The organism is Cupriavidus sp. 2SB (assembly GCF_005503625.1).
In the GTDB taxonomy this organism is placed as follows: Bacteria; Pseudomonadota; Gammaproteobacteria; order Burkholderiales; family Burkholderiaceae; genus Cupriavidus.
The window spans coordinates 1-47,403 of the sequence record NZ_SCMX01000052.1 but is presented as its reverse complement, the minus strand read 5'-3'; the positions used below and the strand labels follow the sequence as shown (position 1 = coordinate 47,403).

The following is a 47,403-nucleotide window of genomic DNA, read 5'->3' as shown; positions in this document are numbered from 1 at the left end:
TGCCCCGACCATCCCCGACAGCATAGTGATATGGAGTCCCGAGATGCTCACCAGATGGGAAATCCCCGTGCGCCGGAACACATCCCAATCTTCCTGCCCAATACCGCGCTGATCTCCGATCACCAGCGCCACCAGCACCGCACCGAAGCGCGCGTCGGCTGGCATCGCCTGCCGGATATGATCGCGCAACCCTGCGCGCCAACTGGCAATGCGTACCGTCAATGGCAGGCGCCCATCCTCCCCCATCCTCACCAGTTGACCGCTGCGCACGTACCCCGTTGCGTCGACACCCTGCGACAGCAGCCAGTAGCCGTAATCGAACCCATGAGGATTAGCCAATCCACGCGGCCGGCGTAGTCGCACGTTCAACCGATAACGCTGCCCCGGCTCCAAACCCTCGGGCGGTGAGCGCCACGTCAGCATCAGTCGTTCCGCCGGAATTGAATCGTCGCCCTGTCCTTCCCATGCCGATGGGAAGAACACGAAACGCGTACCATGAGGCGCCGCGTCCGGCAGCCCTGCCACGATACCCACAACCTCGAGATCCCGCCCCGCCAGCGCCGGATCCAGCCATGGATCGAGGCGGACTTCGGCCCGCCACGCGGCCCAGTAAAAACCAGCCAACACAGCGAGTACTATCCCGGCTGCCCATCGCACCCGCCCCTGCCACGGCACGCGTAAGCGTCCCGCCGTCCAGCACACACCAACAGCCATCGAACCAGAAGCAAGCAGCCACCCATGGCCCGGCAGGCTCCCCTGTTGCTGCAGCAGCCAGCAGCCCGCCACGAAGGCCAGCAGCATCACGCGCATCCGGCCTCCTTCGCTTGCGTTGACGACAGGCGTAGTTGTACCGCGCGGCGATCAGGAAAAACGTGTCCGAATGTTGTGGCGATGCGCCAGAAGTGTGAACTCTGAGGAAGGATTGACCGCGCTCAACGCGGGGCCATGATGTCCGCGAAGGCGGCCAGCCGTGGCAGTGCTGCCACGGCATTGCGCCACATGATGGCGGCGAGTTCGGGCTCGCCAAGGCCGCGCAGTTCCGCCATCACGCGCGCCACGCCAGCCACCTCGCCGGGGGTGTTGCGCGCCTTGTGTTGCTCGCCGAACTGGTCGTCCGAGAGCCATGCCGGTGCGATATCGGGCGCGTCGGTTTCGAGCACGATTGCCTCGATGGGCAGTTCGGTGGCCAGCCGCCGTATCTGCTTGGCGCGCGAGAAGGTGACGTTGCCGCCGAAGCCCAGCTTCATCCCGTGCTCCACGTAGCGACGCGCCTGCTCGTTGCTACCGTTGAACGCATGTGCGATGCCCTGCTTCACGCCCACGCGCCGCAACTGGGCATAGACCTGATCCTGGGATTTGCGAACGTGCAGCAACACAGGCAGATCGAACTCGCGCGCGATCTTGAGCTGCTCCGTATAGAGCCAGGTCTGGTGCGCGGCATCGAGGCCGGGCACGAAAAAATCCAGCCCGATCTCGCCGATGGCGACGAGGCGCGGATCATCGATCGATGCCGCTACCTGCTGGCGCAGCGCGTCGAGATCGGCCTGGCCGGCGCCGGGCGTGCAGAGCGGATGAATGCCGAGCGCATAGACACAGTGCGGATCGGCATGGGCCAGCCCGCGCACCGCCTCGAAATTGGACACCGCCACGGCCGGCAGCACGATGCCGGTCACACCCGCCGCTACCGCGGCTGCCGTCACGCCGCCGCGATCGGCATCGAACTCGCGGGCGTCGAGGTGGCAATGGGTGTCGATCCACATGGAGCGTTGCTTTTGAAGTACAGATTAGCGTTCGACGTGCAGATGTCCGTCGCGCAACCGGAAGATCCGATCGCAACGGCCGGCCAGGTCCATGTCGTGCGTGACGATCACGAAGCTCGTACCCAGCGTGCGCGAGAGTTCGAGCATCAGGTCGTAGACACCGCCTGCCGTATGGTCATCGAGGTTGCCGGTGGGTTCGTCGGCCAGCACACACGCTGGCTGGCCTACCAGCGCACGCGCAACGGCCACGCGCTGGCGCTCGCCGCCAGACAGTTCGCCGGGACGGTGCTTCGAGCGACCGCCGAGTCCCACGCGATCGAGCATCGCCTGCGCGGCCTCGCGAGACTGGGCCTCGTTCAGACCACGGATGCGCATCGGCATTCCCACGTTATCGAGCGCAGTGAACTCGGGCAACAGATGATGGAACTGGTAGACGAAGCCGAGCGAGCGGTTGCGCACGATGTTGCGCTCTTTCTCGCGCAGCGCCGTGAATGGTTTGCCGAGCAGTGCCACGCGACCCGAGTCCGGATCATCGAGTCCGCCCAGCACATGGAGCAGTGTCGACTTGCCCGAACCCGAGGCGCCGACGATCGCCACCTTTTCACCGGCATTCACGCGCAGGTCCACGCCGCGCAGTACCTCCACATCGAGTCCGCCTTGCCGGAACCGCTTGGTCAGGCCCTCGGCCACCAGCACCGGGGCACCGGTACGCGTTGCGGGCACCACCGTCGAGACATCCTGGAGCAATGTCGAATCATTCATAGCGCAGCGCCTCCGCCGGGTTGACGCGGGCAGCACGCCAGCTCGGATAAATCGTCGCCAGCGTAGCCAGCACGAAGGAAATGATACCGATGGTGGTGATGTCGTTCACGCGGGGGTCCGAAGGCAGTTCGCTGATGAAATAGATGTCCTTGGGCAAGAACTGCACGTGCAGGATGCGTTCGATGAACGGCACGATCACGTCGATGTTCGTAGCGATCAGCGTGCCGCCCAGCACGCCGAGCAAGGTGCCGATAAAGCCGATGGCCACACCCTGCACGATGAAGATCTTCATGATGGAACGCGGCTGGGCGCCCATCGTTCGGAGGATGGCGATATCGGCCTGCTTGTCGGTCACCGTCATCACCAGCGTCGAGACGAGGTTGAAGGCGGCCACCGCAATGATCAGCGTCAGGATGATGAACATCATGCGCTTCTCGGTCTGCACGGCGGCGAACCAGTTGCGGTTCTGCTTCGACCAGTCGCGCAGATAGAGGTCGCCGGACATCGTGCCCGCCAACTCCTGCGCCACCTGCGGCGCCTGTTGCATGTCCTTGAGCTTGAGCCGCACGCCGGACGGGCCGTTCTGGCGGAACAGCACCTCGGCGTCCTGCATGTTGATGAGCGCCAGCGCGCTGTCGAACTCATAGTGGCCCGACGAGAAGATGCCGGCCACCGTGAACTGCTTGAGCCGGGGCAGGATGCCGGCCGGTGTGATGGTGCCCTGCGGCGCCACCAGCGTGACCTTGTCGCCCACGCGCACACCCAGTGCGTTGGCCAACTCGCTGCCCAGGGCGATGTCGAAGCCGCCTGGCACCAGTGCATTCATGCTGCCTGCGCGGAACTGGCTACCGATGTCGGATACCTTGGGCTCCTGGGCCGGGTCCACGCCGCGCAGCAGCACGCCGCGCACCGCATCGTCGCGCGTCAGCATGGCCTGCGCCGCCACGTAGGGCGCGGCCCCGATCACTTCCTTGTTGCGCTCGGCCTCGCCAGCGGTCTTCTGCCAGTCCTGGAGCGGCCCGGCGCCAATGACTTCGATATGTGCGAGGACCGACAGCATGCGGTCGCGCACTTCCTTCTGGAAGCCGTTCATCACCGACAGCACCACAATCAGGGCTGCAACGCCCAGCGCGATGCCGAGCATGGAAATCATCGAAATGAACGAAATGAATGTGTTGCGGCTGGCGCGCTTGCTCGCGCGGGTGTACCGCCAGCCGATCTGCCACTCGTAAGGAAATTTCAAGGGAAGTCCTGTAGTTCTGGAAATGCGTCCGGCGGCAGTCTACCTTGGGTGACGGAAAACTGGCGCCTGCCAGCCGGGAGTTTACAATCTCGCCCACGATGACGACGCACCTGACCCTGATTGTGCCCTTTTCCGTCCCGCCAGGTGCTGGCGACGACGCCACGGACGATGTCGTCCCCGGCGCGCTGCTGCGCCAGTTGGAGTTGCCCGCGCTCGGAAAGTTGCTGACGCGCGCCACGCCGGGACCCCGCGAAACCCACGACGATCCCTACCTGCGATCGCTGCCCCAGGAACGCTGGCTGGCCGCCCGCGCCGGCCTGGACGCCGCGCAGGTGGCCACGGCACCCTATATGCGGCTGGCTGACCGGGCTGCGGCCGGGCTGCCTTCGGAAGCCGAGGAAGGCGCCGGATGGGCGTGCCTGCAGCCAGTCCACATCCATGCCGCCCGCGATCACCTGGTACTGCTGCATCCGGACCAGATCGAGATCCGTGCCGAGGAAGCCGAGGCGCTGCGCGCCGCAGTGGCCGACTTGCTGGACGAAGCCGGCATCCGTCTGGACGCGCCCCAACCGGCCCGGTGGTATGTGCCGGAAAATACGTTCGGCGAACTCCTGGCCACCACGCCAGTGCGCGCGACGGGCCGCAATATCGACATCTGGATGCAGGCCGGCGCGCGCGCGCGCGACTGGCGGCGCTTCCAGAACGAGATCCAGATGACGTGGCACGGCCACCCCGTCAACGAGGCCCGGGAAGCCGAAGGCCGCCTGCCGGTCAATTCGGTCTGGCTGCACGGCGGCGGCCGCGTCCAGACCGTCCGCAAGCTGGCCAATACGGTGCTGTCGGACGATCCGTATCTGATCGGACTCGCCTTGGCGGGCGGCAGTCAGGTTGGTCCGCAGCCGGCACGTTTTGCGGACCTCGGGACGAGCGATGGGCAGGCCGACAGCGTCCTGACCCTGCTCGATAGTGCGACCGAGGCGCATATCGCCGCCGACTGGAGCCTCTGGCTCGAACGGATGCACGCACTCGACGCCGAGTGGTTCCAGCCTGTGCTGGATGCGCTGACGGCCGGGCAAATCCAGTCTGCGACCTTCGTGCTCGGCGGCGAGAACCATTTTGCCGAATTCACCGTCACGCGCGCCGACCTGCGCAAGTTCTGGCGGGGCCTTGGCGCGCGAGGCGACTGGCGCGCACTGCTCTCCAACCTGGCCATGGCGGCCTGACCTGTCTCCAAGCGTCTATATCTATGACCCGGATCGCCGTCCGCTCCCACTCTCCCGAACACGCCGGTACGCTGTCCGCTGCGGGACTCCACCCTACCCTGGCGCGCATCCTGGCCGCACGGGGGGTGCTGCACCCGTCCGAACTGGCCACCGACCTGCCGGAACTGGTGCCGCCCTCGCAGATGAAAGGCATCGACCACGCGGCGAAATACCTGGCCGATGCCATCGCCGCCAACCGCAAGCTGCTGATCGTGGCCGACTACGACTGCGACGGCGCTACAGCCTGCGCCGTGGGCGTACGCGGATTGCGGATGCTGGGGGCGCGCGTCGATTTCATCGTGCCGAACCGCTTCGAGTACGGGTATGGCCTGACGCCCGAAATCGTCGAACTGGCTGCGCGGCAGCAACCTGACGTGATCGTCACGGTCGACAACGGCATTGCCAGTGTCGATGGCGTGGCCGCCGCCAATGCGCGCGGCATCGACGTGGTGGTGACCGACCATCACCTGCCCGGCGCGGTGTTGCCCGAGGCCGCCGTGATCGTCAATCCAAACCAGCCGGGCTGCGAATTCCCAAGCAAGAACCTGGCTGGCGTGGGCGTGATGTTCTACGTGTTGCTCGCGTTGCGCGCGGAACAGCGCCAACGTGGCATCTATACGAAAGAAACGCAGCCGCCGCTGCAAACCCTGCTCGATCTCGTCGCGCTGGGCACGGTGGCCGACGTGGTCAAGCTGGACACCAACAACCGCATCCTGGTAGCACAGGGCCTGAAGCGCATGCGCGCTGGCCGCATGCACCCCGGCGTGGCCGCGCTGTTCCGGGCAGCCGGACGCGAGGCGTCGCGTGCCAACACCTTTGACCTCGGATTTGGCCTGGGCCCGCGCCTGAACGCGGCCGGGCGACTGGCGGATATGTCGCTCGGCATTGAATGCCTGCTGACCGACGACGCGAACCGCGCCTGGGAAATCGCCCAGGAACTGGACGGCATGAACCGGGAGCGGCGCGATATCGAGGCCGGCATGCAACAGGAGGCGCTGCAGATCCTGGAACAACCGATTGCCGGCCTGGACCCGGCCTCGCGCTTCACGGTAAGCGTCTTCCACGACACGTGGCACCAGGGTGTAATCGGCATCGTCGCCTCACGGCTCAAGGAAAAATTCCACCGCCCGACCATCACCTTCGCGCCCGGCGACGAAGAACACATCAAGGGTTCCGGACGCTCGATCCCGGGATTCCATTTGCGCGACGCACTGGACCTGGTATCCAAGCGCCATCCTGGCCTGTTGGTGAAATTTGGCGGACATGCCATGGCTGCGGGTCTGACCGTGCGTGTCGAGGACTTCCAAACCTTCGTCGACGCCTTCGAAAAGGTGGGAAGCGAATGGCTGAATGCGGAACAACTCGCGCGCGTGATCGAAACCGATGGCGATATCGAGGACGGCTGCTTCTCCCCGGAATTCGTGACGATGCTCGAAGGCCATGTCTGGGGCCAGGGCTTTCCGCCGCCCACGTTCTCGGGAGAATTCGATGTGCTGCGCCAGACCGTACTGAAGGGAAAGCACCTCAAACTCCAGCTCGGACGCGGCAGCCAGCGCTTCGATGCCATCTGGTTCAACCACGCCGACGCGCTGGATGGCGCCAGCGCATTGGTGGCCTACCGGCTCGACAACAACACGTTCAACGGCGCAACACGCGTACAGCTTATCGTTGAACACGCGCAATAGTTTGCGCATTCCTGCTGGCCGGCGCTCAAGTTTCAGTTTTCTCCGATTTATCGGAAAGTTCGCACTCCATACATTTCAGTCCCTGACTTACCCGTCCCCGGTAAGTTCTACGGAGATACTGAATGGATGCAGTCACCCTTTCCAATGTCAGCCGGCAATACGCCCTGGGCGTCGAACGCGTGGCCGCCCTATCGGATGTATCACTCCGTATTGGCGCGCAACGCTTCACCGTACTCGCAGGGCCATCCGGGAGCGGCAAGAGCACGCTGCTGAATCTGATTGGATGCATCGACCGGCCTGACGCCGGTCGGGTCCGCATCGGCGGCAAGCCGGTCGGTGACTGGTCCGACTCTGCCCTGACAGACTTCCGCGCCCGCCATATCGGCTTCATCTTTCAGAATTTCAACCTGCTGCCGGTGCTGACGGCATCGGAAAACATTGAGTATCCGCTGCTCGTGCGAGGCGTCCCTGCCGCCGAGCGACGCTGGCGCGTGCGCGACATGCTCGAAGCCGTGGGCCTTGGCACCAAGGGGCGTCACCGTCCGAACCAGCTCTCAGGCGGGCAATGCCAGCGCGTGGCCATTGCCCGTGCCCTGATCCACGCCCCGGAACTGGTGCTGGCCGACGAACCCACTGCCAGCCTCGACACCCATACCGCCCTCGACATTCTGAAATTGATGCGCACGCTCCAGCGCACGCATCGCACCACCTTCGTCTTTTCCTCGCACGATCCGATGGTGATCTCGCACGCCGACGACCTGATCCGATTGCGGGACGGCCGCCTCGACGCCGCCGAACCGGTGGCAGCCGCCGGGGTCGCGCCATGAATGCATTTGTACTGGCGGCACGCAACCTGCGCCGCAATGGCCGCCGCTCATTGATCACGTTGCTGGCGTTGGTCATCGGTACGATGGCCATCCTGTTGCTGGGCGGCTACGCACGCGACATCACCTTCGGCCTGCAGACCATCTACGTGCAGCACACCGGGCACCTGCAACTGGTGAAAGCCGGCTACAACGATTTCGGACGCGGCAACCCGGCCGCCTATGGCATTTCCCGTAGCGACGACATCCTGCAACTGCTGCGCGACGACCCCGTGCTGGCGCCGATGCTGACCGTGGCCACGCCGATGCTGCAGTTTGGCGGCATTGGTGCAAATGCCGGCCATGCAACGTCCATTCCCGTAGCGGTTCAGGGCGTGGTGGCGAAGGACCTCGGGCGCCTGCTCGAATGGAACAGCTATGACGTGCCCATTCCTGCGTCGCCGAACGGACTCGACAACACGGCTCCCGATGCAGCGCTGATCGGCATGGGCGTCGCCCGCATCCTGCAGATGTGCGATGCACTCGGCGTGGCCGGGTGTCCGGAGCCACCGCCCGTTGAACGCGACGACAGCGCCGCGGACACGCCGGATGAACTTGCCGCGCTGTCTGCCGGCGACGCGGCACAAGACACAACCCACGACGCAGCCATGGCGCCTGGCGCGTCGGCATCCGCCAGCAGCGCTGCGCAACTTGACGTACTGACGGCCAGCACCGGCAGCGCGCCGAACATCGCCCGCCTGGGTGTGGCGCGTGCGGTCAAGCAAGGCATGCAGGCGGCAGACGACAGCTTCGTCGGCATGCACCTCGCGCAGGCCCAGAAACTGGTGTTCGGCCAGGGCGACCCGAAGGTCACCACACTCGTCATGCAGTTCCAGCACACCGCGCAGATCGACGCCGCGCGCGAACGGCTTGAGCAGTTGCTGGCCGGGCCGTTGCGTGACGCGGGACTGGAAATCCGCGATGTCTTCGAACTCAATCCACCCTACCGCCAGACCATCGACATGGTGGTTGCGCTGTTCGTATTCGTTGCCACGTTGATGGCCGTCATTGTGCTGTTCACGGTCAGCAACACCATGAGCATGGCCATCATGGAGCGCACCGTGGAAATCGGCACGTTGCGCGCCATCGGCATCCAGCGCCCCGGCGTGTTGCGGATGTTCGTCGCCGAAGGCGGATTGCTCGGCATGACGGGCTGGGTGCTGGGCGCGATCCTGGCGCTGGGCATTGCCCTGCTGCTGGAGCGCAGCGGTATCCCGTGGTCGCCGCCCGGCATGGCGATCGAGATTCCGGTCACCGCGCGCTTCTGGAATGCCCCGGAGTTAGTGGTGCTCAGCAGTGTCGGCATTGTTGTGCTGTCGATGGCTTCGGCCTGGCTGCCGTCACGCCGTGCCTCGCGGATGAATGTCGTGGATGCCCTGCGCCATGTCTGAACGCCATCACCGAGTCGATGCCTTGCCGCTGTCGGGTCCGACAGCGGCCCCTTTCCCGACTGCCCTGCCTGCCCCGCCTGCCATGCATCCATCCCTGCCCCGTCCCGCTTCACATCGTCGGCGCTGGCTGCCCGTCGCCGTTGCCATCTTGCTGCCGCTGGCCTGGGTGGCCGCAAGCGGGAACGCCGCCGCCAGCGGCACTGCGTCCGGCAAGGCCAAGTCGCCATCCTCGTCCGCCCAGCGCCTGCTCGAAGCCAGCGACCGGGTGCGTAATCCTTCCACCTCGTTCTCGCTGACGACCACGCTGGTGGAATACCGCAAAGGCAAGCAAAGCGACAGCGCCACGGTCACCGTCTATTCCCATCTCGACGAGGCGCGCGCTCAGTATCGGAGCCTCGTCCGCTACGTGGCGCCGGCCCGGGAGGTCGGCAAGCTCACGCTGAAAAGCGGGAAGGACCTGTGGTTCTATGACCCCGCCAGCCAGGCCAGCATCCGCATTTCGCCGCAGCAGCGCCTGTTGGGACAGGCGTCGAACGGCGACGTCATCTCCGCCAACTTCGCGGCCGACTACACGGCGCGGTTCGAGGCTAACGAGTCGGTGCAGGACGGCGACCGCAAGACGCGCAAGAGCGTGCGGCTGCATCTTGGGGCCCGAACCAGCGAGGCCACGTACCACCACGTTCGGCTATGGCTCGACGCCGGCAACAACCATCCCATCAAGGCGCAGTTCCACGCAGACAGCGGGCGCTTGCTAAAGACCGTCTACTACCGGCGCTACCAGCACCAGCTTGGCGGCCTTCGCCCCACGGAGCAGGTCATCATCGACGCGCTGGAGCCGGGCTGGATCACCGTCATGCGCTACAGCAACTTCGTGGAGCGCGCGATTCCGGCGGCATGGCTGCAGCGCGACTACCTGCCGCAATTCAAGCCGGAGGCGGCCGGCCCTGCCCCTTCCGATCGCTGATGCGCCGCCGCATCCTGCACACCTGCATGTGGCTGGCGGCCTCCACGGCATCGCTGGCCCTGGCCGAGACCGACACGGGCCTGATGCCGGAGGACGACCTCGCTGCATTGATGCTCGCCGATGACACCACCGATAGCCACACGCACGAGAAGCCCTGGCAACTGACGGTGGAAGCCGCTGCCGGCATGGAGTCCGAGCGGGATACGTCCGCGTACGCCGTGGCGCGCGGGGCGCTCGACATGGCACTCGACTATCGCGTCACGCCCGCACTGCGTCTGGTGTTTCGCGATCGGATCGACGATTTCTCACGCGCCAACGCCAGCGGCCAGCGTGTAATCAACACATGGAAGGAAGGCTATCTCGCGTGGCAGCCCACCTCGCACGCGAGCGTGGAACTGGGACGGATCAATGTCCGCCAGGGCGTGGCGATAGGATACAACCCCACCGACTGGTTCAACGATGGGGCGGTGCGCGCCGTGCCATCGGTGGCGCCCGACAGTCTGCGCCAGAACCGCCAGGGCAGCATCGTCGCGCGCAGCCAATGGCTTTGGAATGGCGGCGCAGCCTTCGCGCTCTATTCGCCCAAGCTCGCCAGCACCCCCAGTCAGGCATCGTTCAGCCCAGATCTCGGGGCCACGAACCGCCGTCATCGCTACCTGCTGGGCGCGTCGGCTCGGCTTTCCGACCGCATCCAGCCTCAGTTGTTGCTGCAGGGCGGACAGGGACAGTCGCCTCAGGTGGGTGTCAATCTCAGCGTGCTGGCCAGCGATGCGGTGACCGCCTACGCGGAATGGTCGGGCGGACGAGACCGGTCACAGTTGAACGAGGCGTTGGGACTGCCACCCGACACCGCCTTCCGGCAACGGCTCTCCACAGGGGGAACCTGGACGATCGGCGGCAAGGTCACTGCGACAGCCGAGTACCAATATGACGGCGCCGCGCCGGATGCCACGCAGTGGCGGCAGTTCTGGCGACTGCCGCCTGCGGCACAGATGGGATACCGCCAGTTCCTGGCCGATTCGCAGGAGCTGGCTACGCGCTCGGGCGCGTTTCTTTACGTAAGCTGGCGTGACGCCATGACACCCGGCCTCGACCTGAACGCCATGGCCCGCCTGGATCTGGTCGATCGCAGCAATATGTTCTGGATCGAGTGGCGCTACCGCCTGCCGGGATGGGATATTGCCCTGCAATGGCAGCGCAATGCCGGCGCGCGGGACACCAGTTATGGCAGCCTGCCGGTGCGCCAGTCGCTGATGCTGCTGACCGCGCTGTACTTCTAGGTCTCGGCGCTATCGCGACGGCAGGTAGCTGGCCGGGTTGACCGGCTTGCCGCTGCCACGCACTTCGAAATGCAGTTCGCTGGCGTTGTTCATGCTGCCCAGTTCCTGGCCTGATGCCACACGTGAGCCCTCCTTGACCAGCGTCTTGTCCAGGTTGCCATAGACGGTCAGCCAGTCGTCGTTGTGCTTGACGATCACAAGCTGGCCGTAGCCGCGCAGCGTGCCGACGTGAATGGCCCAGCCGGAGGCGGCGGCGCGAACCTTGCCGCCAGCCGGCACCTCGATTCGCAATCCCTTCTCCGATGGCGGCGCATAACGGCCGGTGACACGGCCATCGGCCGGCCACTGGAGACTGATCGGCGTGGCTGGCGGCTTTGACGGCGGCTCGGAGGCCGCAGGCTTCTCGGGTGCGCTGGACGCTGCCGGGGCACCTCCCGCCTTGGCAGCGGAGATTCCCGCTCCCGCAGGCGGCTTGATCCGAATCAGTTGGCCCACCTCGATCTGACTCTTGTCCGGGATGTTGCTCCAGCGCGCCAGCTCGGCAACCGAGCGATTGTTGCGACGGGCAATCGAATACAGCGTGTCGCCCCGCTCGACACGGTAATAGCCTTCGGGGGCCGGTTCGCTGGGCGTGGTACTGCAGGCGGCCAGCCATACCGCGAAGGACACGGCGGCGAGATGCGCGGACAGACGCCGGGCGGGATTCTGGGATCGGGGTGCTGCGGAGAGTGCTGTGGAAGTGGTCATGCTCGGGGAGAAACAACCGGGACGTGGCCGCTATTGTCGCCCAAGTGAAGGCAAAGGCGGGCGGAAAGACAGTCGCTACCCCACCACAGACCGTTCGGTACGCGAACAGTTCACCGAAACATGGCCGAAAATGGGCATGCCGGGCCCGGGAGGCCACCGCCGATCCGCTATAATTCCACGTTTTCGCAAGCGCAGAATTCTAGGAATCTCATGGAAGCAGAACGCCTTAACGCCATTTCCGGTGCCATCTCCGATCTCCGTTCCCGGACGGAAGATCTACGGGGGTATCTTTGACTACGATGTCAAAGAAAACCGTCTAGATGAAGTCAACGGGCTGCTGGAAGATCCGGCGGTCTGGAACAACCCCAAGCGTGCCCAGGACCTGGGCAAGGAAAAGAAGGCGCTCGAAGCTGTCGTGCAGACGCTCGGCAAGCTGACCGACGACCTGAGCGGCACGGACGAACTGTTCGAGCTGGCACGCGAGGAAGGCGACGACGACACGCTCGAATCGATCGAGACCGATGTCCAGGGCTTCGAAGCCATCGTCGCGGACATGGAATTCCGCCGCATGTTCTCGGGCGAGATGGACCAGGCCAATGCGTTCATCGACATCCAGGCCGGGGCGGGTGGTACCGAAGCCTGCGACTGGGCATCGATGCTGCTGCGCCAGTACCTGAAGTACTGCGAGCGCAAGGGTTTCAAGGCCGAGGTGCTCGAAGAATCCGAAGGCGACGTGGCCGGTATCAAGAGCGCCACGATCAAGATCGAAGGCGACTACGCATTCGGCTATCTGCGTACCGAGACCGGCGTGCACCGTCTGGTTCGCAAGTCGCCGTTCGATTCGTCGGGCGGTCGCCACACGTCGTTCTCGTCGGTGTTCGTCTACCCCGAGGTGGATGACTCGTTCGAGGTCGAGGTCAACCCGGCAGACCTGCGCGTGGACACGTACCGCGCGTCGGGCGCCGGCGGCCAGCACATCAACAAGACCGATTCGGCCGTGCGTATCACGCACATCCCGACCGGCATTGTCGTGCAGTGCCAGAACGACCGCTCGCAGCACCGGAACCGTGCCGAGGCGATGTCGATGCTGAAATCGCGCCTGTACGAGCACGAGATGCGCAAGCGCCAGGCCGAGGCCGACAAGCTCGAAGCCGGCAAGACCGATGTGGGTTGGGGCCACCAGATCCGCTCGTACGTGCTGGACCAGAGCCGCATCAAGGACCTCCGTACCAACGTGGAAATGTCCAACACGCAGAAGGTGCTCGACGGCGATCTCGATCCGTTCATCGAGGCCAGCCTGAAGCAGGGCCTGTAAGCGTCGGCAGGCAACAGCAAGACCGCCACCGCTCGCGGCACCCTCCCCGGAGCGTGCCGCGAGGCGGCCGAAGCAACCCGAGCCATTTACCGAAAGCCGTTTCACACAACAAGGTCCAAGTCATGACCACCGGAACGCCCCACTCCGCCCATCTCTATATCGTCACCGGTTCCTCGCGCGGCCTTGGTGCCGCCATCGTGCGTACGCTGCTCAAACCGGGCAACCGCGTGATCGCAGTCGCCCGCAATCGCAATACCGAACTTGAAGCAGCGGCATCGGCCAGCGGCGTGCCGGTGGCCTGGCACCTGCAGGATCTGTCGCAGCCGGGTCCGTCCGCAGGCTGGCTCGGCAGTGTGCTGGATGCGGTGGACGACGTGCCTGCCAGCGTCACGCTGATCCTGAACGCGGGCGTGGTGGAACCGATTGGTCCGATCACCCAGTTGCGCGACAACACCCTGGTGCCGCATCTGCAGACCAACCTGGTCACGCCGATGACGATGACTGCGGCGTTCATCGAACACACCGCACGGTTCGACTGCCCGCGCCGCGTGCTGGCGATCTCGTCGGGCGCCGCGCGCAATCCGGTGCCGGGCTGGAGCGCGTACTGCGCCGGCAAGGCGGGCCTGGACATGTTCATCCGCTCGGTCAACACCGAGTACGCGAGCCTGCCGGACGAACGTGCGGTGCGCGCCGTGGCACTGGCACCGGGCGTGGTGGATACGGGGATGCAGGAGACGATCCGCGAAGCGGATTTCGCCCAGGTGCAACGCTTCCGGGACCTCAAGGCCAACGACCAGTTGGCATCGCCCGAGGATGTGGCCGCGCGCATCGTGGCCTATCTGGGACGTACCGATTTCGGCAAGACCGAACTCGACGACATCCGCAACTATTGAATCGAATGCCGCGCGGGGCTCTGCCTCGCGCAACAGAATTTCACACCATGACCGAACCGACCCGCACGCCAGCCACACCCACCGACGCACCGGCCGTCGACGAAAACAAGATCATCGCTGAGCGTCGCGAGAAACTGCAGGCGCTGCGTGAGCAGGGCATCGCCTTCCCGAACGATTTCCGCCCGACGCATCAGGCGGGTCCGCTGCACGCGCAGTACGACCCGATCGAAGGACCCGAGCTGGAAGCCAGTGCGGTGGAAGTGTCCATCGCCGGCCGCATGATGCTCAAGCGCGTGATGGGCAAGGCGAGCTTTGCCACGATCCAGGACTCCACCGAGCGGATCCAGTTCTACATCAGCCGCGATGCCGTGGGCGAAGAGACTTACGCCAGCTTCAAGAAATGGGACCTTGGCGATATCGTGGCGGCACGCGGCACGCTGATGAAGACCAAGACTGGCGAGCTGTCGGTGTCGGTAACGGAATTGCGTCTCCTGTCCAAGAGCCTGCGTCCGCTGCCGGGCGACTTCTATGGCCTGGCCGACCAGGAAATGAAGTATCGCCAGCGTTATGTGGACCTGATCGTATCGCCGGAAACGCGTGAGACCTTCCGTGCCCGCACCAAGGCCATGTCGTCGCTGCGCCGCCATATGGCGGACGCCGGCTTCATGGAAGTGGAAACGCCGATGCTGCACCCGATTCCGGGTGGCGCGGCGGCCAAGCCCTTCATCACGCACCACAACGCGCTGGATATGCAGATGTTCATGCGTATCGCCCCCGAGCTGTATCTGAAGCGACTGATCGTTGGCGGCTTCGAGCGCGTGTTCGAGATCAACCGCAATTTCCGTAACGAAGGGGTGAGCCCGCGCCACAACCCCGAGTTCACGATGATGGAGTTCTACGCGGCCTACACGGACTACCGCTGGCTGATGGACTTCACCGAAAACCTGATCCGCGAGGCTGCCATCGATGCACGCGGCAGCGCCACGCTGACCTATCAGGGCCGTGAGCTCGACCTGTCGAAGCCGTTCCATCGTCTGACGATCTGCCAGGCCATCCAGAAGTTCGCGCCCGAGTACACGGACGCGCAATTGGCCGACGTGGTCTTCCTGCGCACCGAGCTCAAGGACAAGTTCAAGATCAACGTCAATGCGCCGCAGTTCCTGAACGCGGGCATCGGCACGCTGCAACTGGTGCTGTTCGAGGAAACCGCCGAATCGCAACTGTGGGAGCCGACCTTCATCGTCGACTACCCGGTGGAAGTTTCGCCGCTGGCACGCGGTTCCGACACACAGCCGGGCATCACCGAACGTTTTGAACTGTTCATCACGGGCCGCGAGATCGCCAACGGCTTCTCGGAACTGAACGACCCGGAAGACCAGGCCGACCGCTTCCGCAAGCAGGTCGAGCAGAAGGACGCTGGCGACGAGGAAGCCATGTACTTCGACGCCGACTACATCCGCGCGCTCGAATACGGCATGCCTCCGACGGGCGGCTGCGGCATCGGTATTGATCGCCTGGTCATGCTGCTGACGGACAGCCCCAACATCCGCGACGTGATTCTGTTCCCGCATCTGCGTCGGGAAGATTAAGTCGCGCGCAGGTTTGCCTTGTATTGCTCCCCTCTCCCGCTTTGCGGGAGAGGGGTCGGGGGAGAGGGCGAAGCGGTTCAAACTGCGTAGATCGCATCTTGAGAGTCTGGCCCTCTCCCCCAGCCCCTCTCCCACGATGTGGGAGAGGGGAGCCACAACGTCGGCGGTGAATTAGCCCTCCAATTGTTACCTCCACCCTGTCAGACACCCACTGACATCGCCGTAACCTCCTGATTCCTCAGCGATTTTCGCGCTACACCTCCTTACAAAATCCAACGGAAATAGGCTGCAAATTCGGACAGAATTTCAGTATCCGCTGCCTCGCCAGCGAACTGGAGTGTCGCCATGTCTGGTCCGGAATCTACCCTGCCGTCTCCGCGGCGTCTTCATCCGCTGATTGCGACGGCTGCTATTGCCGTAGTCATTGCAAGCCTGACTGCCGTGGCCGCCGTCACGGGTATCTTGCCGTTTGGCAAGGCCAGCCCGAATCCCGCCGAGCCTGCGGCATCGCCATACAGCCAGACTGCTCCGAGCCAGCCGGCCGGCTCCACGACGCGCCCACCAGCTCGCGACACGGCGCAGCAAGCCCAGGTCGAGCCGAAGCCAACCCCACGTCCCAGCAGCACCGCCGGCCACGTGACCGGCGTACAGGTCGTGGCGGCCGAAAAGCCGACTAGCGGCCTCGGTGCGTTGGGTGGTGCGGTTGTGGGTGGCCTCGTTGGCAACCAGATTGGCAACGGCAACGGCCGTATCCTCGGCACGGTAGCCGGAGCCGCCGCTGGCGGCGTAGGCGGGAACTACGCCGAGAAGAAACTCAACACGGACAAGACATACCGCGTGAACGTGAAGATGGACGACGGCTCACGCCGCACGTTCACCTATCAGAACCCGCCGGGGGTGGAAGTGGGTGAACGGGTGCATATGGAGAAGGGAGTGTTGGTGCGGGGTTGACCTGCTCCCGTTCGTGTCCGCCAAAACAAAAAAGCACGGCTTAAAACCGTGCTTTTTTGTTTCCGGCAACCTTCAGACCCTCAGGCTGCCTCCTCGATCCAAGCCTGCTGAATCGCTTCGAGGATCTTCTCGCCCGAGCGTTCCGGCAGGTCGTCGAACCCATCCAGTTCAAGCACCCACTGGCGCAGTTGCGTGAAGCGCACCGTCTGCGGATCGACATCGGGAAACTTGTCGAACAGCGCTGCGGCAACGTCGTAGGTATCGGTCCATTTCATGGGGAAACTCCTCGCGTGGGCCTTAGTGGCCTTCCTTGGCGTGGTTGATCGTGTATTTCGGAATTTCGACGGTCAGGTCTTCGTCGGCGACGATAGCCTGGCACGACAGTCGCGAGTTGGGCTCCAGCCCCCACGCCTTGTCGAGCAAATCTTCCTCGGTTTCCTCGGCATCTTCCAGCGAGTTGAAACCCTCGCGCACCACCACATGGCACGTGGTGCAGGCGCATGACTTCTCGCACGCGTGCTCGATGTTGATACCGTTCGTCAGCAGCGCATCGCAAACGCTGACGCCGGTGCTGGCTTCGAAAACAGCGCCCTCGGGACACAATTCCACGTGGGGCAAGACGATGATCTGTGGCATTTCTTTCCTGTGCTTTCCGTGCGGACCCGGCGCTTAGCCGAGGTCCTCCACCTTCTTTCCAGCCAGCGCGCTCTTGATCGAACGATCCATGCGGCGCGCGGCAAATTCATCGGTACCATGCGACAGCCGTTCCACCGCCGCCTTGATCGCGTGGTGGTCCTCGCCCCGGGCGATGTCACGCACGCTCGCCATCAGCGCATCCACGTCCGCGCGCTCCGCATCCGAGAGCAGGTCGCCATCGACTTCGAGCGCACGTCCGGTGGCTTCCACCAGACGATCGGCCTCGACACGTTCTTCGGCAAGCGCACGGCTCTTCATGTCGTGCTCGGCTTCGCGGAAGCTTTCCTGCAGCATCCGGGCGATGTCGTCATCGGCCAATCCGTACGAAGGCTTCACGGTCACGGACGCTTCCACGCCCGAATTGGTCTCGCGCGCCGACACCGACAGCAGGCCGTCGGCATCCACCTGGTAAGTCACGCGAATACGCGCCGCACCCGCCACCATCGGCGGAATACCGCGCAGCTCGAAGCGGGCCAGCGAGCGGCAATCGCTCGCCAGTTCACGCTCGCCCTGCAGCACGTGGATCGCCATGGCCGTCTGGCCATCCTTGAACGTCGTGAACTCCTGCGCACGCGCTACTGGAATGGTGCTGTTACGCGGGATGATCTTTTCGACCAGGCCACCCATCGTTTCCACGCCCAGCGAGAGCGGGATCACGTCGAGCAGCAGCCAGTCGTCGCCCGGTGCGTGGTTGCCAGCAAGCAGGTTGGCTTGCATCGCGGCGCCCAGCGCCACCACACGATCCGGGTCCAGATTCGTCAGCGGCTGCTGGCCGAAATACTCGCCCACCGCCTTGCGGATGGCGGGCATGCGCGTCGCGCCGCCCACCAGCACCACGCCCTTCACGTCCTCGGGGCCCACGCCGGCATCGCGCAGCGACTTGCGCACGGGCGCCAGCGTCTTCTGCACCAGATGCTTCGTGATATCGATAAAGGTGTCGGCGTCCAGCGGCAGATGCACGATCTCGCCGCTGTTCAGTACCGCGTCGATCACGGTGGTATCGCTCGACGACAGCGCTTCCTTGGCCGCACGGGCTCGCACCATCAGCAAGCGCATGTCCTCGGCGGACAGCGGCTGCAAGCCGGCCTGCTCGACGATCCAGCACATCAGGCGCTGGTCGAAGTCATCGCCGCCCAGTGCGGAATCGCCGCCGGTCGACATCACCTCGAACACACCCTTAGTGAGCTTGAGCACCGAGATATCGAAAGTGCCGCCGCCCAGGTCGTACACGGCGTAAATGCCTTCGGCAGCGTTGTCGAGACCGTAGGCAATGGCCGCAGCCGTCGGCTCGTTAAGCAGGCGCAGCACGTCGAGACCAGCCAGTTGCGCCGCATCCTTCGTTGCCTGGCGCTGCGCGTCATCGAAGTACGCCGGCACCGTGATCACGGCACCCACGATATCGTCGCCCAGTGAATCCTCGGCGCGCTGACGCAACGTCGCCAGAATCTCTGCCGAGACTTCCACCGGGCTCTTTACACCCGCCACGGTCTTGATCTGCACCATGCCCGGCGCATCGACGAAATCGTACGGGCTGTGCTCGATATTGGTCACGTCCCGCAGGCCGCGGCCCATGAAGCGCTTGACCGAAATCACGGTGTTCTTGGGATCGCGTACTGCCTCGTCCTGGGCCTTGTAGCCGATATGCGCCGCGCCGTTCGGCAGATAGCGCACCACGGACGGCAGCAGCGCGCGGCCGCTTTCGTCAGGCAGGACTTCGGGAATGCTGTTGCGTACGGCAGCCACCAGCGAATTGGTGGTGCCGAGGTCGATACCCACGGCAAGCCGGCGCTGGTGAGGCGCCGTGGACATGCCGGGTTCGGAAATCTGGAGCAGTGCCATGAGAATCTTCTAATCTTCGAGCCGATCGATCGCCTCGCTGGCGTCGTGCTCGATCTTTTCGATAAACATCAGCTGGCGCGCAGCCGCGCTTGCGGCGTCGTTATCCGCGCCATCGAGCAATGCACCGAGCGCCGCGTGACGATCGCGCTTTTCCTGTCGCAGCTCGCGCAGCAGGCTGTCCAGTTGCCCGACATCGCGCGTTTCCACCGCGTCCTGCAATGCTTCACGCCATTCCATCTGTTGCATCAGGAAGGCAGGCGCCATCGCCGTATTGCTTTCGGCCTGGATATCCACACCGCGCAATTGCAACAGGTAGATGGCGCGCTTCAGCGGCTGGCGCAGCGTCCGGTAGCCCTCGTTAGCATGCGCAGCCCACTGCATGGCCACGCGCCGCTCGGCATCGCCGGCATTGGCGAAACGGTCCGGGTGGGCCTGCGACTGGACTGTCCGGTAGGCAGCCTCCAGCGCCGCCTCATCCACGTCATACCGGGCGGGCAGCCCGAACAGCGAGAAGAAATCGTCTTTCAAAGCGCGTCTTTCAAAAACTTCGCCAACAGTTCTGCCAACAAAAAGGAGCGGTCATGCCGCCCCCTTGTCGTATTGCCGCGCCGCGCATCTTGCCGATGCGGACGCGGCGTCGGGTCAGACCCGGAACGACTCGCCGCAACCGCACTCGTCCTTGACGTTCGGATTGTTGAATCGGAAACCCTCGTTCAACCCCTCGCGTGCGAAATCGAGTTCGGTGCCGTCGATGTACGGCAGGCTCTTCGGATCCACGATGACCTTGAGGCCACGCGTCTCGAAGACCTGGTCCTCGGGCAGCACCTCGTCCACATACTCAAGCTTGTACGCCAGGCCCGAGCAGCCAGTGGTCTTCACGCCGACGCGCAGGCCCACGCCCTTGCCACGACGTTCGAGGTAGCGGGCGACGTGCTTCGCCGCCTTTTCGGTCATTGTGATCATCTTTGCCTTGCTGTCAGAAAAATTACGCGGCTTGCGCGACGCCGTGCTTCTTCTTGTAGTCCTCGACGGCCGCCTTGATGGCGTCTTCCGCGAGGATCGAGCAGTGGATCTTCACCGGCGGCAGCGCCAGTTCTTCGGCGATCTGCGTGTTCTTGATTTCCAGCGCCTGATCCACGGTCTTGCCCTTGACCCATTCGGTCACCAGCGACGACGACGCGATGGCCGAGCCGCAACCGTAGGTCTTGAACTTGGCGTCTTCGATCACGCCCGATTCGTTCACCTTGATCTGCAGCTTCATCACGTCGCCGCAGGCCGGAGCGCCGACCATGCCGGTGCCCACCGCGTCGTCGTTCTTGTCGAACGAACCAACGTTACGCGGATTTTCATAGTGGTCGAGAACCTTGTTGCTGTAAGACATTTTGGCTACCTCTGACGAATCTTTATGGGGTTCTTGTTATGACTGCCGGCTACGCTCAGTGCGCAGCCCACTGGATCGAATTCAGGTCGACGCCGTCCTTGAACATTTCCCACAGCGGCGACAGGTCGCGCAGCTTGCCGATCTTGTTCTTGAGCAGTTCGACGGTGTAGTCCACTTCCGCTTCCGTCGTGAAACGACCAACGGTGAAGCGGATTGAGCTGTGCGCCAGTTCGTCATTGCGACCCAGCGCGCGCAGCACGTACGACGGTTCCAGCGATGCCGACGTGCAAGCCGAACCCGACGACACGGCCACATCCTTGATGGCCATGATCAGCGATTCACCTTCCACGAAGTTGAAGCTGACGTTCAGGTTGTGCGGCACGCGGTGTTCCATCGAGCCGTTCAGGTACACCTCTTCCATCGACGACAGGCCGTTCCACAGGCGATCACGCAGCATGCGGATACGCTCGTTCTCGGTGGCCATTTCCTCGCGGGCCAGGCGGAATGCTTCGCCCATGCCGACGATCTGGTGCGTAGCCAGCGTGCCCGAACGCATGCCGCGCTCGTGTCCACCGCCGTGCATCTGCGCTTCGATGCGGATGCGTGGCTTGCGGCGAACGTACAGCGCGCCGATGCCCTTCGGGCCATAGGTCTTGTGGGCCGAGAACGACATCAGGTCGCACTTCAGCTTGCTCAGGTCGATACCGACCTTGCCCGTGGCCTGCGCAGCGTCGCAGTGGAAAATGATGCCCTTCTCGCGGCAGATCTCGCCGATCTGCTCGACGTCCTGGATCACACCGATTTCGTTGTTCACAAGCATTACCGACACCAGGATCGTGTCCGGGCGCAGTGCCTGCTTGAACACGTCCATGTCGATCAGACCGTCATCCTTGACATCGAGGTACGTCACCTCGAAGCCCTGGCGCTCCAGTTCACGCGTGGTGTCAAGCACGGCCTTGTGCTCGGTCTTCACGGTGATGATGTGCTTGCCCTTGCCCGAATAGAAATTGGCCGCGCCCTTGATACCGAGGTTGTCCGATTCGGTCGCACCCGAAGTCCACACGATCTCGCGCGGATCGGCACCCACCAGCGCGGCAACCTGCTCGCGCGCCTCCTCCACTGCACGCTCGGCGTCCCACCCGTAGGCGTGGCTACGCGAGGCCGGATTGCCGAACTGCTCGCGCAAGTACGGAATCATCTTGTCGGCGACGCGCGGGTCCACAGGCGTCGTGGCCGAATAATCCATGTAGATGGGGAAGTGTGGGGTGGTGCTCATCTTATGACTGCCTTATAGGGATCGCTTATCGCGTACTGCCTACCGATAGTTTAGTATAATACTACAGCCTTGCTTACGACTGGGCGAGGCTGAACACCGAATTGACCACGCGGGCGCGCGCAGGCTTTTCCTGTTTTTCGGTTTTATTGCGGGATAGGGTGACCGGTTGTTGCGCGGCGTCTTCGCGCCGGTCGTGCAGCACGGCCGGTTGGCGGGCGCGCTGCTGGTCAACCAGATTCTTCAGGGAGACGGAATCGAGGTACTCGACCATCTTCTGGTTCAGCGTGGCCCACAGTTCATGGGTCATGCAGCGGCCTGTGCCTTCATCGCCATTGCAATTGCCTTTGCCGCCGCATTGGGTGGCATCGAGCGGTTCGTCCACGGCGATGATGATGTCTGCAACCGTAACGTCTTCGGCCTTGCGGGCAAGACTGTATCCGCCCCCCGGGCCACGCACGCTTTCCACGATCTCATGGCGGCGCAGTTTGCCGAAGAGCTGTTCGAGATACGACAGCGAGATCTTCTGGCGTTGGCTGATACCCGCCAATGTGACGGGTCCCTGATCCTGGCGCATAGCCAGGTCGATCATGGCGGTTACCGCGAAACGGCCTTTGGTGGTCAGTCTCATGATGCTCGGGGAGAGGGAATACTTGAGGATTTCGGTCGAGTTTACGATATCCCGACTAAATCAGTCAAGTTCCCCGTGCTGCAATGCACTGTTCCGAAAGCCATAACGATGACCCTGAAAACCGCCTGGCAGCGCGCCTTTGGCCGTGATGGCCGAATCAGGGCGCGATTTTACCGGCTGCGGCAAATTTCGGCACAGCCCGACTTGCTGCTATCACAGTCTGGGAATCTATAGCTGTTCGGCTAGAACCTTGCCACGCGCGAAGCCCGCGGCTTCCGCTTCCTCCGGCGACTTGTAGTGCGCCGAGGCCGGCGCATTCTCCACAAGCGTGCTGGCAGCGCGGATGTTGGTCCCCTTGCGGCAGACCCGTACCGTGAAGTCCCAGTCCACCGGATTGCGAGGTTTCACGAGCACCTGGATCTCGTGCGTCTCGAACACCTTCTTCTTCCATTCACTGCTATACGCCATTCCTGTCTCCCGGCCAGCTGTGTCTTGGCCCAACCTGCGCCCGTGGTCAGTTCACTTCACCGGCGTCGATGGTGCGCATGGCTTCGGCCTCGGCCAGGGCGAGTGCCGCCTCTGGCGTTTCGGCCGTGCCTGTCTCGGTTTCAAACGTGGGGCCGCCCGGCTCCCCAAATGCGTCGGCAATCGTCACCACACCGGCAAAGCCGCCGGCCGCATGTCGGATGGCGCGGGCCACGACAGCATATCCACCGTATTCGAACTGCGTGACCATGGCGCGCTCCTGGTTCGTGATGCGGCACGACGACTGCGGGGCTCCGGACGCGGATGTCCTTCATCACTATAGGATGCCGTGCCGCAACATGGGCACCGGGAGCGCCTCTTGCTGGATCGGGGATTGCCTCAGCTTGACGGCGGCAACAGATGGTCGCCATCGGCGGCGCCACCAAACACCTGCGCACGCAGCTTGGCCAGGCTGTCGCGTACCTGGGCAGCCTTCTCGAATTCAAGATTCCTGGCGTGTTCGAGCATCTGCTTCTCCAGGCGCTTGATTTCCTTGGCCACCTGCTTCTCGCTCATGTCCTCGTACTTCGCGCGCTCCGCGGCAGCGGACAATTCGGCCTTGACGTCGTCCGGGTCATACACGCCGTCGATAATGTCCTTGATCCGCTTGACCACACCGCGCGGCGTGATGCCGTGGGCCTCGTTGTGCGCCATCTGCTTGGCGCGGCGGCGCTCGGTCTCGCTGATCGCCACCTTCATCGAGTCCGTCATCCGGTCGCCGTAGAGGATGGCGGTACCGTTGACGTTCCGTGCTGCCCGGCCGATGGTCTGGATCAGCGATCGCTCGGCACGCAGGAAGCCTTCCTTGTCAGCATCGAGGATCGCCACGAGCGATACCTCCGGAATGTCCAGGCCTTCGCGCAGCAGGTTGATCCCCACCAGCACATCGAACGTGCCCAGGCGCAGATCGCGGATGATCTCCACGCGCTCGACCGTGTCGATGTCCGAATGGAGATAGCGGACCTTGACGCCGTTCTCGGACAAGAACTCGGTCAGTTGCTCCGCCATGCGCTTGGTCAGCGTGGTCACCAGCACGCGCTCGTTGACCTTGACCCGCGCATGGATCTCGCCCAGCAGGTCATCCACCTGCGTGGTGGCCGGACGGACCTCGATCGTCGGGTCCACCAGCCCCGTGGGCCGCACCACCTGCTCCACGACCTGGCCGGCATGTTCCTTCTCGTAGTTCGCGGGCGTGGCGGTCACGAAGACGGCCTGACGCATCTTGCGCTCGTACTCGTCGAACTTGAGCGGCCGGTTGTCCATGGCGGACGGCAGCCGGAAGCCATATTCGACCAGCGTGGTCTTGCGGGCGCGGTCGCCGTTGTACATGCCGTTGAGCTGGCCGATCAGCACGTGCGACTCGTCGAGGAACATCAGCGCGTCCGGCGGCAGGTAGTCCACCAGCGTCGGCGGCGGTTCGCCCGGCTGGGCGCCGGACAGGTGCCGCGAATAGTTCTCGATGCCCTTGCAGAAGCCGAGTTCGGTCAGCATTTCCAGATCGAAGCGCGTGCGCTGTTCCAGCCGCTGGGCCTCGACGAGGCGGTTTTCCTTGTAGTAGAAATCCAGTCGCTCGCGCAACTCCACCTTGATGTTTTCGATCGCGCGCAGCACGGTCTCGCGTGGCGTGACGTAGTGGCTCGACGGATAGACCGTGAAGCGCGGAATCTTCTGACGCACGCGCCCTGTCAGCGGATCGAAGAACTGCAGCGAATCCACTTCGTCATCGAACAGTTCCACGCGAACGGCCATTTCGGCATGCTCGGCGGGGAAGATGTCGAGCGTGTCGCCGCGCACGCGGAACGTGCCACGCTGGAAGTCCGCGTCATTCCGCGTGTACTGCATCGCAATCAGCCGCGCAATGATGTCGCGCTGGCTCAGCTTGTCGCCGTTGCGCAGCGTCAGAATCATCTGATGGTATTCGCTCGGATTGCCGATACCGTAGATGGCCGACACCGTCGCCACGATGATCGTATCGCGCCGTTCCAGCAGGCTCTTGGTGGCCGACAGCCGCATCTGCTCGATGTGCTCGTTGATGGACGAGTCCTTCTCGATGAACAGGTCGCGCTGCGGCACGTAGGCTTCAGGCTGGTAGTAGTCGTAGTAGCTGACGAAATACTCGACGGCGTTGCGCGGAAAGAACTCCCGGAATTCCGAATACAGTTGCGCTGCCAACGTCTTGTTTGGCGCAAATACGATGGCTGGCCGCCCCATCCGCGCGATAACGTTGGCCATCGTGAACGTCTTGCCGGAGCCGGTTACCCCCAGCAGTGTCTGGAACGACAGCCCATCCTCTACCCCTTCCACCAGTTGGCGGATCGCCTCGGGCTGGTCGCCGGCCGGTAGATAGGGCTGATAGAGCTGGAACGGGGACCCCGGAAAAGTAACGAACTTGTCTTCGTCGAGAACGGGGGCGGCTTCAGCGAGATTCGTCATGAAATTAGGGAAATACCTCAGGAAAACGGGCGGATACGCTAGAATCTTGGGGTTGCGCGGAACGGTTCAACCCCATTGCCGATCTGCCGCAGCCCAGCGCAGTCCGAAGCATTCTACGCCCTCCGTTTTGTTACACAGCTGACCACGAGATTCCAAATGAGTTTGTTTTCTGCCGTCGAGATGGCCCCGCGCGACCCGATCCTGGGCCTGAATGAAGCATTCAATGCCGATACGCGTCCCACCAAGGTGAATCTGGGCGTTGGCGTGTACTTCACAGACGAAGGGAAAATTCCGCTGCTGCGCGCTGTGCAGGAGGCCGAAAAGGCACGCCTGACGACCGCCACGCCCCGTGGCTACCTGCCGATCGAAGGCATTGCCGCGTATGACCAGGCTGTCCAGACCCTGCTGTTCGGCAAGGAATCGGCCCTGATCACGGAAGGCCGCGTTGTGACCGCACAAGCACTTGGCGGCACGGGCGCCCTGAAGATTGGCGCCGACTTCCTGAAGCGCCTGTATCCGGATGCTTCGGTCGCCATCAGCGATCCGAGCTGGGAAAACCACCGCGCGCTGTTCGAAGCCGCCGGTTTCCCGGTAGTGAACTATGCCTATTACGATGCCCCGAGCCACGGCCTGAACTTCGCCGGCATGGTGGAATCGCTGAAGTCGTACCCGGCCAACACGATCGTCGTGCTGCACGCGTGCTGCCACAACCCCACCGGCGTGGATCTGAATGAAGCCCAGTGGAAGCAGGTGGTGGAACTGGTCAAGGAACGCAACCTGATTCCGTTCCTCGACATGGCCTACCAGGGCTTTGCCGACGGCATCGAGCCGGACGGCGCCGCTGTGCGCCTGTTCGCCGAGTCGGGCCTGCCCTTCTTTGTGTCGAGCTCGTTCTCGAAGAGCTTCTCGCTCTACGGCGAGCGCGTGGGCGCGATCTCGATCGTGACGACCAGCAAGGACGAAGCGCAGCGCGTGCTGTCGCAGATCAAGCGTGTCATTCGCACGAACTACTCGAACCCGCCGACCCACGGTGGCACCGTAGTCGCCACCGTCCTGAACAGCCCGGAACTGCGCGCCATGTGGGAGCAGGAACTGGGCGAGATGCGCGACCGCATCAAGCTGATGCGCAATGCGCTGGTGGACAAGCTGGCCGCCGCTGGCGTGCCGGGCGACTTCTCGTTCGTCAAGGCGCAGCGCGGCATGTTCTCGTACTCGGGCCTGACCTCGGCCCAGGTGGACCGCCTGCGTACCGAACACGGCATCTACGCCGTGGGCACGGGCCGCATCTGCGTGGCCGCACTGAACAGCCGCAACATCGACGCCGTGGTGAAAGCCATCGCCGCCGTCTACTAAGCGATTTGCTGCATCTGGGCGTTGCACCAAAATGCAACACCCAGTCGAAAAAGGCGACCTGGAAGCCACTCCGGTCGCCTTTTTCCGTTTTGTCGGCGGATGTCATCCCGATATAGCGCCAATGTCCTATTGTCTTCCGCGGCTGGCGGCGTACCTTTGAGAGATATGCTGCAGAGCACGATCGTTCGATTGCGGGCATAATCGTTGTGCGAGTCACTCGCGACAATAAAGGCTAGACAGGCATGCTTTATCAATTGCATGAATTCCAGCGCTCGATGCTGAACCCGCTTACCGCGTGGATGCAGGCGACCGCCAAGACGTTTATCAATCCCCTCAGCCCCCTCTCGCTGCTGCCGGGTGCGCCCCGGCTGGCGGCAGGCTACGAGCTGCTATACCGGCTCGGCAAGGAATACGAGAAGCCGGCGTTCGATATCAAGGCCGTGCGTTCCAACGGGCGCGACATTCCCATCGTCGAACAGACGGTGCTGGAAAAGCCGTTTTGCAAGCTGATCCGCTTCAAGCGGTACGCCGACGATCCCGAGACCATCAAGCTGCTCAAGGACGAGCCGGTGGTCCTGGTGGCCGCGCCGCTGTCCGGCCACCACGCCACGCTGCTGCGCGACACGGTGCGCACGTTGCTGCAGGATCATAAGGTCTATGTGACCGACTGGGTGGATGCCCGGATGGTCCCGGCCGAAGACGGTGCCTTCCACCTTTCGGACTATATCTACTACATTCAGGAATTCATTCGCCATATCGGCGCGGAAAACCTGCATGTGGTCTCGGTGTGCCAGCCGACGGTGCCGGTGCTGGCGGCGATTTCGCTGATGGCTTCGGCCGGCGAGAAGACGCCGCGCACGATGACGATGATGGGCGGCCCGATCGATGCCCGCAAGAGCCCGACGTCGGTCAACTCGCTGGCGACGAACAAATCGTTCGAGTGGTTCGAGAACAACGTCATCTACACGGTGCCTGCCAACTATCCGGGTCATGGCCGCAAGGTCTATCCCGGCTTCCTGCAGCATGCCGGCTTCGTGGCGATGAACCCGGACCGCCATCTCTCCTCGCACTATGACTATTACCTGAGTCTGGTCGAGGGCGATTCCGACGACGCCGACGCGCACGTGAAGTTCTACGACGAGTACAACGCCGTGCTCGACATGGCCGCCGACTACTACCTCGACACGATCCGCGAGGTGTTCCAGGAATTCCGGCTGGCTAACGGCACGTGGGAAATCGATGGTGCGCCGGTGCGTCCGCAAGACATCAAGCGCACCGCCCTGCTGACTATCGAGGGCGAGCTGGACGATATTTCAGGTGCTGGCCAGACGGCTGCCGCACACGACCTGTGCGAAGGTATCCCGAAAGCGCGCAAGCAACATATCACCGCGCCGAAGTGCGGCCACTACGGGATTTTCTCGGGCCGCCGCTGGCGCGAGAACATCTATCCGGAACTGCGCGACTTCATCCGGAAGCACTGAAGGTCTTCTGCCAAAGCAAAACGCCCGCAAATTTCTTGCGGGCGTTTTGCTTTCGGCGGATGTCAGCAACCTTCAGCGATTGGTCAGGTAGGACAGCAGCATGTCCGTATGCAGCTCGGCAAAGCGGGCGTGTTCCTCTTCGGAGGCCACGTCGCGGCCAATCACGGCGCTGATCGTGTACCGGTTCGACAGCACATAGTAGCCGAGCGCCGAAATGGTCAGGTAGAACTGCGGCACGTCGATGCCATCACGGAACACGCCCTGTTGCTGGCCGCGCCGGATGATGTCGGCCAGCACATCCACCACGGGGTTGATCAACTGGTGAAGTTGCGAAGATTTCTTCAGGTGCCGCGCCTCGTGCAGGTTCTCGCTGTTGACCAGCCGAATGAATTCGGGATGCGCGTAGTACCAGTCCCAGACGAATCGGGCGAGCGTGCGGACCGCCGCCACCGGGTCTTCGTCCGTGATGTGAAGCTGCTCCTCGGCCGCACGGAATTCGGCGTACTGCTTTTCGAGCACGGTAAGGAAGAGACCTTCCTTGCTGCCGTAGTAGTAGTACAGCATCCGCTCGTTGGTTTCCGCCCGACGTGCGATCTGGTCGACGCGGGCACCGGCCAGCCCGCCTTTGGCAAACTCTTCGGTGGCGGCCGCCAGGATACGCCGACGCGTGCCCTCGGGATCCCGCTTGGTTCTTGGCTCGTTTGACATGAATTTCCGGTCTGTCGATTGCGCGGATTATGGCACAGCCGTCACCCCCTCCCCTTGTCCCACATACGGGTGACGCCGCATGATCCCCTTTTCTGCATGGCGGCGAAATCGGGGATAATCCTTGCCGCAACGCGTCCGGCAGAGACGCGCCGATGCGCTTGCGTGCCGATGTGCCAGTCGCTCCCCCAGAATCCGTTTTTGCAGTCTCGCAGTCGTGACCCACTCCCAACCCACCGCAGCCGACACCGCCAGCCTGGCGGACCGTCTTGAAGCCCTGCTGCCGCAAACCCAATGCACCAAGTGCGGGTTCGATGGCTGTCGCCCCTATGCCGAGGCCATGGCCACGGGTCAGGCCGACAGCAACCGCTGCCCGCCCGGGGGTGCCACGGGCATCGTACGATTGTCCGCGCTGCTGGGCACGGCGCCGCAGCCGCTCGACCCCGAACGCGGCATCGAACAGCCCCGTGCTGTGGCCCGAATCGATGAATCGCTCTGCATCGGCTGCACGCTCTGCATCCAGGCATGCCCGGTCGACGCCATCGTCGGCGCGGCCAAGCAGATGCATACCGTGCTGCCCGACTGGTGCACCGGCTGCGATCTCTGCGTGGCGCCCTGCCCCGTGGACTGCATCGCGATGATCCCCGTGACCGGTGCGAATACCGGATGGGATGCGTGGTCGCAGGAACAGGCCGATGCCGCGCAGGCTCGCTATCAGTCGCGGCGAGTGCGGCTGGTCCGTGAGCGCGAGGAGAACGATGCGCGCCTGGCCGCGAAGGCTGCGGCCAAGCTCGAAGCCTTGCAAGCCGAACCGGTAGAATCCGATGCCGAACGGGCTGCGCAGGCACGCAAGAAAGCCATCATCGAGGCCGCCATGGCCCGGGCGCGCGAGAAGGCTGCGGCCGCGGCTGCGGCGAAGCCGCGCGATACCGAAAACGTATCGCCCGCCGTGCAGGCCCAGATCGATGCCGCCGAGGCCCGCCGCGCGCGGCTTGGATTGGGGACATCTGCATCGGATACCTTGCCCGGCCCACACGACAACGACAACGACCCGTCCCGCGCATGAACCCAGCCAAGCGCCTTGCCATCTTCGAAACCCTGCGCGAAGTCAATCCCACACCCGAGACGGAACTCGAATACAGCTCGCCATTCGAGTTGCTGATCGCCGTGCTGCTGTCCGCGCAAGCCACGGACGTGGGCGTGAACAAGGCCACGCGCAAGCTTTATCCAGTGGCCCATACTCCGCAGCAGATTCTGGATCTCGGCGAGGCCGGGCTGATCGAATACATCAAGACGATCGGGCTATACAAGACCAAGGCAAAGCACGTGATGGAAACGTGCCGCATCCTGGTGGAACAGCACGGCGGCAAGGTGCCACCGGTGCGCGAGGCGCTGGAAGCGCTGCCGGGCGTGGGGCGCAAGACCGCCAATGTGGTGCTGAACGTGGCGTTCGGCCATCCCACCATCGCCGTGGACACGCACATTTTCCGTGTGGCCAACCGTACCGGGCTGGCGCCGGGCAAGAACCCCGACGCCGTGGAGCAGAAGCTGCTCAAGGTCACGCCGACCGAGTTCATGCACGATGCCCACCACTGGTTGATCCTGCACGGCCGCTATGTCTGCAAGGCGCGCAAGCCAGAATGCTGGCACTGCGCGATCGAGCCGCTCTGCGAGTTCAAGCCAAAAACGCCAGCCCCAAACGTCTAGACATTCGGAATGGGCCGCAATCCGGGAAAGCGCGAGGTTGGGCGGAACCTTCCAAACGCCGCCCGCCAGCCCCACCGAATCTGGCAACACTGCTACGCTATGCGGTCATCGCACCCGTCCGGGACCTGTCATGACCGCCCCCTCCGCCCATGCAGCAGACGATGCAGTTCCTGACGCTTCTGACACTTCCGGCGACATTGCCGAGATCCTCGACGTTCTGATTGTCGGCGCCGGGCTGTCCGGCATCGGCGCCGCGCGGCAGCTCCAGCAGCGCTGCCCCGGCAAACGCTACGCCATCCTCGAAGCCCGCGACGCCATCGGCGGCACATGGGACCTGTTCCGCTATCCGGGCATCCGTTCCGATTCCGACATGTACACGCTCGGCTACCGCTTCAAGCCGTGGCGTGGCGCCAAGGCGATTGCCGATGGCCCGTCAATCCTCTCCTATATCCGCGAAACCGCCGACGAAGCCGACATCACCGGAAAGATCCGTTTCGGCCACAAGGTCGTGAGCGCCGCCTGGCACAGTGCCGAGGCATGCTGGACCGTGGAGGCCGAACGTACCGCCGACGGTTCGCGCCAGCGGCTCAAGGCACGGCTGCTCTACGTCTGCGCCGGCTACTACAGCTACGCCGAAGGCCACCGGCCCGACTTCCCCGGCGAAGAAAACTTCCGTGGCAATCTGGTCCATCCGCAGTTCTGGGACCCGTCGATCGATTACGCCGGCAAGCGCGTGGTGGTGATCGGCAGTGGCGCCACGGCGGTCACGCTGGTGCCGGCCATGGCCGAGACGGCGGCACAGGTAACAATGCTGCAGCGCTCGCCCACCTACATCGTGACGCGCCCTGGCGAAGATGCCATCGCCAACCGGCTGCGCAAGCTGCTGCCGGCGCGCGTGGCTTACGGGCTGACGCGCTGGAAAAACGTGCTGCTCGGCATGTTCTTCTTCCAGCTTGCTCGCAGGCGGCCTGCGAAGGTCAAGGAGCGGCTGGTCGGCATGGCCGCCGCCCAGCTCGCACCCGGCTTCGATGTCGATACGCACCTGACGCCGCGCTACAACCCTTGGGACCAGCGCGTGTGTCTGGTGCCCGACGGTGACCTGTTCCGGGCCATCCGCAACGGGCGGGCGTCGATCGTCACGGACCATATCGAGCGATTCGATGCGGACGGCATCGTGCTGAAATCGGGCCAGACACTGCCGGCCGATGTGGTCGTGGTAGCCACCGGCCTGAAGCTGAATATGCTCGGCGACATTGCGCTGACCGTGGACGGCCAGCCGCGCCGCCCATCGGAGTGCCTGGCGTACAAGGGCATGATGCTCGGCAACGTGCCCAATATGGTGCTGGCGTTTGGCTACACCAACGCTTCGTGGACGCTCAAGGCCGACCTCACTGCCGAGTACGTCTGCCGGCTGCTGAAATTCATGGACCGGCGCGGCCATCGCATCGCCATGCCGCAGGTCGATCCCGATGTGCAACGGACGCCGTTCCTCGATTTCACATCGGGCTACGTGCAGCGTGCCGCCGCCGTGCTGCCCCGGCAGGGCGACCGCAAGCCGTGGCGCGTGTATCAGAACTACCTGATGGATATGCTGACCATCAGGCATGGCCGCATCGACGATGGCGTGCTGCGCTTCGATACCGCGCAGGCCGCCCCGCTACCTCACCACGATCCACTCCCAGAGGCGCAATCTTGAAGATCCTGCTTGTCATCGTGATTGTGGGGGCGGTGTTGCTCGCCGCCCTGCTAGCGCTGCTGTTCCTGTTCACTTGGCGCACCGCGCGCAAGATCGAGGCGGCGTTCCCGCCCACGGGCCGCTTTATCGATGTGCCCGGCGCGCGGCTGCATGTGGTCGAGCGCGGCGAGGGCCCGCCGATCCTGCTGGTACACGGGTTGTCGGGCCAACTGGAGAATTTCGGCTACGGCATGATCGCCCCGCTGTCGCGGGACCATCGCGTGATTGCGGTGGATCGTCCGGGCGCGGGCTGGTCCACGCGCCCGGCCGGCGCGCCCGCCGACCTCAAGGCGCAGGCCGATACGTTGGCCGCGCTGATCGACAAGCTGGGGCTGGAGCGTCCGCTGGTCGTCGGTCACTCGCTCGGCGGTGCGATCTCACTGGCACTTGCCACCTATCACCCCGAGCGCGTGGGCGGACTGGCGTTGATCGCGCCGCTGACCCATCCGCCGCAGACGATCTCGCCGGTGTTCAAGGCCATGGCGATGGAAAGCGCCTTCGCGCGCAAGCTGATCGCCTGGACGCTGTTGATTCCAATGTCGATCCGCAATCGCGAACAGGTCATGGATATCGTCTTCGGCCCGGACGCCGTGCCCGAGGATTTTCCAACGCGTGGCGGCGGTTTGCTGGCGCTGCGGCCCGGCCATTTCCTGGGCGCGTCGGAAGATCTGCTCGGCGTGGCACCCAGCCTGCCCCCGCTACTGGCGCGCTATGGCGACCTGCGCGTACCGGTGAGCATCCTGTTTGGCCGCGAGGACCGCATCCTCGATTACCGCGAGAACGGCGAAGCCTTCGTTGCCAAACACCCGGCAACCCGGCTGACATTGGTCTCGGGTGGGCATATGCTGCCGGTGACCGCTGTCGATACCAGCGTCGATTTCGTGCGCACCGCAGCGGCCAGCCTGCGTGAACCGGCCACTGTCTGATTCGCATTGAACATCCACCGAAAGGACCTGCCCATGGCTGCCTCCACCGGTTTCAATCCCTACAGGCGCGACCTGCCTACCGCGTTCCAGGCCATCCGCAAGCTGATGGCCGACGGCAACGACACCGAGCAGGTATTCCGCATCATGCGCGCGCTGAACGGGCCCTCGATGCCGCGCAACTATGGCCGCCTGCTGAGCACGCCCGACGGCCGCCGCATGGCGTACCAGCGGATCGAACTGGCGGAGAAGCTCTCGGACCCAGCCTATATCGCCGCCTTTGCACCGGGCACCGTCGGCGCCGCGTATCGCGCCTTTCTGGAGAAGACTGGCTATAGCGCCGATGGACTGGCGAAGGTCTCGAACCTGAATCAGGAACCGATCGTCGAGGATGCCTATATGTGGTTCGGGCGCCGCACCCGCGACATCCACGATATCTGGCATGTGCTGACGGGTTACCGCGCCGATGAAAGCCTGGGCGAAGCGGCGCTGGTCGCGTTCAGCTACGCGCAGACGGGCGGACAGGGCTGGGCCTTTATCGCGCTGGCCGCCTCGCTGAAAAGCTGGCGCCTGACGCGCAGCCTGGCGTTTGCGCGCGCAGTGCTGGAAGGCTACCGGCTGGGCCGGAATGCAGGCTGGCTGCTGGGGGAGGACTACGAGAAGCTGCTGAACGAGCCGATCGACGCAGCCCGGGCACGGCTGGGGATCGCCCAGCCGGTGAAGTACCTGGCCTGTCATCCCGTGGAGGAATGGTCAGCCTGATCGCCATGTTGCCTGTCACCAACGAAAAAACGGCCCGAGGGCCGTTTTTGTCTTTCTGGCAGGTGCCGAATGCTCAGACGATCGTGCAGGCTTCGTCGAACGACAGGCGCGGCAGGCGCGGATGCAGCTTGTCGGCTTCGCCATAGCCCAGGTTGATCAGGAAGTTGACCGACCATTTGCCGTCCGGGAAGAATGCCGCGTTGAGCTTGTCGGCATCGAAACCGGCCATCGGGCCGCAATCCAGGCCCAGCGCACGCGCGGCCAGGATGAAGTAGCCGCCTTGCAGCGAGCTGTTCATCAGCGCGTCGCGCGCAATCTTGGCGTCGTTGCCGGCGTACCAGGCACGGGCATCGGCATGCGGGAACAGCTTCGGCAGTTGGTCGTGGAAAGCGTTGTCGAAGGCGATGATCGCGGTCACGGGCGCCGAGCGCGTCTTGTCGACGTTGCCAGCCGAGACGCACTCCACCAGGCGAGCCTTCTGCTCGGCCGACTTCACGAACACGATACGGGCCGGCGAACCATTGGCGGCGGTGGGGCCGAACTTCATGGCTTCGTAGATCTGCTTGAGCACGGCGTCGTCGACGTGCTTGTCCTGCCACACGTTGTGGGTGCGTGCTTCAGTGAACAATTGTGCAATCACAGCCTGATCGACGGGTTTCATTGCGCGCTTTCCGGTTTTTATGATGAAAGAAAGCGCGATTGTACCCAAGGCGTTACAGGTGTGCGTGCAGGCCTTCGTCGAAGTCGTTCAATTCCATTCAACCCTCGTCGCTGTCCACCTGTGGCGTGCCGCTGGCGCGACGCGTCAGCCACAGCACGCCCAGCAGGATCAGCGCCCCACCCACGGCCTGGGTCACGCCGATATGCTCGCCTAGCAGCGCTGCGGCAAGCACCACGGTGACTACCGGCTCCAGCGTGGAGAGCATCGACGCCTTGGCCGCGCCCAGTTTCTGCAGTCCAGCGAAGAACGTCATGATGGCCAGCACAGTGGAAACTAACGCAATGGCCAGCAGGGCGAGCCATCCACCTGCGCTGGACGGAAACTGCGGCGGCACGCCTACACTCGTGCGGATCACGCCGATCGTCACATAGACCAGCGCTGCCGCCGAACAGATCACCGTGGTCGTGGCGATGGCATTGACGCCGGCCGTCACGCGAGCGCCCACCACGATGTAGATCGAGTAAATTACCGCCGCCGCCACGCCCAGTGCGATACCCAATGGCGCGCCCTCCCCGCCGCCCACCGTCAGCCCGGCACCCACCGAGCACAGCACTAGCGCGATCACCGAGGTGGTGGTCAGCTTTTCTTTCAGGAAGACCGCCGCCAGCAACGTGACGAACAGCGGATAGAGATAGAGCAGCAGCGCCACGAGACTGGCCTGCGCGTGATTGAGCGCGGTGAAGAAGCAATAGGACTGGCCGACATAGCCTATGCCGCCCATCGCCGCCAGCGCCAGCACGCGGCGCCACGGCGGCAGCGCAATGCCGCGCGTGCGCATCACCACGGCCATCGCCAGCGCCGCCACCACGAATCGCACCGCCAGCAGGCCATAGACATCGGCACCGGCTGCATAGGCAAAGCGCGCGAAGATCGCCATCGCACCGAATGCGGTGGCGGACAGGGCAATCAGCAGCACGCCGGCGAACTTGTCGCGGGCCTGGCCCAGAGGGCCGGTGGCGGAAACGGTCATCGTGGAGGAAAAAGAGCGCGGAACGCTGCATTCTACTGACCCTGCGGGGCGCGCGGCGCATGCCCTACGCACATTCCGGCGCTGACTTACAATAGCGGCCATCATGTTCAATCCCTCAAGAGAAGAAGTCCGCCGTTTCTTCTGCGATGCCTGGCAGAAGCGCGTAGCGGGCAGTGTCCTCACCCCCCTGGAGGCCATCGCCGTCGACTGGATCGACCAGCACCCCGACTACCACGCGCTGCTGACCGATACCGAAGGCGCGCTGACGCGCGATTACGCGCCCGAAGGCGGCCAAACCAATCCGTTCCTGCACCTGGCGATGCACCTGTCGATCTCCGAACAGGTGTCGATCGACCAGCCGCCGGGCATCCGTGGCGCCTACGAGGCGTTGAGCCGTAGGCTCGACTCGCCGCACGAGGCGCAGCACCAGATCATGGAAGCCCTCGGCCAGATGCTCTGGAATGCCCAGCGCAATGGGATGCCTCCGGACGGCCAGGCATACGTCGACGACATCCTGCGACGCGCCCGGGGCTGATTCTGCGTCTGACACACGGCGCCGTGCAGTAATCGACACTGCGCGGCATCAATACCAGACAACGCCTGACAAGAGCGCTCGGCAGCACGTGCTAGGCTTGCCGGCATCTTGTTCCTGTTGCGCCGCATCACCGGCAAGCGCGCATTCCTTGCGTGGCCGGCGCGGCGCTCCCTGCCCATGCTCTGCTCCGCTGCTGTCCGCGCCGGCTCGCGCCGCGCGGCTTTCCCCTCCCTGCGCTATGCATCGGCCATTGCCGGCGCCCTGCTGCTCTGTTCGCCGCTGGCGGCCCACAGCGCCGTGGCACTGCTGCAGCCGCCGCGTGCCATCGATGGCACGAAGCCCCTGACACTGACGCTGCTCATCACTGCCGACGACGACACGCGCCGCTATGCCGTGCCCGATACGCTACAGGTGACTGCCGTGGGCGACCTGGCCGCCCCGGTGCGGATGGAGTTGAAGCGTGTGGGCAAGGGGCCGGAGATTCTGAACCTGCGGCGCGGTGAAAACCGCACAGTCAGCTACGCGGCCGACTGGCCCGCAGGCATGCGCGGCATGGTGAGGCTGGACGTGGCGGGCATCGACGCCGCGCCCGTCACCATCACGCTGAACCGCGCGCCGTTGCCGGGCGAGGCCACTCCCACCGCGCCTCTGGTCGTCGCCAAGCCGGCCGCCACGCCCGATACCGAGCCGACCACTGCGGAACGGGACCTGGCCAATGCCCAGGGCACGCCAACGACAGCGCCCGTCACGCCTGTGGTATCCACCGCCGACGGTGCTACCACCGGTCCGGTACCGGCCGATCTTCGCGACTCCCAGCGTCTGGCGTTCAACGAGCCGATGTACCTGATGATCGGCGCGCACGACGGTGCCAACGCCAAGTTCCAGATCAGCTTCCGCTACCGGATTTTCGAAGGCGAGAACCCGAATTCGAAGTCGGTACTAGACAACCTGTACTTCGCATACACGCAGTTCTCGCTTTGGGACCTGGCCGCCGCATCCAAGCCGTTCAAGGACACCAACTACCGGCCCAGCCTGTATTACTACCTGTCCGATACCGGCGTGAAGAACAGCGTGATCAGCCGCCTGTCGATCGCCACCGGCTTCGAGCACGAATCCAATGGCCGCGACGGCGACGACTCGCGCGCGGTCAACACCCTGTTCATCAAACCGACGATGTACTTCGGCGACCAGACCGACTGGCACTGGCGCGTGACGCCCAAGGTGTACGGGTATGTGGGCAAGAGCGACAACGAGGACATCGCCCACTATCGTGGCTACATGGACCTGAACATCGCCTATGGCCGCCCAGACTCGTGGGAACTCTCCACCACGCTGCGCAAGGGCACGCGCAAGGGCTACGGCAGTGTCGACGCCCAGCTCACCTATCCGCTGTCGCGGCTGCTGCCGGGTACAGCCGGCTACCTGATGGCAGGCTATTTCTATGGATATGGCGAGAGCCTGCTGTACTACAACCAGAAAACCCCTTGGCAATTCCGCCTGGGCTACGCACTGTCCCGCTGAGTTTATCCGGCGAGCGGTTTCCCTTCTGCCTTCAGCCGCGCATTGCCCACCGCCGCCGCGAACTGGCCATGACCGTGCCAGCCCGTGGCGCGGCCCAGTTTCTTGCCCTTGTGGAAGAACATGAACACTGGAATGCCGTGCAGGCCGAAGCGGCGGCCCAGTTCGGGGTGCGCGTAGACGTTGGTGTGCAGCCAGCGCAGGTTCAGCGCGCGGATCGGCTCGGGATTGGCGAGGATCGCCTTCTTTGCCATTTCGCAGTTAAAGCAATCCACACCCCAGAAGAACACGCAGACGAGATCGTCTCCGCTGGCGGCGATTTCCGCATCGATGGTGGACGGGTCCACTTCCTGCATGGCCAGCGCCTCGAAGGCGCGGTGATCCAGATGGGGGGCCGGTGCGTCAGACATCTACATTCTCCAGACACGACAACGCCCGGCAACCTTGCGGCCACCGGGCGTGTGTTTGCTACATGATCCTGCGGAAACTCGGACTCAGCGCGGAGCCGAAACGGTCACCAGCGCCGGGCGCAGCACGCGATCCGAGATCGTATAGCCACGTTGCAGCACGCTGACCACGGTGTTCGGTTCCTGCTCGGACGGGACCATCGAAATGGCCTGGTGGCGATGCGGATCAAAGCGCTCACCGACCGGGTTCAACTCGACGATCTTGCCGCGCTCGAAGGCCGCTGCCAGTTGGCGGGCGGTCAGTTCCACGCCTTCGCGCAGCTTGGCCACATCGCCGCTGTTGTCGGCCAGCGCGGCCTGCAGGCTGTCCATCACGGGCACGAGGTTGTCGGCAAAGCTCTCGATGGCGTACTTGTGTGCCTTCGAGACTTCGTCCTGGGAGCGGCGGCGGATGTTCTCGCCTTCCGCCGTGGCGCGCAGGAACATGTCGTAGTGTTCCTTGGCCTTGGCCTCCAGGTCGGCCACCTGCTGGGCCAGGCGTGCCACATCATCGGCACCGGCTGCGGCAGCTTCGGGCGCCTGCGTGCGGGCGGCCTCGTCGGCCGGCGGCTGCATGTTCGGATTCGGCGTCAGATTCTGTTCTTCCATGTCGATTCGTATCAAAGCTAAAAACGCGGCCCATCTGCGGTAACGACAGGCCGAGGGGGTTCGGATGCCCGGTTCGGGATCAACAGGCAAGTCTAGCCGCACTTGGCGGCACCACTCCAGTTTTTCAAGAGTGGACATTCAGAGACGCCGAAATACGCCGTTACAAAGAGCGGTTTCATGAGATCGAGTGTTCATTGCCTTGCTGCATCGCAATGACTAAGATTCATGCAGTAAAAATGACAAAAATAACGGGAGCCGGAGGTGGATCCATTCGATGCATCCTTGGGACGCTTCACCATGCACAAGCTGCCAGTCGTGACCGTATGCCTGATCGCCGCGCTATCGGCGATGACGGTCTTCATCTGCCTGTCGGAAGCGGTGGGTCCTCGCGACACCGAGTATGGCAGCGGCAAGGCCGTGTTCAAACACTACCTCGTCCACTACGTACGCTGATTTTTCCCGGATTACCGTGGCGACCTGGGCTGGCTCAATGACGAAAATCGTCAATCCGACGGCGGTCGCGCTTGGTTGGGCGGCCCTGTAGCTGGGCGGCCGGCTCAGGCTGCAGCCGGCGTGTTTCGGCCTCTTTCTGGCGCCGGGTCTGGCTTTCCGGCGTTTCCTCGTAGGTGGTCTGAGCAATCGGCGCCGCGCCCCGCGAAGCCGGAATCCCCTTCACCATCACTTCCCAGCGCTGCTGGTGCGCCTCCAGCACGACCGCATCGCCGGGCTTGATTTCGCGCGAATTCTTGACGGGCTGGCCGTTCACCGTGACCTTGCCGCGCTCCACCGCCTCGGCTGCCAGCGAGCGCGTCTTGAAGAATCGCGCACACCAGAGCCATTTGTCGATGCGCATCCGCGCACTGCTTTCGAAATCCACTTGCATGACTTCCCTCCTGCTCAGCCCGCCGCGCCGCGCGCATGGGCCCGGCTACGGCGCGCATCGAGTTCATGCGCATGCAACGCCGTCAGAGGCCAACCCTGAAGATGTTGCAGGGCAATATCCGCCAGACCGGCAATCCACACCTCCGAATCATTCATGCATGGAATGAAATGGAAGTCGTTGCCGCCCGCCACCCGGAACTCGGTCTGCCCCTCCATGGCGATCTCCTCCAGCGTCTCGATGCAGTCTGCCGGAAACCCAGGGCAGAACACATCCACCCGCTGCGTACCCACTTTGCCTAGTTCGGCCAGCGTCGGCGCGGTATAGGGTTGCAGCCACTCCGCCTTGCCGAAACGCGACTGGAACGTCACCTGATACTGTCCCGGCTGCAAGCCCAGCGCCTCGCCCAGCAGGCGGCCGGTCTTCAGGCATTCGCAGTGATAGGGGTCCCCGAGGTCCAGCAGTCGCCGGGGCAGGCCGTGGAAGGACAGGATCAGGCGGTCACCCTGCGCGAAATCGGGCACGCCGTGCTGGCGCCAGTAGGCCCGCACCTGCTCGTTGAGCGCGCGAATATAGGCTGGATGATCGTGAAAGTGCTTCACAAGCCGGATTTCGGGCTGATTGCGCCATCCCGCCAGGACACGGAACACTTCGTCGAACGCCGTGGCCGTGGTGGTGCCCGAGTACTGGGGATATAGCGGCAGCAGCAGGATCTGCTCCGTGCCCTGCCGGCGCAGCGCCTCCATCACCGATTCGATCGACGGATTGCCGTAGCGCATGGCGCAGGCCACGGTCACCTCATGGCCCAGCTTCTGCATCAGCAGTTGCAGCGCATGGGCCTGCCGTTCGGTGTGGACCAGCAACGGGGAGCCGGTCATATGGGCTTCGCGCAGCCAGATCGACTCATATTTCATGGCCGAGGCGCGCGAACGGAACGGCAGGATCACCCCGTGCAGGATGGGCAGCCACGCCAGCCGCGGGATTTCCACCACGCGGGGATCGGACAGGAAGGCTTTCAGGTAGCGCCCCACCGCCTTGGGCGTGGGCGCATCGGGGGTGCCGAGGTTGATCAGCAGGATTGCGGTGCGCGGCGACTGGCCGTGCTGGTATGCCGGTTCAGGCGAAAACGTCATGGGGTGTCCGATTACAACTCCGGGAGCGCCGGGCGATGCCGTGCGAAAGGCTCAAGTCTGATTCTGGCTAAGCGCGCTGGAGAGCAGCCGCGCCGTGATATCGACGATGGGGATCACACGTTCGTACGCCATGCGGGTGGGGCCGATCACGCCGAGCGTGCCGACGATCTGGCCGTCCACCTCGTACGGCGCAGTGATCACGGCCATGTCCTCGATCGGCACCAACTGGCTTTCTCCGCCGATGAAGATCTGCACGCCCTGCGCGTGGCTGGAGACGTCCAGCAATTGCAGCAGGCTGGTCTTGTGCTCGAAGACATCGAACAGCCGGCGCAGCTTGTCCATGCTCGACGACAGGTCCTCCACCTCCAGCAGCTTGCGCTCGCCGGAGATGAACACTTGCTCGTTGTTGTCCTCCGCCATCGCGCTGCTACCCGCCTCTACGGCGGCCTGCATCAGCGATGACATGTCACGGCGCAACGCCTGCAACTCCACGCGCAGGTGATCGCGCACCGAGTCGAAGCTCATGCCCGCATAGTGCGCGTTGAAGAAATTGGCGGCCTCGATCAGTTGGGCCGGGGTATAGGACAGCTCGGTCTGGATGATCCGGTTCTGGACGTCACCTTCCGGGCTGACGATGATCAGCAGGATGCGCTTATCCGACAACCGCATGAATTCGACCTGCCGGAACGATTGTGCGCGCCGGGGCGTCATCACCACGCCGGCGAACTGCGACAGGTTCGACAAGGTGTGCGCAGCCGCCGTGATCATGCGCTGGGGTCCAAGCTGCTGGTTGGCCATCTGGCCCTGGATCTGGTCCTTGAGGCCGGCCAGTTCGGCGGGCAGCACCACTTCGCCGTCCAGCGGGCGCGCGGTCAGCATCGCATCGACGAACAGACGATAGCCGCGCGGCGTGGGAATGCGGCCCGCAGACGTGTGCGGGCTGGCGATGAAACCCATTTCCTCGAGGTCCGACATCACATTGCGGATGGTAGCCGGCGACAGGTCCAGCCCCGAGTATCGCGAAAGGGTGCGGGAACCGACCGGCTGCCCTTCGGCGATGTAGCGCTCGATCAGGGTCTTGAGAAGCGTTTTAGAACGTTCGTCCATGATGCCCCGATTCTAATCAAAACTGCGCCGTTCGGGCGGCGTCGCGAGCGCCCACGCCCCGAGGCTGACAATGGTCATGCCGGTATGGTCTAATCCCGCCATGTCTGCCCCCTCAAAGACCAGCGCCCCGCGCGCGCCGTTCAAGACCGTCGCCCTGGTGGGCCGGCATTCGACCGCCGGTATCGAAGGCCCCCTGGAGGAATTGGCGTCCTGTATTTTGCGCAATGGCCAGGATGTGGTGTTCGAGCGCGAGACCGCGCTGGCCACCGGCCTGACCGGCTACCCCGTGCTCACGCCCGAGGAAATTGGCCGCGAGGCCGACGTCGCCGTGGTGCTTGGTGGCGACGGCACGTTGCTCGGCCTGGCGCGCCAGCTGGCCGGCCACGATGTGCCCGTCATCGGCGTGAACCACGGCCGGCTGGGCTTCATGACCGACATCCCTCTGGAGGACGTCACCACCGCCCTGCCTGAAATGCTGTCCGGCCGCTACGAGGCCGAGTCGCGGATGCTGCTCGAATCGCGCGTGATCCGCGACGATACGGTGATTTTCTCCGCGTTGGCGTTCAACGACGTGGTGGTGAACCGTTCGGGTATCTCCGGGATGGTGGAGCTGGCGGTCTCGGTCGATGGCAACTTCATGTACAACCAGCGTTCGGACGGCTTGATCGTATCCACGCCCACCGGCTCCACCGCCTACGCGCTGGCCGCTGGCGGCCCGATCCTGCATCCCACGCTGTCCGGCATGGTGCTGGTGCCGATTGCCGCGCACGCACTGTCCAACCGCCCCATCGTATTGCCGCACGATGCCGAGGTCACCATCGAGGTGGCCAGCGCGCGCGATGTCAGTGTCAACTTCGACATGCAGTCTCTGGCGTCGCTGCTGCCTGGGGACCGCATCGTCGTGCGTCGCTCGGCCAAGACCGTGAGCCTGCTGCACCCGGTGGGGTACAACTACTACGCCACGCTGCGCAAGAAGCTGCACTGGCACGAATACCCGACCGAGGACAACCGGCTCTGAGCCGATGCCTCCGGTTCTCCCGTCCAACTCGCCGAATCCTCTACCCAGTTCATAGACGCCCAAGATGCTGCGCAGCCTGTCCATCCGCGATTTTGTCATCGTCGACACCCTCGACCTCGACTTCTCGACCGGCTTCACCGTGTTCACGGGCGAGACCGGCGCGGGCAAGTCGATCCTGATCGATGCGCTGGCGCTGGTGCTGGGCGAGCGTGCCGACGCTGGCATCGTCCGGGAAGGCGCGACCCGCGCGGGTATCGGCGCCACCTTCCGCACGCATCCCGCGCTGGACGCCTGGCTGGCCGAGCGCGAACTGGCTGGCGACGACGATTCGGTACTGCTGCGCCGGACGGTCGATGCCAGCGGACGCAGCAAGGCGTTCATCAATGGCGCCGCCGCTACGCTGGCCCAGTTACGCGAGGTAGGCGATCAACTCGTGGACATTCACGGCCAGCACGCCCACCAGCAGTTGCTGCGCCCGGACGCCCAGCGTCATCTCTTCGATGCCCACGCCGGACTGAGCGAGCAGGCCGCTGCCGTGGCCGAATCCTGGCGCGCCTGGCGCGTCTGCGTGAAACAGCGAGAGGCCGTGGAGCACCAGTCGCGCGAGATGCAACTGGAACGCGAACGGCTCGAATGGCAGGTCGGCGAACTCGACAAGCTGGCGCCGCAGCCGGGCGAGTGGGACGAGATCCAGTCCGAGTACAACCGCCTTTCGCACGCTGCCGGCCTGATCGACGGCAGCCGCGCCGCGCTCGATGCGCTCTCCGAATCCGATGGTGCCGTAGCCTCGGTGCTCAATGGCGTGGTCCAGCGGTTGCAACAACTGGCGGATGTCGATGTCGCGCTGCGCGATGTTCTGGCCGCACTTGAACCTGCGCTGGTGCAGGTGGAGGAAGCCGCGCACTCGCTGAATCGGTATGTCGACCGGCTCGAACTCGATCCCGAACGCCTGCAGGCCGTGGAAGCACGGATGCAGGCGCTGCACACCACCGCGCGCAAGTACCGGCTACCGCCCGAGCAGTTGGCCGACGAACTGCTGGCGCGCAAGCAGCAGCTCGACGACCTGCAGGCCGCGCAGGACATCAACAAGGTGCTGGCTCGCGAAGCTGCCGCGCGCGCTGCCTACCTGACGCTGGCCAAGCATCTGTCCGCCGCGCGCAAGGTGGCCGCCGACGCGCTGTCCAGGGCCGTGACCGAGGCGATGCAGGGCCTGTCGATGGCGGGCGGCACGTTCGCCGTGGCGCTGCATCCGCTGGAAGAAGGCCAGAGCCACGGCCTGGAACAGGTGGAATTCCTCGTCGCCGGCCATGCCGGTGTCAGCGCACGTCCGCTGGCACGCGTGGCGTCGGGCGGCGAGCTCGCACGGATCAGCCTGGCCATCTCGGTGATCACCAGCGAAGCGGCCCCCACTCCAACGCTGATTTTCGACGAGGTGGATACCGGCATCGGCGGCGCCGTGGCCGAAGTCGTGGGCCGGCGCCTGCAGGAACTGGGCCGCGCTCGACAGGTGCTCTGCGTGACCCATCTGCCGCAGGTGGCCGCGCAAGCCGGCGCCCACCTGCTGGTCAGCAAGGAAAGCCGCGAGGACAAGGAAGGCGCGGTCACGCGCTCGAAGATCCGCGCGCTGGACGCCGATGGCCGCATCCAGGAAACCGCGCGCATGCTGGGCGGTGCGACCGTGACCGCGACGACCCTCCAGCACGCAGAGGAAATGTTGACGCAGGGCGCGCGCGCTGCGGCCCAGGCCGCCAACGCATCCCGCGAAGGCAGCGGCAAGAAGCCGCGCCGGGCGGCCGGCTGAGTCCGGCGGCATGCAATCCGAACACAGGAGTTTCAAACCGATGACCCATGGCAAGCTGCCATCGTTTTCCCGCCAGTTCTCGCGCACGGTAGCTACGGCCGCCTTCGCCGCGCTGGCCATGACCGCCATCTCGGGCTGCGCATCGGAGTCGAAGTCGTTCGCACCGCCGCGCGGTGCCCTCACCAACGACCGCGCGCTGGGCGACATCCTCGTCAAGTTCACGCCACCTGACGTGATGTTGTCCGAAGATGCCGGCAAGCTGCTGGCGGCTATCGAAGGTCCCGCACGTTACGTCGTGAAGCGACCCATGTCCGGTGGCGTGTGGCTGATCACTGCCATCACGACCTCCGGCGATGTGACGATGGATCAGGCCGTGGCGACGCTGAAGGCAGCACCCCGTATCGAATCGGCCACGCCGGACCGCATGCTGAAGCCACACCGGGCACGTCCGACCGGACGAGACATGCCATCCGACATACCGGCCAATTAATCTGCATCCTAAGGTTGGGGTGCCAGATTGCCGATAGCGACGGGTAGCCAACGATGGCTGTCCGCCGCCACTGGAAAGAATGAGCAGGTGCAGTACCGGTATTCCTTAGCAGTTCGTTTCATGCGATCTCCCCAGGAGCCTTGATGCCGTACGAGCCGTCCAATTTCCTTCCGAGGTCCATGCTGCCGGCCCTGCTGCTGGCATTCGGCACCATGCTGGGCCTCCCTTCCGCCGTGCACGCGCAGGCTGATTCCGGCGCCACGGTTCGCCCCACGCCACCGGCTTCCCGATTTACCGGCAACTACATCGTGCGCTGGCGCGATGGCAGCCAGACCGTGGGCACCCAGGCCGACACCACCCGCATGAAGCGCGTGGAATCCAATACGGGGCTGGCCCTCTCGGTCAAGCGGCCGATGGCCGGGACGCTGCAACTGCTGACCGTCAAGGACACGCGAGGCGACGGGCCCGAGGCAGTGGCCAGGCGCCTGCGCAACGATCCGCGCGTGGCCGATGCCGTGCCCGATCGCTGGCTGCAGTTGCACGACACCGTCCCCAACGATACGGAATTCGCCACCAACCAGCGCTACCTCGGCCCGCCCTCGGTGCTGACCGGCGCCGCCAACCTGCCGCGCGCCTGGGATCGCTCTCGCGGCAGCAGCAATATCGTGATCGCCGTGGTGGATACCGGCATCCTGCCCCACCCCGACCTGGCCGGCCGGACCGTGGCGGGCTACGACTTCATCAGCAGCACGACCGTGTCGGTGGACGGCGACGGCCGCGACAGCGACCCGACCGATCCGGGCGATTACGTGCCCACCGGCACCACGTGCTCGGACGGCAGCGGCGCGGCCAACAGCACGTGGCACGGCACACGCGTGGCCGGCGTCCTGGGCGCGGCCACCAATAACGCCCTGGGCATTGCCGGGGTGGACTGGACGGCCCGGATCCAGCCGGTACGTGTGTCGGGGCGCTGCGGCGCCCTGCTCTCGGATACCGTCGACGGCATGCGCTGGGCGGGCGGCCTGACCGTGCCCGGCGTCCCGGCCAACGCGACACCGGCCAAGATCGTCAACATCAGCCTTGGCGGCGGCAGTTGCTCGTCGATCGAACAGCAGGCCGTCAACGATCTCAACGCGGCCGGCGTGGTCGTAGTGGCGGCGGCAGGCAATTCAGCTGGCGCGGTCGAGGCGCCGGGCGACTGCAGCGGTGTCATCACCGTCACCGCGCACGCCAGCGACGGCGAGAACGCCAGCTATGCGAACGTGGGCCCGCAGGTCGCACTGAGCGCACCGGGGGGCGGCTGCGGCAACTCCAAGGTCATCACGTCGGGTGGCACCACCACCTGCGCCTCCACCACGCCGCTCTACATCACCACGCTGACCAATGCCGGCGCGGCATCACCGGGTGCGTACGCGATCTCCTACACCTCGGCGGGCACCAGCTTCGCCGCACCGATGGTCTCGGGCGTCGCCGCGATGATGCTGGCCGTCAATCCCGCCCTGACCCCGGCCCAGGTCACCGCCGTGCTGAAATCCTCGGCACGCGCGCATCCCGCCAATACGTATTGCACGGCTTCAGGGAACTCCGGGAAATGCGGCGCCGGCTTGCTCGACGCCGACGCTGCGCTGGTGCTGGCGCCGAACCCGCCTGCTACGGCAAGCACGGCGACCTCATCCGGTAGCGGAGATACCAGTGGAGGTGGTGGAGGTGGTGGCGGTGCATTCGCACCGTGGAGTGCGATGGTGTTGCTGGGGATTGGGTTCGTGGGCTTCGTGACGCGGCGGCGGGGGTAGTCGATCAGCTTTCGATCCCGATCGCTGCGTCGCTCCCCTCTGCCGCCGGTCTTGCTCCCCTCTCCCACTTGTGGGAGAGGGGAGCAAACCAGTGGGAGAGGGGGAAACAATTGTTGGCTCAGGGGCCTGTCAGGAATTTTGTGTGTAGGGCATAACATGTCGTTAAGGAGCATGTATGCCACGCAAACCGAAAGCCCCATTGCGGGAATTGCCCGCCATCCCGAAGGAATTAA

At 64.3% G+C, this 47,403-nt stretch carries 48 protein-coding genes; 24 read left to right on the top strand and 24 right to left on the bottom strand.

The window, feature by feature from the left end; all coding sequences use genetic code 11:
• The 4 genes from FFS21_RS21885 to FFS21_RS21870 all read right to left on the bottom strand — a co-directional run.
• A partial coding sequence (locus tag FFS21_RS21885; protein ID WP_137926824.1) for a ComEC/Rec2 family competence protein occupies positions 1–810 on the bottom strand: 810 nt, incomplete at its 3' end.
• A gap of 122 nt (positions 811–932) precedes the next feature.
• Positions 933–1,760: a TatD family hydrolase gene (locus FFS21_RS21880; RefSeq protein ID WP_137926823.1), complete on the bottom strand. Its 828-nt coding sequence runs from the start codon at positions 1,758–1,760 to the stop codon at positions 933–935.
• Positions 1,761–1,784: 24 nt separating this feature from the next.
• The gene (gene lolD, locus FFS21_RS21875) at positions 1,785–2,522 is read right to left on the bottom strand and encodes a lipoprotein-releasing ABC transporter ATP-binding protein LolD (protein ID WP_137926822.1); all 738 of its coding nucleotides are present in this window, start codon (positions 2,520–2,522) and stop codon (positions 1,785–1,787) included.
• Positions 2,515–3,765: a lipoprotein-releasing ABC transporter permease subunit gene (locus FFS21_RS21870; RefSeq protein ID WP_137926821.1), complete on the bottom strand. Its 1,251-nt coding sequence runs from the start codon at positions 3,763–3,765 to the stop codon at positions 2,515–2,517. The genes lolD and FFS21_RS21870 overlap by 8 nt, the downstream gene beginning before the upstream one ends.
• Before the next feature lie 98 nt (positions 3,766–3,863).
• Between FFS21_RS21870 and FFS21_RS21865 the strand changes: the two genes are divergently transcribed.
• From FFS21_RS21865 to FFS21_RS21840, 6 genes are all read left to right on the top strand, one after another.
• On the top strand, positions 3,864–4,988 hold the full coding sequence (locus tag FFS21_RS21865; RefSeq protein WP_137926820.1) for a hypothetical protein: 1,125 nt from the start codon (positions 3,864–3,866) through the stop codon (positions 4,986–4,988).
• Positions 4,989–5,011: 23 nt separating this feature from the next.
• Positions 5,012–6,712: a single-stranded-DNA-specific exonuclease RecJ gene (gene recJ, locus FFS21_RS21860; RefSeq protein ID WP_137926819.1), complete on the top strand. Its 1,701-nt coding sequence runs from the start codon at positions 5,012–5,014 to the stop codon at positions 6,710–6,712.
• A 122-nt stretch (positions 6,713–6,834) separates the two neighbouring features.
• A complete protein-coding gene (locus FFS21_RS21855) occupies positions 6,835–7,539 on the top strand; it encodes an ABC transporter ATP-binding protein (RefSeq protein WP_137926818.1) in 705 nt (234 codons plus the stop codon).
• Complete coding sequence (locus FFS21_RS21850) at positions 7,536–8,966, top strand: ABC transporter permease (protein ID WP_137926817.1); 1,431 nt, start codon at positions 7,536–7,538, stop codon at positions 8,964–8,966. Before FFS21_RS21855 ends, FFS21_RS21850 begins: the two co-directional genes overlap by 4 nt.
• Positions 8,967–9,111: 145 nt before the next feature.
• On the top strand, positions 9,112–9,930 hold the full coding sequence (locus tag FFS21_RS21845; protein ID WP_502705191.1) for an outer membrane lipoprotein-sorting protein: 819 nt from the start codon (positions 9,112–9,114) through the stop codon (positions 9,928–9,930).
• Positions 9,930–11,210 carry a hypothetical protein gene (locus FFS21_RS21840; RefSeq protein ID WP_137926816.1) on the top strand — a complete coding sequence of 427 codons (1,281 nt, stop codon included), beginning with the start codon at positions 9,930–9,932 and terminating at the stop codon, positions 11,208–11,210. Before FFS21_RS21845 ends, FFS21_RS21840 begins: the two co-directional genes overlap by 1 nt.
• Before the next feature lie 9 nt (positions 11,211–11,219).
• Here FFS21_RS21840 and FFS21_RS21835 read toward each other — a convergent pair whose 3' ends face one another.
• Complete coding sequence (locus FFS21_RS21835) at positions 11,220–11,957, bottom strand: M23 family metallopeptidase (RefSeq protein ID WP_137926815.1); 738 nt, start codon at positions 11,955–11,957, stop codon at positions 11,220–11,222.
• 210 nt (positions 11,958–12,167) lie between these two features.
• On the opposite strand from FFS21_RS21835, the gene prfB reads away from it, so the two are divergent.
• From prfB to FFS21_RS21815, 4 genes are all read left to right on the top strand, one after another.
• A protein-coding gene (gene prfB / locus FFS21_RS21830; RefSeq protein ID WP_137926814.1) for a peptide chain release factor 2 occupies positions 12,168–13,272 on the top strand; the annotation gives its coding sequence in 2 pieces (ribosomal slippage) (positions 12,168–12,248 and positions 12,250–13,272; 1,104 coding nt in all).
• Positions 13,273–13,394: 122 nt separating this feature from the next.
• Positions 13,395–14,165 (top strand): SDR family oxidoreductase, encoded by a 771-nt coding sequence (locus FFS21_RS21825; protein WP_137926813.1) that lies wholly within the window; start codon positions 13,395–13,397, stop codon positions 14,163–14,165.
• Positions 14,166–14,212: 47 nt separating this feature from the next.
• Positions 14,213–15,754: a lysine--tRNA ligase gene (lysS, locus tag FFS21_RS21820; protein WP_137926812.1), complete on the top strand. Its 1,542-nt coding sequence runs from the start codon at positions 14,213–14,215 to the stop codon at positions 15,752–15,754.
• Between the two features lie 345 nt (positions 15,755–16,099).
• On the top strand, positions 16,100–16,705 hold the full coding sequence (locus FFS21_RS21815; protein ID WP_137926811.1) for a glycine zipper 2TM domain-containing protein: 606 nt from the start codon (positions 16,100–16,102) through the stop codon (positions 16,703–16,705).
• A gap of 80 nt (positions 16,706–16,785) precedes the next feature.
• On the opposite strand, the gene iscX is transcribed toward FFS21_RS21815, so the two are convergent.
• From iscX to uvrB, 11 genes are all read right to left on the bottom strand, one after another.
• Positions 16,786–16,980, bottom strand: a complete 195-nt coding sequence (gene iscX, locus FFS21_RS21810) for a Fe-S cluster assembly protein IscX (RefSeq protein WP_137926810.1) — start codon at positions 16,978–16,980, stop codon at positions 16,786–16,788.
• Between the two features lie 22 nt (positions 16,981–17,002).
• Positions 17,003–17,341: an ISC system 2Fe-2S type ferredoxin gene (gene fdx, locus FFS21_RS21805; RefSeq protein ID WP_137926809.1), complete on the bottom strand. Its 339-nt coding sequence runs from the start codon at positions 17,339–17,341 to the stop codon at positions 17,003–17,005.
• 33 nt (positions 17,342–17,374) lie between these two features.
• Positions 17,375–19,240, bottom strand: coding sequence for a Fe-S protein assembly chaperone HscA (hscA, locus tag FFS21_RS21800; protein WP_137926808.1), 1,866 nt, complete (start codon positions 19,238–19,240; stop codon positions 17,375–17,377).
• Between the two features lie 9 nt (positions 19,241–19,249).
• Positions 19,250–19,768 carry a Fe-S protein assembly co-chaperone HscB gene (hscB, locus tag FFS21_RS21795; protein ID WP_137926807.1) on the bottom strand — a complete coding sequence of 173 codons (519 nt, stop codon included), beginning with the start codon at positions 19,766–19,768 and terminating at the stop codon, positions 19,250–19,252.
• Positions 19,769–19,882: 114 nt separating this feature from the next.
• Positions 19,883–20,203 (bottom strand): iron-sulfur cluster assembly protein IscA, encoded by a 321-nt coding sequence (gene iscA / locus FFS21_RS21790; RefSeq protein ID WP_092292575.1) that lies wholly within the window; start codon positions 20,201–20,203, stop codon positions 19,883–19,885.
• Between the two features lie 22 nt (positions 20,204–20,225).
• Entirely contained in the window at positions 20,226–20,621 is a 396-nt protein-coding gene (gene iscU, locus FFS21_RS21785) for a Fe-S cluster assembly scaffold IscU (protein ID WP_137926806.1), read from the bottom strand.
• A gap of 55 nt (positions 20,622–20,676) precedes the next feature.
• Positions 20,677–21,897, bottom strand: a complete 1,221-nt coding sequence (locus FFS21_RS21780) for an IscS subfamily cysteine desulfurase (RefSeq protein ID WP_137926805.1) — start codon at positions 21,895–21,897, stop codon at positions 20,677–20,679.
• Between the two features lie 73 nt (positions 21,898–21,970).
• A complete protein-coding gene (gene iscR, locus FFS21_RS21775; protein WP_137926804.1) occupies positions 21,971–22,525 on the bottom strand; it encodes a Fe-S cluster assembly transcriptional regulator IscR in 555 nt (184 codons plus the stop codon).
• Positions 22,526–22,753: 228 nt separating this feature from the next.
• Positions 22,754–22,993: a hypothetical protein gene (locus FFS21_RS21770; protein WP_137926803.1), complete on the bottom strand. Its 240-nt coding sequence runs from the start codon at positions 22,991–22,993 to the stop codon at positions 22,754–22,756.
• 46 nt (positions 22,994–23,039) lie between these two features.
• A complete protein-coding gene (locus FFS21_RS21765; RefSeq protein ID WP_137926802.1) occupies positions 23,040–23,261 on the bottom strand; it encodes a hypothetical protein in 222 nt (73 codons plus the stop codon).
• Positions 23,262–23,389: 128 nt separating this feature from the next.
• Positions 23,390–25,483: an excinuclease ABC subunit UvrB gene (gene uvrB / locus FFS21_RS21760; RefSeq protein ID WP_137926801.1), complete on the bottom strand. Its 2,094-nt coding sequence runs from the start codon at positions 25,481–25,483 to the stop codon at positions 23,390–23,392.
• A 156-nt stretch (positions 25,484–25,639) separates the two neighbouring features.
• Here uvrB and FFS21_RS21755 point away from each other — a divergent pair, with 156 nt between their 5' ends.
• Together FFS21_RS21755 and FFS21_RS21750 are read left to right on the top strand one after the other, a co-directional pair.
• Positions 25,640–26,836, top strand: a complete 1,197-nt coding sequence (locus FFS21_RS21755; protein WP_137926800.1) for an amino acid aminotransferase — start codon at positions 25,640–25,642, stop codon at positions 26,834–26,836.
• Positions 26,837–27,078: 242 nt separating this feature from the next.
• Positions 27,079–28,317, top strand: coding sequence for a polyhydroxyalkanoate depolymerase (locus FFS21_RS21750; protein WP_137926799.1), 1,239 nt, complete (start codon positions 27,079–27,081; stop codon positions 28,315–28,317).
• A gap of 72 nt (positions 28,318–28,389) precedes the next feature.
• Here the strand turns inward: FFS21_RS21750 and FFS21_RS21745 are convergent, their stop codons facing one another.
• Positions 28,390–29,025 carry a TetR/AcrR family transcriptional regulator gene (locus FFS21_RS21745; RefSeq protein ID WP_137926798.1) on the bottom strand — a complete coding sequence of 212 codons (636 nt, stop codon included), beginning with the start codon at positions 29,023–29,025 and terminating at the stop codon, positions 28,390–28,392.
• A gap of 214 nt (positions 29,026–29,239) precedes the next feature.
• Between FFS21_RS21745 and rsxB the strand changes: the two genes are divergently transcribed.
• The 5 genes from rsxB (at position 29,240) to FFS21_RS21720 (ending at position 34,149) form a co-directional block, all read left to right on the top strand.
• Positions 29,240–30,088, top strand: coding sequence for an electron transport complex subunit RsxB (gene rsxB / locus FFS21_RS21740; RefSeq protein WP_137926797.1), 849 nt, complete (start codon positions 29,240–29,242; stop codon positions 30,086–30,088).
• Positions 30,085–30,729, top strand: a complete 645-nt coding sequence (gene nth, locus FFS21_RS21735) for an endonuclease III (protein WP_137926796.1) — start codon at positions 30,085–30,087, stop codon at positions 30,727–30,729. Before rsxB ends, nth begins: the two co-directional genes overlap by 4 nt.
• Before the next feature lie 130 nt (positions 30,730–30,859).
• On the top strand, positions 30,860–32,425 hold the full coding sequence (locus tag FFS21_RS21730) for a flavin-containing monooxygenase (protein WP_137926795.1): 1,566 nt from the start codon (positions 30,860–30,862) through the stop codon (positions 32,423–32,425).
• Positions 32,422–33,390 (top strand): alpha/beta fold hydrolase, encoded by a 969-nt coding sequence (locus FFS21_RS21725; RefSeq protein WP_502705190.1) that lies wholly within the window; start codon positions 32,422–32,424, stop codon positions 33,388–33,390. The genes FFS21_RS21730 and FFS21_RS21725 overlap by 4 nt, the downstream gene beginning before the upstream one ends.
• A 33-nt stretch (positions 33,391–33,423) precedes the next feature.
• Positions 33,424–34,149 carry a Coq4 family protein gene (locus FFS21_RS21720; RefSeq protein WP_137926794.1) on the top strand — a complete coding sequence of 242 codons (726 nt, stop codon included), beginning with the start codon at positions 33,424–33,426 and terminating at the stop codon, positions 34,147–34,149.
• Positions 34,150–34,222: 73 nt separating this feature from the next.
• On the opposite strand, the gene FFS21_RS21715 is transcribed toward FFS21_RS21720, so the two are convergent.
• Complete coding sequence (locus tag FFS21_RS21715) at positions 34,223–34,810, bottom strand: malonic semialdehyde reductase (protein WP_137926793.1); 588 nt, start codon at positions 34,808–34,810, stop codon at positions 34,223–34,225.
• A gap of 97 nt (positions 34,811–34,907) precedes the next feature.
• A complete protein-coding gene (locus tag FFS21_RS21710; RefSeq protein ID WP_137926792.1) occupies positions 34,908–35,840 on the bottom strand; it encodes a DMT family transporter in 933 nt (310 codons plus the stop codon).
• 103 nt (positions 35,841–35,943) lie between these two features.
• Between FFS21_RS21710 and FFS21_RS21705 the strand changes: the two genes are divergently transcribed.
• Positions 35,944–36,375: a DUF1841 family protein gene (locus FFS21_RS21705; protein WP_137926791.1), complete on the top strand. Its 432-nt coding sequence runs from the start codon at positions 35,944–35,946 to the stop codon at positions 36,373–36,375.
• Positions 36,376–36,552: 177 nt separating this feature from the next.
• A complete protein-coding gene (locus tag FFS21_RS21700; protein ID WP_137926826.1) occupies positions 36,553–37,896 on the top strand; it encodes a phospholipase A in 1,344 nt (447 codons plus the stop codon).
• Between the two features lie 2 nt (positions 37,897–37,898).
• Here the strand turns inward: FFS21_RS21700 and FFS21_RS21695 are convergent, their stop codons facing one another.
• Together FFS21_RS21695 and grpE are read right to left on the bottom strand one after the other, a co-directional pair.
• Positions 37,899–38,303 (bottom strand): thioredoxin family protein, encoded by a 405-nt coding sequence (locus FFS21_RS21695; protein ID WP_137926790.1) that lies wholly within the window; start codon positions 38,301–38,303, stop codon positions 37,899–37,901.
• Between the two features lie 84 nt (positions 38,304–38,387).
• The gene (gene grpE, locus FFS21_RS21690; RefSeq protein WP_137926789.1) at positions 38,388–38,948 is read right to left on the bottom strand and encodes a nucleotide exchange factor GrpE; all 561 of its coding nucleotides are present in this window, start codon (positions 38,946–38,948) and stop codon (positions 38,388–38,390) included.
• A gap of 261 nt (positions 38,949–39,209) precedes the next feature.
• Here grpE and FFS21_RS21685 point away from each other — a divergent pair, with 261 nt between their 5' ends.
• On the top strand, positions 39,210–39,401 hold the full coding sequence (locus FFS21_RS21685) for a hypothetical protein (protein WP_137926788.1): 192 nt from the start codon (positions 39,210–39,212) through the stop codon (positions 39,399–39,401).
• 34 nt (positions 39,402–39,435) lie between these two features.
• On the opposite strand, the gene FFS21_RS21680 is transcribed toward FFS21_RS21685, so the two are convergent.
• From FFS21_RS21680 to hrcA, 3 genes are read right to left on the bottom strand one after another with little or no spacing between them, the layout of a single operon-like run.
• Entirely contained in the window at positions 39,436–39,831 is a 396-nt protein-coding gene (locus FFS21_RS21680; RefSeq protein WP_137926787.1) for an RNA-binding S4 domain-containing protein, read from the bottom strand.
• A gap of 14 nt (positions 39,832–39,845) precedes the next feature.
• Entirely contained in the window at positions 39,846–40,961 is a 1,116-nt protein-coding gene (gene hemH / locus FFS21_RS21675; protein WP_137926786.1) for a ferrochelatase, read from the bottom strand.
• A 51-nt stretch (positions 40,962–41,012) separates the two neighbouring features.
• Positions 41,013–42,068 (bottom strand): heat-inducible transcriptional repressor HrcA, encoded by a 1,056-nt coding sequence (hrcA, locus tag FFS21_RS21670; protein ID WP_137926785.1) that lies wholly within the window; start codon positions 42,066–42,068, stop codon positions 41,013–41,015.
• A 100-nt stretch (positions 42,069–42,168) separates the two neighbouring features.
• On the opposite strand from hrcA, the gene FFS21_RS21665 reads away from it, so the two are divergent.
• The 4 genes from FFS21_RS21665 to FFS21_RS21650 all read left to right on the top strand — a co-directional run bounded on the left by FFS21_RS21665 (position 42,169) and on the right by FFS21_RS21650 (position 47,170).
• A complete protein-coding gene (locus tag FFS21_RS21665) occupies positions 42,169–43,086 on the top strand; it encodes an NAD kinase (RefSeq protein WP_137926784.1) in 918 nt (305 codons plus the stop codon).
• A 64-nt stretch (positions 43,087–43,150) separates the two neighbouring features.
• On the top strand, positions 43,151–44,887 hold the full coding sequence (gene recN, locus FFS21_RS21660) for a DNA repair protein RecN (RefSeq protein ID WP_137926783.1): 1,737 nt from the start codon (positions 43,151–43,153) through the stop codon (positions 44,885–44,887).
• Positions 44,888–44,927: 40 nt separating this feature from the next.
• Positions 44,928–45,377: a hypothetical protein gene (locus tag FFS21_RS21655; RefSeq protein WP_137926782.1), complete on the top strand. Its 450-nt coding sequence runs from the start codon at positions 44,928–44,930 to the stop codon at positions 45,375–45,377.
• Positions 45,378–45,520: 143 nt separating this feature from the next.
• Positions 45,521–47,170: a rhombosortase-dependent MprA family serine protease gene (locus FFS21_RS21650; protein WP_249359543.1), complete on the top strand. Its 1,650-nt coding sequence runs from the start codon at positions 45,521–45,523 to the stop codon at positions 47,168–47,170.
• Positions 47,171–47,403: the final 233 nt, after the last annotated feature.

Excerpts from the sequence above, each read along its gene's own strand:
- fdx (WP_137926809.1), bottom strand. The coding sequence starts at position 17,341 with ATGCCACAGATCATCGTCTTGCCCCACGTGGAATTGTGTCCCGAGGGC.
- recJ (WP_137926819.1), top strand. The coding sequence starts at position 5,012 with ATGACCCGGATCGCCGTCCGCTCCCACTCTCCCGAACACGCCGGTACG.
- recN (WP_137926783.1), top strand. The coding sequence starts at position 43,151 with ATGCTGCGCAGCCTGTCCATCCGCGATTTTGTCATCGTCGACACCCTC.
- iscA (WP_092292575.1), bottom strand. The coding sequence starts at position 20,203 with ATGATCACAATGACCGAAAAGGCGGCGAAGCACGTCGCCCGCTACCTC.
- FFS21_RS21745 (WP_137926798.1), bottom strand. The coding sequence starts at position 29,025 with ATGTCAAACGAGCCAAGAACCAAGCGGGATCCCGAGGGCACGCGTCGG.
- FFS21_RS21705 (WP_137926791.1), top strand. The coding sequence starts at position 35,944 with ATGTTCAATCCCTCAAGAGAAGAAGTCCGCCGTTTCTTCTGCGATGCC.
- FFS21_RS21710 (WP_137926792.1), bottom strand. The coding sequence starts at position 35,840 with ATGACCGTTTCCGCCACCGGCCCTCTGGGCCAGGCCCGCGACAAGTTC.
- iscR (WP_137926804.1), bottom strand. The coding sequence starts at position 22,525 with ATGAGACTGACCACCAAAGGCCGTTTCGCGGTAACCGCCATGATCGAC.
- FFS21_RS21855 (WP_137926818.1), top strand. The coding sequence starts at position 6,835 with ATGGATGCAGTCACCCTTTCCAATGTCAGCCGGCAATACGCCCTGGGC.
- FFS21_RS21815 (WP_137926811.1), top strand. The coding sequence starts at position 16,100 with ATGTCTGGTCCGGAATCTACCCTGCCGTCTCCGCGGCGTCTTCATCCG.
- FFS21_RS21850 (WP_137926817.1), top strand. The coding sequence starts at position 7,536 with ATGAATGCATTTGTACTGGCGGCACGCAACCTGCGCCGCAATGGCCGC.
- lysS (WP_137926812.1), top strand. The coding sequence starts at position 14,213 with ATGACCGAACCGACCCGCACGCCAGCCACACCCACCGACGCACCGGCC.
- FFS21_RS21730 (WP_137926795.1), top strand. The coding sequence starts at position 30,860 with ATGACCGCCCCCTCCGCCCATGCAGCAGACGATGCAGTTCCTGACGCT.
- FFS21_RS21770 (WP_137926803.1), bottom strand. The coding sequence starts at position 22,993 with ATGGCGTATAGCAGTGAATGGAAGAAGAAGGTGTTCGAGACGCACGAG.
- FFS21_RS21720 (WP_137926794.1), top strand. The coding sequence starts at position 33,424 with ATGGCTGCCTCCACCGGTTTCAATCCCTACAGGCGCGACCTGCCTACC.
- grpE (WP_137926789.1), bottom strand. The coding sequence starts at position 38,948 with ATGGAAGAACAGAATCTGACGCCGAATCCGAACATGCAGCCGCCGGCC.
- hscA (WP_137926808.1), bottom strand. The coding sequence starts at position 19,240 with ATGGCACTGCTCCAGATTTCCGAACCCGGCATGTCCACGGCGCCTCAC.
- FFS21_RS21680 (WP_137926787.1), bottom strand. The coding sequence starts at position 39,831 with ATGCAAGTGGATTTCGAAAGCAGTGCGCGGATGCGCATCGACAAATGG.
- hemH (WP_137926786.1), bottom strand. The coding sequence starts at position 40,961 with ATGACGTTTTCGCCTGAACCGGCATACCAGCACGGCCAGTCGCCGCGC.
- FFS21_RS21880 (WP_137926823.1), bottom strand. The coding sequence starts at position 1,760 with ATGTGGATCGACACCCATTGCCACCTCGACGCCCGCGAGTTCGATGCC.
- FFS21_RS21655 (WP_137926782.1), top strand. The coding sequence starts at position 44,928 with ATGACCCATGGCAAGCTGCCATCGTTTTCCCGCCAGTTCTCGCGCACG.
- FFS21_RS21865 (WP_137926820.1), top strand. The coding sequence starts at position 3,864 with ATGACGACGCACCTGACCCTGATTGTGCCCTTTTCCGTCCCGCCAGGT.
- nth (WP_137926796.1), top strand. The coding sequence starts at position 30,085 with ATGAACCCAGCCAAGCGCCTTGCCATCTTCGAAACCCTGCGCGAAGTC.
- uvrB (WP_137926801.1), bottom strand. The coding sequence starts at position 25,483 with ATGACGAATCTCGCTGAAGCCGCCCCCGTTCTCGACGAAGACAAGTTC.
- FFS21_RS21650 (WP_249359543.1), top strand. The coding sequence starts at position 45,521 with ATGCCGTACGAGCCGTCCAATTTCCTTCCGAGGTCCATGCTGCCGGCC.
- FFS21_RS21665 (WP_137926784.1), top strand. The coding sequence starts at position 42,169 with ATGTCTGCCCCCTCAAAGACCAGCGCCCCGCGCGCGCCGTTCAAGACC.
- FFS21_RS21825 (WP_137926813.1), top strand. The coding sequence starts at position 13,395 with ATGACCACCGGAACGCCCCACTCCGCCCATCTCTATATCGTCACCGGT.
- FFS21_RS21840 (WP_137926816.1), top strand. The coding sequence starts at position 9,930 with ATGCGCCGCCGCATCCTGCACACCTGCATGTGGCTGGCGGCCTCCACG.
- FFS21_RS21750 (WP_137926799.1), top strand. The coding sequence starts at position 27,079 with ATGCTTTATCAATTGCATGAATTCCAGCGCTCGATGCTGAACCCGCTT.
- FFS21_RS21765 (WP_137926802.1), bottom strand. The coding sequence starts at position 23,261 with ATGGTCACGCAGTTCGAATACGGTGGATATGCTGTCGTGGCCCGCGCC.
- FFS21_RS21780 (WP_137926805.1), bottom strand. The coding sequence starts at position 21,897 with ATGAGCACCACCCCACACTTCCCCATCTACATGGATTATTCGGCCACG.
- iscX (WP_137926810.1), bottom strand. The coding sequence starts at position 16,980 with ATGAAATGGACCGATACCTACGACGTTGCCGCAGCGCTGTTCGACAAG.
- FFS21_RS21700 (WP_137926826.1), top strand. The coding sequence starts at position 36,553 with ATGCTCTGCTCCGCTGCTGTCCGCGCCGGCTCGCGCCGCGCGGCTTTC.
- FFS21_RS21755 (WP_137926800.1), top strand. The coding sequence starts at position 25,640 with ATGAGTTTGTTTTCTGCCGTCGAGATGGCCCCGCGCGACCCGATCCTG.
- FFS21_RS21695 (WP_137926790.1), bottom strand. The coding sequence starts at position 38,303 with ATGTCTGACGCACCGGCCCCCCATCTGGATCACCGCGCCTTCGAGGCG.
- FFS21_RS21715 (WP_137926793.1), bottom strand. The coding sequence starts at position 34,810 with ATGAAACCCGTCGATCAGGCTGTGATTGCACAATTGTTCACTGAAGCA.
- FFS21_RS21835 (WP_137926815.1), bottom strand. The coding sequence starts at position 11,957 with ATGACCACTTCCACAGCACTCTCCGCAGCACCCCGATCCCAGAATCCC.
- hrcA (WP_137926785.1), bottom strand. The coding sequence starts at position 42,068 with ATGGACGAACGTTCTAAAACGCTTCTCAAGACCCTGATCGAGCGCTAC.
- lolD (WP_137926822.1), bottom strand. The coding sequence starts at position 2,522 with ATGAATGATTCGACATTGCTCCAGGATGTCTCGACGGTGGTGCCCGCA.
- iscU (WP_137926806.1), bottom strand. The coding sequence starts at position 20,621 with ATGTCTTACAGCAACAAGGTTCTCGACCACTATGAAAATCCGCGTAAC.